Annotated in this window: 52 protein-coding genes (2 of these 52 only partly in view); 20 read left to right on the top strand and 32 right to left on the bottom strand. The window is 63.5% G+C overall.

The genetic code is table 11. The features are described from left to right. Positions 1-254, top strand: the end of a protein-coding gene (locus RRX38_RS19870; protein ID WP_315960374.1) for a DUF6515 family protein. It extends 844 nt beyond the left edge of the window; only the last 254 of its 1,098 coding nucleotides appear in the window; the start codon falls outside the window, past its left edge; it ends in the stop codon at positions 252-254. Here the strand turns inward: RRX38_RS19870 and RRX38_RS19875 are convergent. Together RRX38_RS19875 and RRX38_RS19880 are read right to left on the bottom strand one after the other, a co-directional pair. Beyond that, complete coding sequence (locus RRX38_RS19875) at positions 239-1,141, bottom strand: cation diffusion facilitator family transporter (RefSeq protein WP_315960375.1); 903 nt, start codon at positions 1,139-1,141, stop codon at positions 239-241. The genes RRX38_RS19870 and RRX38_RS19875 overlap by 16 nt on opposite strands. A gap of 3 nt (positions 1,142-1,144) precedes the next feature. Continuing rightward, positions 1,145-1,564 carry a polyribonucleotide nucleotidyltransferase gene (locus RRX38_RS19880; protein ID WP_295476442.1) on the bottom strand — a complete coding sequence of 140 codons (420 nt, stop codon included), beginning with the start codon at positions 1,562-1,564 and terminating at the stop codon, positions 1,145-1,147. A gap of 141 nt (positions 1,565-1,705) precedes the next feature. On the opposite strand from RRX38_RS19880, the gene RRX38_RS19885 reads away from it, so the two are divergent. After that, a complete protein-coding gene (locus RRX38_RS19885) occupies positions 1,706-1,999 on the top strand; it encodes a hypothetical protein (RefSeq protein WP_315960376.1) in 294 nt (97 codons plus the stop codon). Positions 2,000-2,024: 25 nt separating this feature from the next. Here the strand turns inward: RRX38_RS19885 and gspD are convergent, their stop codons facing one another. From gspD to RRX38_RS19945, 12 genes are all read right to left on the bottom strand, one after another. Next, on the bottom strand, positions 2,025-4,319 hold the full coding sequence (gene gspD / locus RRX38_RS19890) for a type II secretion system secretin GspD (protein ID WP_315960377.1): 2,295 nt from the start codon (positions 4,317-4,319) through the stop codon (positions 2,025-2,027). Next, the gene (locus tag RRX38_RS19895) at positions 4,316-4,831 is read right to left on the bottom strand and encodes a general secretion pathway protein GspN (RefSeq protein ID WP_295476437.1); all 516 of its coding nucleotides are present in this window, start codon (positions 4,829-4,831) and stop codon (positions 4,316-4,318) included. The genes gspD and RRX38_RS19895 overlap by 4 nt, the downstream gene beginning before the upstream one ends. Further along, positions 4,828-5,484, bottom strand: a complete 657-nt coding sequence (gene gspM / locus RRX38_RS19900) for a type II secretion system protein GspM (RefSeq protein WP_315960378.1) — start codon at positions 5,482-5,484, stop codon at positions 4,828-4,830. Before gspM ends, RRX38_RS19895 begins: the two co-directional genes overlap by 4 nt. Further along, positions 5,474-6,505, bottom strand: a complete 1,032-nt coding sequence (locus RRX38_RS19905; RefSeq protein WP_315960379.1) for a type II secretion system protein GspL — start codon at positions 6,503-6,505, stop codon at positions 5,474-5,476. The genes gspM and RRX38_RS19905 overlap by 11 nt, the downstream gene beginning before the upstream one ends. Beyond that, entirely contained in the window at positions 6,502-7,224 is a 723-nt protein-coding gene (locus RRX38_RS19910; RefSeq protein ID WP_315960380.1) for a type II secretion system minor pseudopilin GspK, read from the bottom strand. The genes RRX38_RS19905 and RRX38_RS19910 overlap by 4 nt, the downstream gene beginning before the upstream one ends. Next, positions 7,221-7,832, bottom strand: a complete 612-nt coding sequence (locus tag RRX38_RS19915; RefSeq protein WP_315960381.1) for a prepilin-type N-terminal cleavage/methylation domain-containing protein — start codon at positions 7,830-7,832, stop codon at positions 7,221-7,223. Before RRX38_RS19915 ends, RRX38_RS19910 begins: the two co-directional genes overlap by 4 nt. Further along, positions 7,829-8,197 (bottom strand): prepilin-type N-terminal cleavage/methylation domain-containing protein, encoded by a 369-nt coding sequence (locus RRX38_RS19920; protein WP_315960382.1) that lies wholly within the window; start codon positions 8,195-8,197, stop codon positions 7,829-7,831. Before RRX38_RS19920 ends, RRX38_RS19915 begins: the two co-directional genes overlap by 4 nt. Then, positions 8,194-8,631, bottom strand: a complete 438-nt coding sequence (locus tag RRX38_RS19925; protein WP_295476425.1) for a GspH/FimT family pseudopilin — start codon at positions 8,629-8,631, stop codon at positions 8,194-8,196. The genes RRX38_RS19920 and RRX38_RS19925 overlap by 4 nt, the downstream gene beginning before the upstream one ends. A gap of 1 nt (position 8,632) precedes the next feature. Then, entirely contained in the window at positions 8,633-9,058 is a 426-nt protein-coding gene (gspG, locus tag RRX38_RS19930; RefSeq protein WP_315960384.1) for a type II secretion system major pseudopilin GspG, read from the bottom strand. 10 nt (positions 9,059-9,068) lie between these two features. Further along, positions 9,069-10,268, bottom strand: a complete 1,200-nt coding sequence (gene gspF, locus RRX38_RS19935; RefSeq protein ID WP_315960385.1) for a type II secretion system inner membrane protein GspF — start codon at positions 10,266-10,268, stop codon at positions 9,069-9,071. A 1-nt stretch (position 10,269) separates the two neighbouring features. Beyond that, positions 10,270-11,994: a type II secretion system ATPase GspE gene (gspE, locus tag RRX38_RS19940; protein ID WP_315960386.1), complete on the bottom strand. Its 1,725-nt coding sequence runs from the start codon at positions 11,992-11,994 to the stop codon at positions 10,270-10,272. Between the two features lie 72 nt (positions 11,995-12,066). Beyond that, on the bottom strand, positions 12,067-12,294 hold the full coding sequence (locus tag RRX38_RS19945; protein WP_315960387.1) for a hypothetical protein: 228 nt from the start codon (positions 12,292-12,294) through the stop codon (positions 12,067-12,069). A gap of 465 nt (positions 12,295-12,759) precedes the next feature. On the opposite strand from RRX38_RS19945, the gene RRX38_RS19950 reads away from it, so the two are divergent. Then, positions 12,760-15,501, top strand: coding sequence for a beta-glucosidase (locus tag RRX38_RS19950; protein ID WP_315960389.1), 2,742 nt, complete (start codon positions 12,760-12,762; stop codon positions 15,499-15,501). Positions 15,502-15,572: 71 nt separating this feature from the next. Here the strand turns inward: RRX38_RS19950 and RRX38_RS19955 are convergent, their stop codons facing one another. Next, entirely contained in the window at positions 15,573-16,202 is a 630-nt protein-coding gene (locus tag RRX38_RS19955) for a TetR/AcrR family transcriptional regulator (protein WP_315960390.1), read from the bottom strand. 257 nt (positions 16,203-16,459) lie between these two features. Between RRX38_RS19955 and hrpB the strand changes: the two genes are divergently transcribed. Further along, positions 16,460-18,982, top strand: a complete 2,523-nt coding sequence (hrpB, locus tag RRX38_RS19960; RefSeq protein WP_315960391.1) for an ATP-dependent helicase HrpB — start codon at positions 16,460-16,462, stop codon at positions 18,980-18,982. Between the two features lie 72 nt (positions 18,983-19,054). Here hrpB and RRX38_RS19965 read toward each other — a convergent pair whose 3' ends face one another. After that, on the bottom strand, positions 19,055-20,059 hold the full coding sequence (locus tag RRX38_RS19965) for a GntR family transcriptional regulator (RefSeq protein WP_295476410.1): 1,005 nt from the start codon (positions 20,057-20,059) through the stop codon (positions 19,055-19,057). Between the two features lie 302 nt (positions 20,060-20,361). On the opposite strand from RRX38_RS19965, the gene RRX38_RS19970 reads away from it, so the two are divergent. The 8 genes from RRX38_RS19970 (at position 20,362) to RRX38_RS20005 (ending at position 28,144) form a co-directional block, all read left to right on the top strand. After that, positions 20,362-21,720, top strand: coding sequence for an amidase (locus tag RRX38_RS19970; RefSeq protein WP_315960392.1), 1,359 nt, complete (start codon positions 20,362-20,364; stop codon positions 21,718-21,720). Positions 21,721-21,783: 63 nt separating this feature from the next. Further along, positions 21,784-22,665, top strand: a complete 882-nt coding sequence (locus RRX38_RS19975; RefSeq protein WP_315960393.1) for a polysaccharide deacetylase — start codon at positions 21,784-21,786, stop codon at positions 22,663-22,665. Between the two features lie 55 nt (positions 22,666-22,720). After that, positions 22,721-24,082: an MFS transporter gene (locus RRX38_RS19980; protein WP_315960394.1), complete on the top strand. Its 1,362-nt coding sequence runs from the start codon at positions 22,721-22,723 to the stop codon at positions 24,080-24,082. A 27-nt stretch (positions 24,083-24,109) separates the two neighbouring features. Next, the gene (locus tag RRX38_RS19985; RefSeq protein WP_315960395.1) at positions 24,110-24,871 is read left to right on the top strand and encodes an SDR family NAD(P)-dependent oxidoreductase; all 762 of its coding nucleotides are present in this window, start codon (positions 24,110-24,112) and stop codon (positions 24,869-24,871) included. A gap of 48 nt (positions 24,872-24,919) precedes the next feature. Continuing rightward, on the top strand, positions 24,920-25,669 hold the full coding sequence (locus tag RRX38_RS19990; protein ID WP_295476400.1) for an SDR family NAD(P)-dependent oxidoreductase: 750 nt from the start codon (positions 24,920-24,922) through the stop codon (positions 25,667-25,669). An 8-nt stretch (positions 25,670-25,677) separates the two neighbouring features. Next, positions 25,678-25,977, top strand: a complete 300-nt coding sequence (locus tag RRX38_RS19995) for a hypothetical protein (protein WP_315960397.1) — start codon at positions 25,678-25,680, stop codon at positions 25,975-25,977. Continuing rightward, complete coding sequence (locus RRX38_RS20000) at positions 25,974-26,963, top strand: GTP-binding protein (RefSeq protein ID WP_315960398.1); 990 nt, start codon at positions 25,974-25,976, stop codon at positions 26,961-26,963. The genes RRX38_RS19995 and RRX38_RS20000 overlap by 4 nt, the downstream gene beginning before the upstream one ends. Then, entirely contained in the window at positions 26,960-28,144 is a 1,185-nt protein-coding gene (locus tag RRX38_RS20005) for a PotD/PotF family extracellular solute-binding protein (RefSeq protein ID WP_315960400.1), read from the top strand. The genes RRX38_RS20000 and RRX38_RS20005 overlap by 4 nt, the downstream gene beginning before the upstream one ends. Positions 28,145-28,161: 17 nt before the next feature. Here RRX38_RS20005 and RRX38_RS20010 read toward each other — a convergent pair whose 3' ends face one another. After that, positions 28,162-29,127 (bottom strand): OmpA family protein, encoded by a 966-nt coding sequence (locus RRX38_RS20010; RefSeq protein WP_315960401.1) that lies wholly within the window; start codon positions 29,125-29,127, stop codon positions 28,162-28,164. A 281-nt stretch (positions 29,128-29,408) separates the two neighbouring features. On the opposite strand from RRX38_RS20010, the gene RRX38_RS20015 reads away from it, so the two are divergent. Then, entirely contained in the window at positions 29,409-30,029 is a 621-nt protein-coding gene (locus tag RRX38_RS20015) for a response regulator transcription factor (RefSeq protein ID WP_315962713.1), read from the top strand. Here the strand turns inward: RRX38_RS20015 and RRX38_RS20020 are convergent. Next, positions 30,026-31,675, bottom strand: coding sequence for a hybrid sensor histidine kinase/response regulator (locus RRX38_RS20020; protein WP_315960402.1), 1,650 nt, complete (start codon positions 31,673-31,675; stop codon positions 30,026-30,028). The two genes, RRX38_RS20015 and RRX38_RS20020, sit on opposite strands and share 4 nt — an antisense overlap. A gap of 86 nt (positions 31,676-31,761) precedes the next feature. Further along, positions 31,762-32,250 (bottom strand): hypothetical protein, encoded by a 489-nt coding sequence (locus RRX38_RS20025; RefSeq protein WP_295476389.1) that lies wholly within the window; start codon positions 32,248-32,250, stop codon positions 31,762-31,764. Positions 32,251-32,600: 350 nt separating this feature from the next. Here RRX38_RS20025 and RRX38_RS20030 point away from each other — a divergent pair, with 350 nt between their 5' ends. Beyond that, on the top strand, positions 32,601-33,008 hold the full coding sequence (locus tag RRX38_RS20030; RefSeq protein ID WP_295476387.1) for a hypothetical protein: 408 nt from the start codon (positions 32,601-32,603) through the stop codon (positions 33,006-33,008). A 51-nt stretch (positions 33,009-33,059) separates the two neighbouring features. Here the strand turns inward: RRX38_RS20030 and RRX38_RS20035 are convergent, their stop codons facing one another. Beyond that, entirely contained in the window at positions 33,060-33,698 is a 639-nt protein-coding gene (locus RRX38_RS20035; RefSeq protein WP_295476385.1) for a response regulator transcription factor, read from the bottom strand. Between the two features lie 103 nt (positions 33,699-33,801). On the opposite strand from RRX38_RS20035, the gene RRX38_RS20040 reads away from it, so the two are divergent. Next, positions 33,802-35,409 carry a hybrid sensor histidine kinase/response regulator gene (locus RRX38_RS20040; protein ID WP_295476650.1) on the top strand — a complete coding sequence of 536 codons (1,608 nt, stop codon included), beginning with the start codon at positions 33,802-33,804 and terminating at the stop codon, positions 35,407-35,409. On the opposite strand, the gene RRX38_RS20045 is transcribed toward RRX38_RS20040, so the two are convergent. From RRX38_RS20045 to RRX38_RS20060, 4 genes are all read right to left on the bottom strand, one after another. Further along, positions 35,410-35,739: a DHCW motif cupin fold protein gene (locus RRX38_RS20045; protein WP_295476383.1), complete on the bottom strand. Its 330-nt coding sequence runs from the start codon at positions 35,737-35,739 to the stop codon at positions 35,410-35,412. A gap of 107 nt (positions 35,740-35,846) precedes the next feature. Then, complete coding sequence (locus RRX38_RS20050; protein WP_295476649.1) at positions 35,847-37,802, bottom strand: TonB-dependent receptor; 1,956 nt, start codon at positions 37,800-37,802, stop codon at positions 35,847-35,849. Positions 37,803-38,001: 199 nt separating this feature from the next. Beyond that, positions 38,002-39,093, bottom strand: coding sequence for an endonuclease/exonuclease/phosphatase family protein (locus RRX38_RS20055; RefSeq protein WP_315960403.1), 1,092 nt, complete (start codon positions 39,091-39,093; stop codon positions 38,002-38,004). A gap of 45 nt (positions 39,094-39,138) precedes the next feature. Beyond that, positions 39,139-39,801, bottom strand: a complete 663-nt coding sequence (locus RRX38_RS20060) for a YciC family protein (RefSeq protein WP_315962714.1) — start codon at positions 39,799-39,801, stop codon at positions 39,139-39,141. Positions 39,802-39,980: 179 nt separating this feature from the next. On the opposite strand from RRX38_RS20060, the gene RRX38_RS20065 reads away from it, so the two are divergent. From RRX38_RS20065 to RRX38_RS20075, 3 genes are all read left to right on the top strand, one after another. Continuing rightward, a complete protein-coding gene (locus RRX38_RS20065) occupies positions 39,981-40,679 on the top strand; it encodes a DUF2076 domain-containing protein (protein WP_295476377.1) in 699 nt (232 codons plus the stop codon). Positions 40,680-40,756: 77 nt separating this feature from the next. Then, the gene (locus tag RRX38_RS20070) at positions 40,757-41,236 is read left to right on the top strand and encodes an NYN domain-containing protein (protein ID WP_295476376.1); all 480 of its coding nucleotides are present in this window, start codon (positions 40,757-40,759) and stop codon (positions 41,234-41,236) included. Between the two features lie 15 nt (positions 41,237-41,251). Next, a complete protein-coding gene (locus RRX38_RS20075) occupies positions 41,252-41,863 on the top strand; it encodes a 3'-5' exonuclease (RefSeq protein WP_315960404.1) in 612 nt (203 codons plus the stop codon). Here RRX38_RS20075 and RRX38_RS20080 read toward each other — a convergent pair. Further along, positions 41,841-42,335, bottom strand: a complete 495-nt coding sequence (locus RRX38_RS20080) for an Lrp/AsnC family transcriptional regulator (protein ID WP_315960405.1) — start codon at positions 42,333-42,335, stop codon at positions 41,841-41,843. The two genes, RRX38_RS20075 and RRX38_RS20080, sit on opposite strands and share 23 nt — an antisense overlap. A gap of 167 nt (positions 42,336-42,502) precedes the next feature. On the opposite strand from RRX38_RS20080, the gene yedA reads away from it, so the two are divergent. Then, entirely contained in the window at positions 42,503-43,405 is a 903-nt protein-coding gene (gene yedA / locus RRX38_RS20085) for a drug/metabolite exporter YedA (RefSeq protein WP_315960406.1), read from the top strand. Between the two features lie 64 nt (positions 43,406-43,469). Next, positions 43,470-44,801, top strand: coding sequence for a DEAD/DEAH box helicase (locus tag RRX38_RS20090; protein WP_315960407.1), 1,332 nt, complete (start codon positions 43,470-43,472; stop codon positions 44,799-44,801). A gap of 82 nt (positions 44,802-44,883) precedes the next feature. On the opposite strand, the gene pgi is transcribed toward RRX38_RS20090, so the two are convergent. From pgi to RRX38_RS20125, 7 genes are all read right to left on the bottom strand, one after another. After that, positions 44,884-46,548 carry a glucose-6-phosphate isomerase gene (pgi, locus tag RRX38_RS20095; RefSeq protein WP_295476367.1) on the bottom strand — a complete coding sequence of 555 codons (1,665 nt, stop codon included), beginning with the start codon at positions 46,546-46,548 and terminating at the stop codon, positions 44,884-44,886. A gap of 230 nt (positions 46,549-46,778) precedes the next feature. Then, a complete protein-coding gene (panC, locus tag RRX38_RS20100) occupies positions 46,779-47,627 on the bottom strand; it encodes a pantoate--beta-alanine ligase (protein ID WP_295476365.1) in 849 nt (282 codons plus the stop codon). Further along, complete coding sequence (gene panB / locus RRX38_RS20105; protein WP_295476364.1) at positions 47,624-48,424, bottom strand: 3-methyl-2-oxobutanoate hydroxymethyltransferase; 801 nt, start codon at positions 48,422-48,424, stop codon at positions 47,624-47,626. The genes panC and panB overlap by 4 nt, the downstream gene beginning before the upstream one ends. A gap of 211 nt (positions 48,425-48,635) precedes the next feature. Continuing rightward, positions 48,636-49,124, bottom strand: a complete 489-nt coding sequence (gene folK / locus RRX38_RS20110; RefSeq protein WP_315960408.1) for a 2-amino-4-hydroxy-6-hydroxymethyldihydropteridine diphosphokinase — start codon at positions 49,122-49,124, stop codon at positions 48,636-48,638. Further along, positions 49,117-50,520, bottom strand: coding sequence for a polynucleotide adenylyltransferase PcnB (locus RRX38_RS20115; RefSeq protein WP_315960409.1), 1,404 nt, complete (start codon positions 50,518-50,520; stop codon positions 49,117-49,119). Before RRX38_RS20115 ends, folK begins: the two co-directional genes overlap by 8 nt. 762 nt (positions 50,521-51,282) lie before the next feature. Continuing rightward, a complete protein-coding gene (locus tag RRX38_RS20120) occupies positions 51,283-52,728 on the bottom strand; it encodes a sigma-54 dependent transcriptional regulator (protein WP_315960410.1) in 1,446 nt (481 codons plus the stop codon). A 22-nt stretch (positions 52,729-52,750) separates the two neighbouring features. After that, positions 52,751-55,419: the 3' portion of a sensor histidine kinase gene (locus RRX38_RS20125; protein WP_295476356.1), read on the bottom strand. 280 nt of this gene lie beyond the right edge of the window; the window shows 2,669 of its 2,949 coding nt (coding positions 281-2,949); its start codon lies beyond the right edge, outside the window; its stop codon occupies positions 52,751-52,753.

Consider the following 55,419-nt stretch of genomic DNA (forward strand, 5'->3'; position numbering starts at 1 on the left):
TCAACCCGCCGCCGCAGCCGGTGTATACCCAGGCGCCGGCGGCCAACAATGCCTACGACCCGGTGTTCTCGCCGATTGCCGGGCAGACCCAGGAGCAGGTGGAGTTCGACCGCTACCAATGCTACCGCCAGGCCGTGCAGGACACCGGCTTCGACCCGGCCACGGCAACTTACCAACCCGCCCCCGAGGTGCTGGACGGCTACCGCCGCGCCATGGGCGCCTGCCTGTACCAGCGCGGTTATCGGGTCGAATGATCCGCGCTTGGCCTCACCACTTCCTGCGGGTCGGCATGCACCAGCACCTCGGCCAGCGGGTACTGCGCATGAATGGCCGCTGCCGCCTGATCGCAGCGTTCATGGGCCACCGACAGCGTCAGTGAGCCAGGCAGCTCCAGGTGCAACTGAACGAACCACACCTGCCCGGAAATCCGTGTGCGCAGGTCGTGGGCGCCCAGCACGCCGGGCACCTGGCAGGCCAGTTCAAGCATGTGGGCACTGACGTCGCTCGGCAGTTCTTCGTCCATCAGCACCGAAAAGGTCTCGCGGGCGATCTGCACCGCACTCCAGATGATGTAGCCGGCAATGCCCAGGCCGAACCAGGCATCGGCCTGATGCCAGCCCATGGCGCTGAGCACCAGCGCCAGCAGGATGCTGGCGTTGAGCAGCAGGTCGGAGCGGTAGTGCAGCGAGTCGGCTTTGATCGCGCTGGAGCCCGTGGTGTCGATCACGCGCTTTTGCAATCTCAGCAAGGCCACGGTCAGCACCAGCGACAGCACGATCACCAGGATGCCTGGCAACGCGGACGCCAGAGGCTCGGGGTTCTGAATGCGTTCGACCGCCTGCATGGCGATCAGCACACCGCTGACCGCGATGAACAACGCCTGGGCCATACCCGACAGCGCCTGGGCCTTGCCATGCCCGTAGCGGTGGTCATCGTCGGCCGGGCGCAGCGCGTAATGCACCGCCAGCAGGTTGAGCAGCGATGCCGCGCCGTCGAGCAGCGAGTCGGTGAGACCGGCCAGCAGGCTGACCGAGCCGCTCATCCACCAGGCGACGGCCTTGCAGATGATCAGGGTGACGGCCACCCCCAGTGAGGCGCGGGTCGCCAGGCGCAGCAGGCGGGCGTGGTCGGCTTGCGGCATGGGTCAGGCAGCCGGCTTCAGGCCCAGGCTGGCCAGTTGCGAAAGGCTGCCACGGCTCTGGATCAGGCGCGGGTCGTCCAGCGGGATGGAACGACCCAGTTCGTCTTCCAGGATGACCTGCAGCTTGCGGGTGTCGACGCTGCCGTCGGCATTGACCGCTGGTTGCAGCTTTTGCGGGTCGATCTGCGCATGTTCGTTGGGACCGTAATAGATGGCGCCGGTGGCGAAGTCCACACCCAGCGCGATCACCCCGGGAATCACGTAGAACAGCAGGCCCAGGGCATCGAGCACGGCAATCGCCGGGTCGATCTTGCCGTCGATCTGCCCGCGACGGTCGGGATAGAAGATGCTGCCGCAGGCCGACAGTTGGGTGACCAGGGTGGCAGCCAGGACGCCGCCGATCAAACGGGAAGGAATGCGCATGGAAAACTCCTGTAGTGAAGGGGCAACTATACAAGGCATAGCGGGTTGTCGCTGCTCAGACTGCGTCGACGCCTGCAGGTTCTGCGCGAGGCCTCACCATAACGGCATAATGCCTGCTCATGATTGAAGAAAGGATGAACGATGCCGCATGCCAGGCTCGCCGCCCGAGAGGTGTACCAGTTGCTCAAGGATGTGGCGCAGGGCGAGCGCGCGTTGCGGCTGCTCGACGAGACCCAGGGCGCATTGCAGATCGAGATCGACGGCTGGCGCCTGACCCTGCTGCATGAGGGCCGTGTACTGCAGTGCTGTCGACATTGCCAGGCCACGGACGGTCGGCAGGGCTCGCTGGACGACTGGCACCGCAGCGGCACCGACCCACTGGCCTTTCTGAGCGCATGGGAACAGCGGCAGATCGAGCGGCGCCTGTGGGGCTGAGGTCCAGGCCCACAGGCGCCGGTGCTTATTGCCTGGGCTTGATCAGTTGCAATTGCTGGCGATAGTCATCCGTCACCTGCCGGGCCTGGCTGTTGCTGGTGACCACGCGCGGGGTGATCAGCACCAGCAGTTCGGTGCGCTTCTTGCTCTTGCTGGTACTGCCGAACAACCAGCGCAGCCCTGGAATGCGTCCCAGATAGGGCACTGACGAGGCGGTATCGCTGTTGTCCTGCTTGATCAGCCCGCCCAGCAGGACGGTCTGCCCACTCTGCACGGCCACCTGTGTGGACACCGAGCGCGTAGAGATGCGCGGGTTGCCGTTGTTGTCGGAGGCAGCGGAGTTATCGGCGTCACTGACCTGCTGCTGAATGTCCAGGTAGACGAGACCGCCCGGGTTGATGCGCGGCACCACGTCGAGAATGACCCCGGTCTGCACGTATTCGACGCTGCTCAGTGTGGTGTTGGAGACGTTGGTGTTGACCGTGGTCTGGCTGATGGGGATGTTGTCGCCGACCTGGATCTGCGCCTGCTGGTTGTTCATCACCACCAGCGAGGGCGCTGACAGCACCTGCGTGCGGCCATTGGTTTCCAGCGCATGCAGCGCCACCTGCAGGTTGTTGCTGACGAACGAATAGAACAACGAGTCCGTGGCACCCAGCCCCGCCCCGCCGCCGCCGAGCGCACCCTGGCTGCCCGCAGCATTGGCCACCGTGTTGCTTCCGGAGTTGCCGGCCAGCCGGCCCAGGTACCATTGCACGCCGAGGTCCAGTTCGCCGCTGAGGTTGACCTCCAGAATCCGCGTTTCGATCTGCACCTGCATCGGCGCGTTGTCCAGGCGTTTGATGGCCGACTCGATTTCCGCCCACTGCGCGGGGCGGGTGCGGATCAACAGCTGGTTGCTGCTTTTCTGCGCGGTAATGCGGGTGCTGTCATCCAGGCGCTGGCTGGCGCCGGACGGCGTGCCAGCGGTTTCGCCATAGGTGCTGTCCGTGCTGTCAGCCGCTTCATCGCCGCCCTCGGCGTCGGTGTCTGCGTCGCTTTGCTGCAGGCCGCCCTGCAGGTTGGCATTGCCGCCGTTCAGGCCCATGGCCGATGCCGAGCCCATGCCCTGGCCGGTGCCGTTGAAGCCCATACCGACCGAGTTGCCGTTGCTGCCATTGAGCGACGACAGCGAGCGGGTACGCAAGCCGGGAGCGACCCTGGCTGCGCTGTCATCCTTGATCTGGCCGTTGCCGTAGATCTGCCGCAGGTACTTGGCCAGATCGGCGGCCTTCATGTTGCGCACGTCATACACGTACATCTGCGGCTCGTTGCCGCCGCCTTCGTCGATGGTGCGAATCCAGTCGCCCACTTCGCTCAGGTACTGTGGCTGGGCCGAGATCGCCACGATCGAATTGGTTCGTTCGATGGGCATGAAGCGCACCATGCCAGCGGTGGGCAGGCCGCTGTCGGGGCCGAACATTTTCGTCAGCTCCGGCATCAGTTCGGCGACGCTCGCGCGCTGCAGGCCATAGACGCCCACCGACATGCCCTTGAGCCAGTCGACATCGAAGGTATCGATGGTGTCCTGATAGTTGGCCAGTTCATCCGGCGTACCGGCCAGGCTGAGTACGTTGCGCCCAGGGTCGACCAGCAGGAAAGCGTTGTCACGGGCGAAGGGCTTGAGCAGCTTCTGCATCTCCGTCGCCGAGATGTAGTGCAGCGGGAACAGCCGCGCCGACATGCCGCTGGAAGGGCGGGCAACCGGCATCTCGGGGACCAGCTTGCCGGCCACGGCCTGGTTGGCCGGCAGGATCACGTAGCGATCGCCCTGGCGGATCATCGCGTTGTCGGTCCATGACAGCAGGGTTTCCAGAATCGACAGCGCCTGCTGCTTGTTCACCGGCTTGGAGGTGGAGAAGCTGACGTCACCCTTGACCCCCTGAGCGATGCTGTAGTTTTCGTGCAGCAGGTCGCCCATCACGCTGTTGATCACCGCTTCGATGGGCTGGTTGGTGAAGTTGAACACGATATCGCCGACCTCTGCAGCGCCGGCCTTGGTGCTCGACGCCGGTGCCGGGTTGCGTACGAACCGCTGGCTGCCACGCATGATCTGCTGGCGTGGCCCTGCGCTGGCGCTGGGGTTGGCCTGTGGTGCCAGGGGCTGGGGTTCCGATAGCGGCGGGCGCTGTGATCCTGTGCCGTTGAGTGCTTCCTGCATCAGTGCCGGGTCGTTTTCAAGAGGCTCTGGCGTTGTGGCGCAACCGGCCAGTGCAACCGCCGTGGCCAGGCAAAGCAAGGGACTGCGCAAACGGGGAAACTCAGGATAGCGATTGGTCATGGTGTGCGTACGTCTGGAAGGGTAATGGGTCGGGCTTTCGAGGGGGGTGGAAGGCGAAGCAGGGGCAGGCGCAGTTCACGGGTCTGCCCCTCGTGGGTAAAGGTGGCTTGCCGTGCGCTGGCAGCGGTCAGCGTCCAGCCGTTGTCGAGGCTGCTGCCGACGGCCAGTTTCACGTTGCGCTGGTCGGGCATGCGCAGCAGTACCCATTGAGATTGGCCGTCGATGATCACCCCGCTGAGGCTGATGCCATCCAGCGAGGACGCCTGGTGCTTGTCGGCCACCGGGTCGGGTTTGCGGTCCGGGCTGAACATCGATTGCTGCCAGGTCAGGGCCAGGGCTTGCGACGACAAAGGGGGCAGCGCCTTGGGTTTGCTGGCCGGTGCCGCTGCATGGACCTCGCCCGGTGGCAACCAGTTCACTGTCTGCCCGGCGCCCATGGCCAGGCTGATGGCGGTGGCGCTCAACAGGGCGGTGGCGGCCAGCAGCGCCAGGGTCAGGTTGTCGAGTCTCATGCGTCAGGCTCCGTGCCGGGGGCGGATGCCTTGCCTGACTGTTTGCCGGCTTGAGCAGAGCTGGACGCCTGTTGCATGTAGCCACGCAGCAGCAGGTGGACCTCCAGGCGCCCGGCGCCGCCCCTGGCCGGTGCCGAGGTGGCGCGGCGCAGGCTCAGGTTGTCGACGAACAGAAACGGCTGCCCGTATTCGAAGTCGTGCAGCAGCCTGGCCAGGGGCTCCATGGCGCATTCCAGGGTCAGGCTGACTTTCACCTGGCGATAGGGCTCTGCACCGTCATGCTCGGGGGTGATCGGCATGCGCTGCGTGACTTCGCAGCCGGGGCCCTGATCGGCGTGGGCCTTGACCAGGTCGAGGCTGCGTTGCATCAGGTCGGCGGCCACGGCGCTGGGATCTTCGCCGGGCAGCAGGCTGGTGCGGCTGGATGGGTCGCGGCGCGCCGCCTGTAGCTGCTGCTCCAGGCTGTCGTGTTGCTGCAGGATGGCGGCGTAGCGCTGTTGCTGGCCACGCAGCATCTCGGCCTGTTCGTCGAGCGCATTGAGCGGGTCGAGAAACCAGCTTTGCACCAGCAGCCACCACGCCGCCCAAAGTACCAGTGCGAGGACGATCAGCGCCGCGCCGCGGCGCTCCCTGGCGGTCAGCTCACGGCGCATCGGCGGCCTCCTTGTGCAATTGGGCGCGCAGGGAAAAGCGTTCCTTGCCGGTCGCTTCGTCGGGCTGGATGATGCCCTGGAACTGCGCGTCACTCAGGGTCTTGCAGTCTTTCATGCGGGTGATCAGGGCGCTGACCTTGGCGCTTTGCCCGGAAAGCGACACGCCGCCGCCGTCGGTGATTTCCAGTTGCTCGACCCAGGTGTCGGCACCCAGGCAGCCGGTCAGGTCGACCAGCACGCTGGACAGCGTGGGTTGCGCGGCTTTCTGCTGGGCCAGGTAGCGTGCCGCACCCTGCGTGTTGATCAGTTCGCGGCGCAGGTTCTGTACTTGTTGCACCTGCGTGCGCTGCTCGTCGACGCGGTGCTGCATCGTCTCGACCATCGCCGTGCGGGCATCCAGCCAGAGCATCATGCAGCTCACCAGCAACACGCCGCAGGCCAGTGCCAGATAGCCTGGCAATTGCGCACGCGCCGGGCGCGCTGGCCGTTGCTCGGCGGGCAGCAGGTCGATGCCCAGGCGCTGGCCACGGGCGTCATAGCCGTCGACGGCATGCAGCGCCAGCCCTCTGGCCTGGCATTCCTCGAGCGCTGGCTGCAGGCGCTCGCGCAGCACCGCCGCCAACTGCACCTTGGCCAGCGCGCCGTCCTTGCCGATGACCCGGGCCACGTAATGCAGGCGTTCGCGGGGGTAGGGCGTGTACTTGTCGAGTTCGAAGCCGATCACGCTGTGCAGGTCGCGCACGGCGGCACTCGGCAGCATCAGGGTCTGGACCAGCAGCATGTTGGCCGGCAGCAGCAGAACCCGACGTTCATCGGGATGTTCGTCGATCTGCTCGGGCAGCGGCCAGTCCACCAGGCGTTCGCGTACCTGAGGCAGCAGGCGCGTGCGAATGGCGGCGGGCAACAGCGCATGTAGCTCGCCCAGCCAGGCCTGCCAGAGGTGTTGTGCCCGGCTGCCACGCCATTGGCCGAGCAGGCGGGCTTGCAGCGCAGCGAGCTGCTTTGAAAGACGATGCTTCATTCTTGCCAGCGCAGGACCCGATAAGGCCTGACACCCTCCTTCGATGGGTTGAGTAGCAGCGTGACGCTCAGCGTCTTGCTGAAGCCGCCGGGCAATGTCGCCCGGCTTTGTACGGTGATGACCGGCCCCGCCTGAGTGGCGGCCCCGCTGCCGCGTGGCAGATTCAGGGCCTGACGCAACCACGGCGAGGCCTGGCCGGCGACCGGGGCGGGCAAGCCGCTCCACAGGGTCAGGTGCGCACTGGCGCACTGGTAAAGCCGCTGGTCCATGGCCGGCAGTTCGCGCACTTCCTCGATGCTGCGCAGGGGCGGACGCTTGTCGCCACGGCGCTGGGTCAGGGCCTGCGACAGTTGCCCGGACTGTTCGGCCGAACTGCCACAGGCGCGCAACAGCCGGGCGAAGGATTCGGCGGGTGCCGCGTTGACATCCAGCTTCCCGGCTTCGCTGGTCAGGCTCACCGCCAGCGACGCCTGGTCAAAGCGCAGCGCGTGCGCCTGGCCATCGGTTTTCCAGTGGCGCTGCGGGTCACGATCCAGTTGCGCCAGCACGGCCATTTCCACCCCCGCCTCGGCGGCCAGCAGCGCCTGGGTCTGCTGGCGTTGCCACAGCGCCTGGCGATTCTGCGGGTGCACCCAGCCCAGCAGGCCGGCAAGCAAGGTGCCCAGCAGTGCCAGGACCCACAGCACCAGGAGCAGGGCCACACCGCGCTGGTTTGTCATAGCGCGTGCGCCTCCGACGACAGGTCCAGGCGCAGGTCGATGCTCTGCAACGGCCATGGCACCGGCCCCCTCAGCAGTGCGTCGATACGTACGTTCAGCGGCAGCCGCCCCGGCCAGGGCCAGTGATCGAGCCAGTCGGTGGCAACGCCTTGGGGCGAGACGCCGCGATAGCTGAATTGCACGTCCTGTACCTGATGCAGCAGCACCTGGGGCTCCAGCGCCGGCTGCAGGCCCTGATCGCTCAGACGTTGCAGGCTTACCTGCAGGCGCTGCCCTTGGGCCAGCGCCAGGCTGTATCGATACAGACCACCACCCAGGGTGCTGGCGAGCGGTGCATGAAAGGTCATGCTGTGCGGCTCGCCGATGAACACGGGCGCCTGCTCCGACGGCGAGGTCCCGGCCGCCAAGGGCAGGCTCTGGCCGATGGCATGGCGCAGGAAATTCTGCGTCGAACGCACTTCGTCCAGTGCCGCGCTGTAGCGTTCGGCCTTGGCCAGGGCCCGATTGCCGCCGCTGATCGCGCCGGCAATCAGGGTGAGCAGCACGCCGAGCAGGCTCAGCACGATCAGCACTTCCAGCAAGGTGAACCCCTGGGCACGACGCTTCATTGTCCGGCCCCCGAACCCGCACTGCGCACTTGCAGCGCGCTGTAGTGCGCGTGCCGTTTACCGTCGCTGACATCCAGGTCGAGCCGCCAGGCGTCCAGCGGTGCGTTGCCGCCGGGCATGGCGCTGACGTTCAGGCGCCACTTCACGCCCGACCATTGCCCCTCGGTCACGCCGGCCTGCAAGCGGCGCGCGCGGGCCTCGTCCATCAACGAGCGTGCGGTCAGGCTCAGCAGGTCGCTGCGTTGCACCTGCTGCAGGGCGCGGGCGCTTTGCCCGAAGGCCACCACCAGCACGCTGCTGCACAGCGCCAGCACCGCAAGCGCAGCGAGCATTTCCAGCAGCGTGAAGCCGCGCTCGCCGCTCAATTGAGCCTGCGCAACTGAACGCTGCCGTTCAGCCAGTTGATATCGACCCGCCACTGCTTGTCGTTGCGGCTCAGCAACAGATGCCCACCGCTCGACCCGCCATCGGGATAGAACTCGAATGCCGGGCCCAGGCCGTCGGCGGTCTGCAGTTGCACGTGCATGTCGGCGGGCAGGCGATGGGCTTTCTGCTGCGGCCCCTGGAAGCGCCCGTTCCTGAGATCGAAGCGGGTCTGCGCCGGTTGCCCGGTGACGATCGCCTGCACCCGCGCCGCGCGCAGCGCCTGCACCACCTCGCTCAAGGCGCGGTGCTCGCTGGCGGTGTGCAGGCCTTTGCCCACGCCGAAGCCCACCACGCCGATACCGATGCCGATCAGGACGATCACCACCAGCAGTTCGAACAGGGTGAAGCCGCGGGAGCGGGGCAGGGCGCGCATGTTACTGCCAGTTACCGATATCGGCGCGGTAGCCTTCGCCACCGGGCTGGCCGTCCTGGCCGTAGAAGATCAGGTCGAAGTTGCCGTGCTCGCCAGGGAAGCGGTAACCGAAGGCATGGCCGAACGGGTCCTTGAGGTCGGACTCTTTCGCATAGGGGCCTGCCCAGCCTGTGGCATTGGCGGGCTTGCTGACCAGCTGCTGCAGGTTGGCCGGTGGCGAGCCGACATCCAGCGCGTAGCTTTCGATCTTCATGCTCAGGCTGGCCAGCTGTGCCTTGCCGGCGCCGTACTTGCCCTTGTCGACGTTGCCGCCGACCTGGCGTACGACGATGGTCGCCACGATGCCGAGCAGCACGATGACCGCGAGCATTTCCAACAGGGTGAAGCCGCCCTGGCGACGGCCATTGACGGATTTGAATCGACGCATGTGTGTGTCCTCAAATGTTACTGGTCAGGCTCATCAGCGGAAGCATGATGGCCAGCATGATCACCGCCACCATGACCGCCATGACCACGGTCAGGCTGGGTACCAGGGCCGCGAGCATGCGGTCGATGCCACGCTTGGCCTCGACGTCGAAGACGTCGGCGACCTTGAGCAGCATGCTGTCGAGATTGCCGGCCTGTTCGCCGACCTCGATCATTTGCAGGGCCAGTTCCGGCAGCAGTGGTTGTTCTCCAAAGGCTTGAGCCAGCCTGCCGCCACCCTTGACCCAATCGGTGGCTTGCTCGAACTGGGCGCGCAGGGCGTGGTTGCCGCATACCTCGCGCACGATGGTCATGGCTTGCAGCAGGGCCACGCCGTTGCTCAGCAAGGTGCCCAGGGTGCGGGCCAGTCGCGCGGCCTCGATGCGTTGCAGCAACGGGCCGATGACCTTCAGTGACAACAGGCGCCGGTCGTGCCGTTGCCGACGCTGTGGGTCGCGGCGCAGCACCGCGATGCTCCAGACCGATGCCACGATGGCGGCCAGCAGCACCAGGCCGTAGGCGCTCAGGAACTCGCCCATGCCGAGAATGGCCTGGGTGATCAACGGCACCGGAACGCCCAGGTCGCGGAAGATCGGCACGAACTGCGGCACCACGTAAGCCAGCAGCAAGGCCAGCGAGCCGAGTACGCCGACCACCAGGAAAATCGGATAGATCAGCGCGTTGACCACTTCGCCGCGCAGCTTCTGACTGCGCTCCAGGTATTCGCCCAGCTGGCGCAGGGTGTTTTCCAGCGAGCCGCCGGCCTCACCGGCGCGCACCATGCTGATGTACAGGCTGGAAAACTCGCCGTGCTCTTCTTCCAGCGCATGGCTCAGTGGCTTGCCGGCTTTGACCTGTTCGCGCACTCGCTCGAAGACGGCCTGGCGGCGAGGCTCCTGGTTCTGTTTGCCGAGCGTGCCCAAGGCCCGTTCCAATGGTTGGCCAGCGCCGATCAGGGTTGCCAACTGCTGGGTGAAACTGACCAGCGCCGCGCCGTTGAGCACGCGACGCCGCATGGCCGTCAGCCCTTGATGGGTGCCGGCTTCCAGGCTGAGCAGCAACAGGTTGCGCTTTTGCAGGATGGCCGCTGCGGCGTTCTCGTCGCTCGCTTCCAGCGTGCCATGGTGCGTGGCCCCCTCGGCGTCCAGCGCCCGGTACTTGAAATGCGCCATGTCAGTCTCCGCGCGTCACGCGCAGCACCTCGTCGAGGGAGGTCACGCCGGCAACGGCCTGGCGCAGGCCGTCTTCATACAAGGTGCGCAACCCACCCCGTCGGGCAGCCTGTTCGAGTGTCGCGGCATCGGCCTGACGCATCAGCAGGCTACGCAGTTCTTCGTTCATCACCAGCAGTTCGGTGATTGCGCTACGACCATGGAAGCCACCGCCCGGCAACTCGCTGGCCGGGCGGTAGAGCATGATCGGGCGTTGCTCGGTGAAGCGTTCAAGACCGTGCTCGGCCACCAGTTCAGGCGGCGCTTCGAAGGCGATGCGTGTGACCGGGTCAAGGCGACGCACCAGACGCTGGGCCAGGATGCCCTTGACGGTGGAGGCGATCAGGTAACTCTCCACGCCCATGTCCAGCAGGCGGGTGATACTCGCCGCCGCGCTGTTGGTGTGCAGGGTGGACAACACCAGGTGGCCGGTGAGGGCGGATTGAATCGCGATGCGGCAGGTTTCCAGGTCGCGCATCTCACCGATCATGATCACGTCGGGGTCCTGCCGCACGATGGAGCGCAGCGCGCCGGCGAAGTCCAGGCCGATGGAGGGCTTGACCTGAATCTGGTTGATGCCTTCGAGCTGGTATTCCACCGGGTCTTCGACGGTGATGATCTTGCGTTCGGCGGTGTTCAGGCGTGACAGCGCCGTATATAGGGTGGTGGTCTTGCCTGAGCCGGTAGGGCCGGTGACCAGCAGGATGCCGTTGGGGTTTTCCAGCACGTCGAGAAAGTTGGCCAGGCGTTCGCCGTCCATGCCCAGGCTGGGAAAATCGAAATTCACCGTTTCGCGATCGAGCAGGCGCATGACCACCGACTCGCCGAAGCTGGTCGGTACGGTGCTGACCCGTAGGTCCAGCTCCTTGCCTTGTATGCGCAGCATGATCCGGCCGTCCTGCGGCAGGCGCCGCTCGGCGATGTCCAGCCTGGCCATGATCTTCAGGCGCGAAATGATCGCTGCCGATGAACTCGAGGGTGGTGCCTCGGCCTCGTGCAGCACCCCGTCGATGCGGTAGCGCACTTTCAGCTGGCTTTCGAAGGGTTCGATGTGGATGTCCGAAGCGCGTTGTTCGACGGCGCGCTGCAGGATCAGGTTGACCAGGCGGATGACCGGGGCTTCGGAGGCCAGGTCCTTGAGATGCTCGATGTCTTCTTCGGCTCCGCCGTGCTCATCCATGGTTTCGATCAACGAGCCCATGGCCGAGCGGCCTTGGCCGTAGAAACGCTCGATCAGGCCATCGACTTCGCTGGCCAGGCCCACCGACACATACACCGGGGTCTGGCAGGCATAGCGCACCGCCTCCAGCCCATAGGCATTGGCGGGATTGGCGGCCAGCACATGCACGCCATCGGCGTGGCTGCCGATAGGCAGCAACCGGTTGTGACGCATGAAGCGCTCACTCAATACGGGCAGCGTGTCGGTGGGCGGCGGGACGGCATCGGCAACCAGTAAAGGTGCCTCAAGCGTCGAGGCCCAGGCCCGGGCCAGGTCCATTTCCGAGACCAGGCCGAGGCGTGTCAGCAGTTCGGTCAGTGAACTGCCGGGTGATTCCTGCGCGAGTCGCTGTGCCCGTTCCAGATCGACTGCTTTGAGCCCGGCGTTTGCCAACAGCCAGGCACACAGCGCCTCGGCCGAATGCCCGCTCAGGTGCTCAAGATGGACAGGATTCAAAGTATCGGGCACGAGCTAACTTCAAATACGACAAACAGCAGGTGTAGCGCACCTGGTGTTCTTTATTAATGGATGAGTGGGATGTTAGTTCGAGTTGCTGGAAAACTGTTGGGCGGGGCGGCCACGCTTGTTTTCGTCTGCCTGAACTTGCTTCTGTTTTTTACTTTCAACTTTCACGTTTTTTGTTTGTGTCATCAGGGTGCTGTCCGGTGCGCCGGATGCCGAATCCTGAGTGCTGGATTCGGCCGCAAAAGTGCTGGCGGATACGGCAAGCGTCATGGCAGCGATAGCACTAAGCAATGGCAATTTCATATCGTGGTTCTCCAATGTTTGTGACAGCTTTGAAAGGACTGGGCGTGACCGGATCGTCGCTTTCTGCTCACCCTCTGCGGGCTTTTACCCCCTGATTTCATTGGGGATTGGGCGATCCTTGGTCATTTTGCTAAACCTACAGACCTGTAGGTTTTGTGAGAGTTCACCTTGTGTGTCAAAAAATTTCCGGGTTTTTCTATTTGTATATTTTTGTTTGACTTCAACTAAAAATGTAAGTCTTAATTTAAAAGACGCGTGGGTCCACCGCGCACTTAGCTGGCGCAGTGCCAGTAACTTTGGTTCTACCTAGTTTGTTGCCCAAGTTCACGGCGAGTCTGTGCTTGTGCCTTTTTCTGCTCGCAGTTTGCTCTGGAAACTGCGGTATAGGTGTTGTATTGCCATGAATAAAGGCATCCAGCCTGCACGCTGCGACCTTTGCGCACAGGGGATATCTGGAGAGTTTTAATGCGAAGCCGTAAAACGATTGGTGCTCACTCGGCATTGGCGCTTTTGAGCCTGGCCATTGGTTATGCCAACGCTGCAACCACCACCACCCAGGAGCAGTTGGCGGCCCGTGAAGCCCGCGCCGACAAAGAGGCCGAGAAGACCCTGGCGAAGATGACCCAGGAAGAGAAGCTGACCTACATCGGTGGGGTCCTGGGTTGGGACGTGAAGCCATTGTCGCAATACGGCATTCCACAGATCCATGGTACAGACGGCGGCGCCGGCGTTCGTTACGTCAGTGAAGGCAACGATCAAGGTGTGGTTTACCCTGCCGGTCCGAACCTGGCGGCAACCTTCAACCCCCGTCGCGCCATCGACTTCGGTCGTGCCCTGGGCTACGACACGGCCACCGGTGGCTACCAATTCGTGACAGGGCCGGGCATGAACCTGTACCGCATGCCATGGAGCGGTCGGGCGTTCGAATACCTCTCGGGTGAAGACCCGTTCCTGGGCGCCAGCCTCGCTCCTGCGGTGATCAACGGCATCCAGCAGCGCCGGGTCTGGGCTGAAGCCAAGCACTACGCCGCTAACGACCAGGAAACCAACCGCTTCATCCTCAACCAGGTGATGCCGGAGCGGGTGCTGCGCGAGATGAGTCTGCCTGCGTTCGAGTCGGCGACCAAGAACAGCACCGTTGCGATGATGATGTGTGCGTTCCAGAAGGTGAACGGCGAGTACGCGTGTGAAAACAAACACCTGCTCACGGACATTCTGAAAAAGGAATGGGGCTTCAAAGGCCTGGTGCAGAGCGACTACAACGCCATCGTCCATGGCCTGCCCGCCGCACAGGCCGGCAGCGACCTGGACATGATGGGCGGCCAGATGAACAGCAAGGTGCTCAAGCCTTACCTGGACAGCGGTGAGCTGGACATGGCGACCATCGATGACAAGGTTCGTCGCATCCTCAAGAACATCTACCTGTACCAGTTCGACAAAATCGCACCGCTGACCACCCACAACATGGCCAGCGCCACCAGCAACAAGGTCGCGCTGAACATTGCCCGTGAAGGCATCGTGCTGCTGAAAAACCAGAACGACGTGCTGCCGCTGGACAAGTCCAAGGTCAAGCGCATCGCCGTGGTCGGCGACCTGGCCAAATACGCTCCACCGACCGGTTTTGGCAGCGCCTATGTCGATGCCAGCCACTACATCAGCGAGCTGAGCGGTCTGCAACAAATGGCGCCGGGCGCCAAGGTCGAGTTCCTCGACAGCCTGTCGCTGGACCCGGCGGCTTCGAAGTGGACCACCACCGACAGCAAAGGCAACACGGTCGACGGCATGAAGGCCGAGTTCTTCAACAACGCCAACTGGTCCGGCGATCCGTCGAGCGTGCGCATCGACAACCATGTCGATATGGACTGGTCCACCGACGATCTGCCGAGCAATGGCGATGTCAACAACACCTCGATTCGCTGGAGCGGCCAGATCAAGCCGACCATCAGCGGCGACCAGGTGTTCAAGGTCCGCGCCGACGGCGCCGTGCGCCTGTGGGTCAACGGCAAGAAGATCATCGACAACGGCGACGGTGAGAACATCACCTTCGGCAGCATTCCGCCGACCATCCCGGAGTCGGGCAAGATCAAGCTTGAAGCCGGCAAGACCTATGACGTGAAGCTGGAATACTCGCGTCGCGACGGTTACCTCTCCACGCTGGGCGGCCTGGTCGGTGTGCAGATGGCCTGGGCGTCGCTGGCCGCCCCGCAGGATCTGTCGCAGTACGATGCGGTTGTGGTCGCTGTGGGCAACAGCAACGAATACGAAGGTGAAGGCTTCGACCACAGCTTCGACCTGCCCGAGTACCAGAACGAGCTGATCCAGAGCATCGCCAAGGCCAACCCGAACACCATCGTCACCATGCACGGTGGTACCGGGCTGAAGATGAGCGACTGGATCGACCAGGTGCCGGCGGCGCTGCATGCGTTCTATCCGGGCCAGAACGGTGGTCAGGCACTGGCCGAGATCCTCTTCGGCAAGGTCAACCCATCCGGCAAGCTGCCGATCAGCATCGAGCGCAACGTCGAAGACAACCCGCTGTATAAGGACTTCCCGAAGTTCGACAGCACCCGCAAGCTGGTCAAGGAACTCAGCTACAAGAACGACCTGACCATGCTCGGCTACCGTGGTTACGACAAGACCGGCACCAAGCCGCTGTTCGCCTTCGGCCACGGCCTGTCGTACACGCAGTTCACCTACAACAACATCTCGGTCACGCCGGGGGTTGCGGTGGGCAACACGCCAATCAAGGTGTCCTTCGACCTGACCAACAGCGGCAAGCGCGCCGGTTCCGAAGTCGCCGAGCTGTACGTCGGCCAGAAGAATCCGAAAGTCGAGCGCGCGGTCAAGGAGCTCAAGGGCTACAAGAAGGTCTTCCTGCAGCCGGGTGAAACCCGCCGGGTCACCATCGAACTCAATGACCGCTCGCTGGCGTACTTCGATGAGGCGAGCAAGCAGTGGGTCGTCGATGCCGACACCTTCGACATCAGCGTGGGTTCGGCCTCGGATGACATTCGCCTGAACGGCAGCCTGGTCAACCAGTTCCGTCAGGAGCTGTCGACCACCACCAGCAACCCGCTGCCACGTTCGGCACTGAACTCGACCAAGGCGCTACTGCCTGCGGTCAAGACCGGTGGGGTTTTCGACCAGGACGAAAACATCAACGACGGTAACGGCAACGCCGACTATGACGGCAGCACCGACTACTGATTGACCCACGGGCGCCGACTTCGCTGACGGTGAAACGGAACGGGGTGATCCAGCCATGGATCACCCCGTTTTCATTTGGCCTGAATATCCCGCCTGACCTGCGCCATATAGCTTTCGAAGGTCTTGACCAGGTCGACCTGCTCCGGAAAGCGCAGCCATTGCAACTGCAAGCCGTCCATCATCGCCAGGATCTGCCGGATGAGGCTGTCCAGGTCTACGTCTGCACGTACTTCTCCGGTGGTCACCAGGTGGTCGAGGCGCGCGCGCATGCGCCCGTAGATGGTCTGGTAGCGGGTCTGGAACCACTCCCAGGCCGGGTGGCTGTCTACCAGGCTTTCGGCATTGAGAATGCTGAACGCACGAATGACACCAGGCGCCGTTGCATTCGCCCGGTTGATCGCCAGCAGCCCTTCGATGAAGCCGTCCAGGGTCGCTTCGCTCTGGACCTTGTCAAGGACCTTGCGGTTGACCTCATCGCGCCGGGCCAGCACGCCCATGAGCAGAGCGGCCTTGTTGGGAAAGTGGTGCAGTACCCCGGCCACGGAGATGCCGACGTGCTCGGCGATACGGGCGATGGACGCGCCGGCATAACCCTCGAGTGAATACAGCCCAAGCGCCGCATCCAGTAATTCTTCGCGGCGTTTCTGGCCTTTTGGCGCGCGGCGGGTGCGGGGTGCTGACGCTGGTGGGGTGCCTTCCATGTGGATCCTGTGGGTAACGGTTTGCATCTTTATGGTGCAACTTTACGCGAGCCTTTACCCCGGTCGCCAGCCCGGGATTGTCGGACACAGGCAGCGTAGCCGCTTTTAAGCCTGTGCCAGCGGCGTGGGCCGTCAACCCTGGCGGGGCTATGGCCGCAAGCCCCTTGGCTTGAACTGCCGCACCACCTGTTGTGCTCAGGTCGGAACGGGTCAGCGGCTCTCCAGGCGTATACTGCCGCTCTGATTTGGGGGCCTAGATGATTTCTCTACCAATTGACCTCGTACTGCCATCTCTTCGCGAAGCGCTGGCCAAGCGCGACGAGGCTGTCCTGGAAGCGCCGCCCGGCGCCGGCAAGACCACCCGCGTGCCGCTGGCGCTGCTGGATGAGCCTTGGCTGGCCGGGCAGAGCATTCTGATGCTCGAACCCCGGCGCCTGGCGGCCCGCGCCGCCGCCGAGCGGCTGGCCAGCGAGCTGGGTGAGAAGGTCGGCGAAACGGTCGGCTACCGTATCCGCCTGGACAGCAAGGTGGGGCCGAAGACGCGCATTGAGGTGGTGACCGAGGGTATTCTCACCCGCCGCTTGCAGGACGACCCGGCGCTGGAAGGCGTGGGGCTGTTGATTTTCGATGAGTTCCACGAGCGCAGCCTGGATGCCGACCTGGCCCTGGCGCTGAGCCTCAATGGTCGTGAGCTGCTGCGCGATGACCCGCCGCTGAAAATCCTGCTGATGTCCGCGACCCTGGAAGGCGAGCGTCTGTCGACGCTGCTCGATGACGCGCCGGTGGTGCGCAGCGAGGGGCGGATGTTTCCGGTCAGCACGCAATGGGGGCGGCCGTTCCAGCCTGGTGAGTTCGTCGAGCCCCGGGTGGTGCAGACGGTCCTCGACGCACTGGGCAGCGAAAGCGGCAGCCTGTTGGTGTTCCTGCCTGGCCAGGCGGAGATTCGCCGGGTGCATCAGCAACTCGCTGAAGCCTTGGGTGAGCGCCGCGACGTGTTGCTGTGCCCCTTGCATGGCGAGCTGGACCTCGACGCCCAGCGCGCGGCCATCGACCCGGCGCCGGCGGGCAAGCGCAAGGTGGTGTTGGCCACCAACATCGCCGAGACCAGCCTGACCATCGACGGTGTGCGGGTGGTGGTGGACGCTGGCCTGGCGCGAGTGCCGCGCTTCGACCCCGGCAGTGGCATGACCCGCCTGGACACCCAGCGTATTTCCCGCGCCAGTGCCACCCAGCGTGCCGGCCGTGCCGGACGCCTGGAGCCAGGGGTGTGCTACCGCCTGTGGTCCGAAGCCCAGCATGACCAGTTGGCGGCCTATGGCAGCGCCGAGATTCTTCAGGCCGACCTGGCCGGCCTGGCCCTGCAGCTGGCGCGCTGGGGCGTGGAGCCTGGTCAGTTGCAGTGGCTGGACCAGCCGCCCGCCGCCGCTTTTGCCCAGGCCCGCGACCTGTTGCAGCGCCTTGGTGCCCTGCAGGATGACGGGCGCCTGAGCCGCCATGGCCAGGCCATGGCCGAGCTGCCGGCGCATCCGCGCATCGCTCACCTGCTGTTGCGCGGGCACGACCTCGGCCTGGCAGACATGGCCTGCAATGTGGCGGCCCTGTTGGGCGAACGTGACATTCTGCGCGGCGCCGGTGCCGACCTGCACAGCCGCCTGGCCCTGCTGAGCGGCGAGCACAAGGCGCAGCGTGGCGGGCAGGGCGGGGTGCAGCGTGCGCGGCAACTGGCCCGGCAATACCGCAGCTACCTGCGCGGTACGCCAGGCCAGCCGGTCAGCGATCCGCAGGATAGCCGCTGGCTGGGCGCCCTGCTGGCCCTGGCCTATCCGGACCGCGTGGCACGCCAGCGCCGCGCTGGCGGCGCGGAATATCGCCTGGCCAATGGCCGGGCAGCGCTGTTCGGCGAAGCCGATGCGTTGATGAAGCACGAATGGCTGGTGGTCGCCGACCTGGGCAGCCGCCAAGGCCAGCGCGAGGAGCGGATCTACCTGGCCGCCGACCTCGATGAGTCGTTGTTCGACACTGTGCTGAGCGAGCAGGTCCGTCAGGTGGATGAACTGGACTGGGATGAACGCGAAGGCGTTCTGCGTGCCGAGCGGCAGATCAAGGTGGGCGAGCTGGTGCTGTCCCGTGCACCGCTGACGAATCTGGATGACGAGGCGCGTACGCGGGCGCTGATCAACCATGTGCGCCGCAAAGGGCTGGAGCTGCTGCCGTGGACGCCGGAGCTGCGTCAGTGGCAGGCAAGGGTAGAACTGCTGCGCACGCTCGACGTTGAAGCGGGGGTTGAAAGCCAGTGGCCTGACTTGCGCGACGAGGCTCTGCTGGCGACCCTGGAGCAGTGGCTGGCGCCTTATCTCGGCAAGGTTTCGCGGCTCAGCCATTTCGCCCAGCTCGACCTGTCTTCCATCCTGCGCAACCTGTTGCCCTGGCCATTGCCCCAGCACCTCGATGCCCTGGCGCCGCAGACGGTTGCGGTGCCGTCGGGCTCGAACATTCGCGTCGACTACAGCGAGCGGCCTCCGGTGCTTGCCGTTCGTCTTCAGGAGTTGTTCGGTCAGGTGGATACGCCGCGCATCGCCAATGGGCGGCAGGTGCTGAAGCTGCACCTGTTGTCGCCGGCACGGCGCCCGGTGCAGGTGACCCAGGACCTGGCGAATTTCTGGAAGTCGACTTACGGCGAAGTGAAGAAGGACCTCAAAGGCCGCTATCCCAAGCATTTCTGGCCAGACGATCCGCTGGTGGCGCAGGCGACGGCCCGGGCCAAGCCAAGGGGAACGTAAAGCGCCTGGTAAAGGAAAGCTGCCTAGCCCCGGCGATGCCGGGATCCGCCAGCTGCGCCGTATATCTTTACTTCAAGCGAGCCTTTCGAGGTAGCGGGGCGCATTGGGCTCTGGCAGTACGGACAGCACCTTGAGCCGTTGCAGGGTGCGCTCGCGGGCTTTGGCGATGTGGTCGCGCAGGCACGAGCAGGCCGACTCGACCGTTCCGTACAACAAGGCCTCGAAAATCAGGCGATGCTCGACCAGCATCGCTTCGTCGTTGCTGGAATGCAGGGCTTCATGCAGTACGCGACCGACGTTCATGGGGATCTGGCACTGGCGAATGACCGCTGCCATGCGCGTGTTGCTCACCCCGGCGATGCAGGTGACGTGCAGGTCTTGCTCCAGCTGTTCGATGGCTGCCCGGTGCACGTCGCGGCCCGCGGCCTGGGCTTCGATCACGCGCTGCAACATCGCTTCCAGGTCGCTGCGAGACACCTGTTCGACACCTTGGCGAAGAGCATCGGGTTCCAGCAGCATTCGCAGTTCGTAGTCTTGCTTGACGGCCTGGGCCGTCAGTGGCCCGGCCAGCCATTGCGAGTAGGGCTCTTTTTCCACCAGGCCCTTGTCGCGCAGGCGCATCAAGGCTTCTCTGATGACCGCTCGGCTGACGTTCAGCTCTTCGGCGGCGCTCTGTTCGTCGATGCGATAGTGACCGAAGACCATGAAACGGATGACTGTCTGCGCGAGGTGGTCATAGATCCGCTCGCCCAGGGGGCGGTAATCGATGAGGTCGTCCTGTGGCTCCAGGCCCAGCAGCTTGCGGGTCAGGGGTACGCGGAGCGGGGTTTGCGTGGTGCCCTCGGGGTCGATCATGAAGCCCCGGCCATCGAAACGGCGAATGAGCCCTTCTTCATGGAGCAGATTCAGGGCCTGGCGAACCGGTACGCGGCTGGTACCGAAAAGCTCGGCCAGCGGGCCCTCGACCAGCACCAGGCCAGGAACCGTCTGACCGCCGAGAATCGCATCGCGCAACGTGTTGCGAATGGTCTCGTAGCGAGAAGACGGACGCTCTTCCAGGGAGGGTGTGGCAGACATCAGGACGGCTCTCATCAAGCGTGGCGGGGAAGTTTCTCACAAGCAGGGGGGAGATGTGAGCGAACGCCGGTAACACTTCCATGAGCGATCTTGGGGCGAGCTGTTACTGAAAAGCCCAAAATGGATCATTTATTTAAAAATACATTTTTCGAGCCAGGCGCGTTGCGCAAACCCATTACCGCATTCATCTGCCTGTCATAGAGCCTCCCAATCCAGTATGGGACCTAAGGTTCAAAACTTGGCACGCTCAATGCTTCTATAAATGTACTTATTTTTAAAATGTACATTTTGTAGGGTGTGCCATGCGTGTCGATGCTCATTCCCTGGCCCAGCGATTCGCCGAGGGCACGACCGACCCTGTCGAGGTGCTCGACCACGCGCTGCTGGGCGCGGCGCAAAGTCCCGCGGCGTTCATTAGCCTCACCGAACAGCGCGCCCGGCGTGAGGCGCTTGCCGCCCAGGCGCGCTGGCAGGCCGGTCAACCGTTGTCGCCCTTCGATGGCGTACCTGTGGTGTGGAAAGACCTTTACGACCTGGCCGGCTGCGTTACCACGGCCGGGGCCAAAGTGCGCATGGGCAACCCCCCTGCATCACGCGATTGCTCACTGGCCGTGGCGCTCAGCCGTGCCGGCATGGTGTGCGTCGGCAAGACCAACCTCAGTGAGCTGGCGTACTCCGGGCTGGGCTTGAATCCGCATTTCGGAACCCCGGCCAATCTGCGCTTCAACGGTGAGCTGCGTGCCCCGGGTGGGTCGTCTTCGGGTTCGGCCATCGCCGTTGCCCATGGCATCGCGCCTGTGGGCATGTCTACGGATACTGCAGGTTCGATCCGAGTGCCTGCCGCGTTCAACGGCCTGGTGGGCTATCGAAGCAGCGCGAAGCGTTATTCGTTCGACGGCGTGGCACCGCTGGCCAGCTCGCTCGACTCGCTGGGGCCGATTACCCACAGCGTTCGCGACGCCATCGTGGTGGATAACCTTTTGCTGGGCAACCGCACTGGCATGCCGCTGGAGGTGCCGGGCCTGCCCATCGCCGGGGTCCGGCTGTGTGTGGATGTCGAGCTGCTGCGTGATGTGCGCATCCAGGCTGAAGTCAGTGCCAATCTTCTTGCTGCGCTGGAGCGCCTGGCCTCGGCAGGCGCCGTGATCGAGCGCCGGAAGGTGCAGGCTTTTCAACAGGCACTGGAGGTCATCGAGCAGGTTGGCTGGCTTGGCAGTGCCGAAGCCTTTGCTCTGCACCAGGCGCTGCTCGACAGCCCGGATGCCGAGCAGCTCGACCCCCGCGTGCGCCAACGGCTTGAGGCTGCGCGAGCCTACCCGGCCAGTAAACAGGTGCGCTTGTACCAGGCTGCCCAGGCCCTCAAGGCACAGATGGCCCGAGAGCTGGATGGGGCGTTCCTGGTGACCCCTACGGTCGGTCATGTTGCGCCGCTTCTGGCGCCTCTCGAAGAGGACAACGAGCTTTTTGTGCGCACCAACCTGGCGACGCTCAGGCTGACCATGCCCGGCAGCATGCTGGACATGCCCGGCGTGGCGATCCCCAGCGGTATCGGAGAGGCAGGGCTTCCCACCAGTTTCCTTCTTTCAAGTTTCAGCGGAAATGACCCGCAACTGCTGCGTGCCGCCCTGGCGATCGAGCCTTTGGTGCGAGGTTGGAGCTGAAGGCCGCCCGGCGGGCAGGCCATTGCGGTGCGCGTTTATTTGAATGAAAACGAGGTATGCGTCATGGCAAAAGAAATCTTTGTATCGATTGGTGTGGATGTCGATGCGGTAGCGGGTTGGCTCGGCTCTTACGGTGGCGAGGACTCGCCGGACGACATCTCTCGCGGGCTTTTTGCGGGTGAGGTCGGCTCTTTGCGCCTGCTCAAGCTGTTTGCCAAGTACGAGCTGCGCACCACCTGGTTCATCCCCGGCCATTCGGTGGAAACCTTTCCTGAGCAAATGAAGGCGGTGGTGCAGGCCGGTCATGAGGTGGGGATTCATGGTTACAGCCATGAAAACCCGATTGCGATGACCCCCGAGCAGGAAGAGATCGTGCTGGACAAGTCGATCGAGATCATCACCCAGCTTTCGGGCAAGCGGCCCACCGGTTATGTGGCGCCGTGGTGGGAATTCAGCAACGTCACCAACGAGCTGTTGCTGAAGAAGGGCATCAAGTACGACCACAGCCTGATGCACAACGACTTCCATCCCTACTACGTAAGGGTCAAGGACAGCTGGAGCAAGATCGACTACAGCCAGCACCCCGATACCTGGATGAAGCCCCTGGTGCGCGGTGAAGAAACCGATCTGGTCGAGATTCCGGCGAACTGGTACCTCGACGACCTGCCACCCATGATGTTCATCAAGAAGTCTCCGAACAGCCACGGTTTCGTCAATCCTCGCCACCTGGAGGAGATGTGGCGTGATCAGTTCGACTGGGTTTACCGCGAACACGACTACGCCGTATTCCCCATCACCATTCACCCGGACGTTTCGGGTCGACCTCAAGTGCTGCTCATGCTTGAGCGCTTCATCGAGCACATGAAAAGCCATGAAGGCGTGCAGTTCGTAACCATGGACGAGATCGCTGACGACTTTATTCGGCGGCAACCCCGCAAACGTTGAGAGACGTTTGGGTTGACCCATTCATAGGCGCAACAGAAACAAGAGAAATGCCGATATGACCACTACACAAGCCACCACGGCGACGTCAGTCACTGAGTCCGCTGGGGCATGGAAGCCGGTACAACTGCAATCAGGAGACGTCAAATACGCAACCTGGATTGCCTTCTTCGCGTGGGTTTTCGCGGTATACGACTTCATCCTGTTTGGCACACTGCTACCGGTCATGGGTGGGCATTTCACTTGGAGCGAAGCGGAACAGGCCGAAATCGCCACTTGGGTGGCGGTGGGCGGCGCGGTCATCGCCTTCGTCGTCGGTCCACTGGTGGACAAGATCGGCCGACGTGGCGGGATCATGTTCACCATCGGCGGCACTGCCCTTTGTTCTGCGCTCACGGCCATATGCGCCGGGATGGGCAAGGGGCCGCTGATTGCGGTTCGTTCGGTCGCAGGCCTGGGGTATGCCGAGGAAGCGGTAAACGCGACCTACCTGACCGAGGTCTACGCAGCGTCCACCGATCCGAAACTGATCAAGCGCCGGGGGTTCGTCTACAGCCTGGTGCAAAGTGGCTGGCCGGTGGGGGCGTTGATCGCGGCAGGCCTCACGGCGCTGTTGCTGCCGCACATCGGTTGGCAGGGTTGCTTCGTGTTCGCCGCGGTGCCTGCCCTGGTCGTCGCGATCCTGGCGCGCAAGCTCAAGGAAAGCCCGCAGTTCCAGGTGCTGCAGCGTATCAACCAGCTGCGCAAGGCCGGTGACGAATCTGCCGCCCGCAGCCTTGCGCACGAGTATCACGTCGATTACGACGAGCATGCGAAGGCGGGTGTGGCCGCCGCATTCCGAGGCGCTGCGCTGCGCCCGACCCTGGTGCTGAGCCTGGCGATTCTCCTCAACTGGTCGGCCATTCAGGTGTTCAGCGTGCTGGGAACCTCAGTGATCGTCAGTGTGCACAAGCTGTCGTTCGAGAATTCACTGTGGATCCTCGTGCTGTCCAACCTGGTGGGCTTCATCGGCTACCTGGTCCACGGTTGGCTGGGGGATCGTATCGGTCGCCGCAACACCGTCGCGCTGGGCTGGATGTCGGGTGGGCTGGCGTTCTTCGCCATGATCCAGGGCCCCAGTGACCTGGTGACCGTGGTGGCGCTGTACAGCCTGGGTCTGTTCTTCCTGACCGGCCCGTACTCCGCCCTGTTGTTTTTCATGGGCGAAAGCTTCCCCACCAGTATCCGTGCAACGGGCGGGGCCATCGTGCATGCCATGGGTCCTATCGGCGCCATCGTCGCCGGCCTGGGCATCACCAGCGTGTTGACGGCCGGTGGCCAGTGGCACAGCGCGGCGCTCTGGTTCGGCGCGCTGCCTTGCTTCCTGTCGGGCCTGGTGATGTTGGCGGCCCGTCACGTCGAACCCCGCTCAGTCAAATGATTCATTCAAATAACCGGGAGCGTAATCATGTCTCAACCCGTGGCCTTGATCACCGGAGCGGCCAGCGGTATTGGCCAGGCGGTGGCAGTCGCCTATGCGAAGAAAGGTGTGCGTGTCGTCGGCGGCTATCTGGCGGGTGACCCACATGACCCTGCGCAGACACAGCAGCTCGTCGAAGACGCTGGCGGCGAGTGCTTGATGATGCCCATGGACGTTACCGACAGCGCGTCGCTGGAGGCCATTGCCGCAGCAGCCGTCGAGCGTTTCGGGCGGCTCGACTATGCCGTCGCCAACGCCGGGCTGTTGCGCAAGGCGCCCCTGCTGGACATGTCGGACGAGCAATGGGACGCCATGCTCAACGTCGACCTGACGGGCGTCATGCGTACGTTCCGCAGCGCCAGCCGCCATATCGGCGAAGGCGGCGCCCTGGTGGCGATCTCCTCGATCGCCGGCGGCGTGTATGGCTGGCAGGAGCACGCGCATTACGCCGCCGCCAAGGCGGGCGTTCCAGGCCTGTGCCGCTCCTTGGCCGTAGAGCTTGCGCCCAGGGGCATTCGCTGCAACACCATCATCCCGGGGCTGATCGAAACCCCGCAGTCGCTGGATGGCAAGAACTCGCTGGGGGCCGACGGCCTGGCCAAGGCCGCCAAGGGCATTCCCCTGGGGCGCGTTGGGTGGGCCAGCGAAGTGGCCGATCTGGTCTGCTACCTGACCGGGCCTGAGTCGAGCTATATCACCGGGCAGAGCATCATCATCGATGGCGGCCTGACGGTGCGTTGGCCTGAGTGAAACGACACTACGCCGCATGACGCCATGCGGCTTGGAGGGCATTGAAAAATGAAGCCATTGCAAGATCGACGTGCGGTCATCACCGGTGCCGGCAGCGGTATCGGTGCGGCGATTGCTGTTGCCTATGCCGATGCCGGTGCAAGGCTGGTGTTATGTGACCGCGACGCGGAGCGTCTGGCGGTGATCGCCGGGCACTGCCGTGCCCGTGGCGCCCCAGTGACGCCATGCGTGGCGGACGTGGGCAGCAGGGAAGGGGCTCAGGCAGGAGTGGATGCCTGCATCGAGGCCTACGGTGGCATCGATATTCTGGTGAACAACGCCGGCATGTTGACCCAGGCGCCTTGCGTGGATCTCACCCAGGCGATGTGGGACGAGATGCTGCGTGTCGACCTGACCAGCGTCTTCGTCGCCAGTCAGCGGGCACTGCCGCACATGCTGGAGCAGAAATGGGGCCGCATCATCAACATCGCTTCCCAGCTGGGTATCAAGGGCGGCGCGCAACTGACTCACTACGCCGCAGCCAAAGCAGGGGTGATCGGTTTCACCAAGTCCCTGGCGCTGGAGGTGAGCAAGGACAATGTGCTGGTCAACGCCGTCGCGCCGGGGCCTATCGAGACGCCGCTGGTCGATGGCCTCAGCCAGGAGTGGAAGGCGGCCAAGTCCAGGGAACTGCCGCTGGGTCGATTCGGCAGGGCCGAAGAGGTGGCGCCGATCGTGGTGCTGCTCGCCTCCGAGCCTGGTGGCAACCTGTTCGTCGGCCAGACCCTCAACCCGAATTCGGGCGATGTCATGCCGTGAGGTGAGCGATGTGTGGATTGTGTGGCCTGATCGGCGAAGACACGCACTGGAGCGACCCTATCGACACCAGCCTGCCCGGCCGACGCGAGCGGTTGCGTCGTATCGCGGCGATCAACCAGGTGGTCGCCCCTTTCCGGCTCAAGGTCAGCGATGTTCAGGGCGCGTCTTACCTGGTACAGGGGGCGACCGGCAAACAAGGTGTCGCCTCGGGCCTGGAACAGCTCTGGCAGACAGCCGAAGAAATTCTTGGGCGTCGCCTCGACCCCCTTGACCCGCGAATTCTCGAACATCTGGAAATGCCCGCATGAGTCTGCAGATCAACGTACTGACCGGTTTTCTGGGCAGCGGCAAGACCACCTTGCTGCAGCGGGTCCTGGCCCATGAAGAGATGGGCGAGACGGCCCTGCTGATCAATGAGTTCGGCGAGGTCGGGATCGATGATCTGCTCGTGCAGGAAATCGCGCCCAATACGGTGTTGCTGCCGAGTGGCTGTGTCTGCTGCTCGATCAGGGGCGATCTGAAGCAGGCGCTCATCGACCTGCACGACAAGCGCAGCCGTGGCCTGATACCGCCGTTTCGCCGAGTGCTGCTTGAGACCACAGGCCTTGCCGACCCGGCGCCGATTCTTTCTACCTTGCAGCGTGACCCGCAATTGCGTGGCCGCTATCACTTGGGACTGATCGTCACCGTCGTGGATGCTCAGCATGCTGCGCTCCACGAGCGCATCCACCCCGAATGGCTGGGCCAGGTGACGGCGGCCGATCGACTGCTGGTGAGCAAGGCCGATCGGGTATCGGTTGAGGTGCTCGAGCAGGTCACTGCCCATCTTCAATCGCTCAACCCATCCGCCTCGGTGGCGCTGGCCAGTGGCGTCGGTGAGGGTGACGAGCAGCTTCTGGGTGAAGGACTCAGGAGCCCTGAGCCTGATGACGAGGTCGCCAGGTGGCAGCTGTTCGCACCCACCCGACAGCCGCAGCATGGCGGGGCCCAAGTCTGTGCCCTGGAGTACGACCAGGCACTGGACTGGCTGGCCTTCGGGGTTTGGCTGTCGATGCTGTTAAGATGCCACGGCGAACGCATTCTCCGGGTCAAAGGGATTTTGGATGTAATGGACTGCGAACAACCTATCGTCATTCACGGTGTCCAGCACTGCCTGCACACGCCGGTGCATCTGAAGGCGTGGCCCGGCGGTGAGCGGCGCTCGCGCCTGGTCATCATCGTGCGCGATCTGGACACCCGGCTGCTGCGTCGATCATTCGAAGCTTTTGTGCAGCGTCTGGGGCGAGCGGCATGAGCGGTCCCGTGACCTTGAGGGTATTGGGCACCTCCGTGACCCTGCTCGAGTCGATTCGCCTGCGCGCCGAGCGAGAGCTGGGCATTCGTATCGACTATCAGGTGCATGACGTACAGACGGTGCAGCGCATTGCCTTGATGCATCCGGAAAGCTACGACCTCTACGATCAATGGTTCCACAGCATGGACTTCGTCTGGCCTGCCGGTGCCATACAGCCCATTGATATCCGGCGCGTCGCCCTATGGGATGAGATCAATGACCTGGCCAAACGTGGCAGGCTGCATGCCCACGACACTCTGGGCGGTGGCAGCCTGCCCTGCGATCGCCTGTTCGTTCAGCACGATCGCAGCCTGGCCAACCGCCCCAGCGACTTCATCAGCATGTTGCCGCTGACCCACAATGCGGACAGCTTCGCCTACCGACCCGACCTGCTACCCCCTGGATTTTCAATCGATAACGAAAGCTGGTCCTGGCTGGTCGACCCCGCCTGGTGTGGCCATGTGGCCTTGCAGAGCGATGCGGCAATCGGTGCGCTCGATGCGGCGCTGGCCGTGCAGGCGAAAGGCCTGGCGAGGTTCGACGTCTTGGCCAACCTGCGCCTGGAAGAGATCGACGAGCTTGCCGAGGTGCTCATCAAGCTGCAGCGCCAGGGCCATTTCGCGGCCTTCTGGTCGGATGACCGTGACGCGGGCAAGCTCATGCTCGGCCCCAAGGTGCACATCGAAAGCCTGTGGTCGCCGGCGCTGATGCAACTGCATCGCGAGGGCATTCAATATCGCCAGGCGGTGCCCAAGGAAGGCTACCGGGGCTGGTTCGGCGGCCTGTCGCTGTCTCGTGCTGTCGAGGGGCCCGTGAAGGATGCAGCCTATGCCTACCTCAACTGGTGGCTGGCCGGCTGGGCGGGGGCAATGATGGCACGGCAGGGGTTCTACATTTCCAATCCATTGCGTGCTCGCGATCATTTGTCGGCCGCAGAATGGGATTACTGGTACGAGGGCAAGCCTGCCAGGGAGCAACTGCTCGGCAGTGATGGCGAGCCGCTCATCGAGCCAGGGCAGATCCGAGAGGGCGGCTCGTATGCCGAGCGAGTGAGCCGAATCAGCGTCTGGAACTCGGTGATGGACGAGCATAACTACCTGGTCCGCAAATGGGCGGATTTTCTCAGGGCCGGGCGATGCTAGCCTGGTGATTCACCACGTTAGTCTTGCCTGACCAGCTCGACCCGACGGTTTTGCGCTTTACCCGCTTCGCTGGCGTTATCGGCCACTGGAGCGCTTTCACCAAAGCCGGTGGCTGATAAGCGGGTCGCGTCGATCCCCTGGGCGACGATGGCAGCTACCACGGCCTCTGCGCGTTGGGCTGAAAGCGTCTTGTTATGCGCAGCGTCGCCGGTGTCGTCGGTATAGCCGTTCACTGCCAGTTTCAACACTGAGTCTTGCCTGAGTAACTGCACGACTTGCTGCAGTTGTGCTTGCGAATCAGGCAGGATGCGGCTCTGGTCACTGGCGAAATTGACGTGCAAGACCGCCTTGCCCGATTGCTCCAGCTGCGCGCCGAGTTCCTGTGCCGATAACAGGCTGGCGGTGATTTGCAATGGTTTGCTTTCGGCGATCAGCATCCCGGCGCCAAACGCGTAGCTGCACAGGTGAATCCATATGTCGCGGTCGCCACGGTGAATGACGAACACCTGTGTCGCGTTGTTCCAGATATCGCCCAGGCCGCTGTTGTATTTCATCGCGAAGTCGCGCGGCCATTCCTTGATGCGTTGGCTGGCCTCTTCCGGGATTTTGCCGTCGAAGATCTTCTTACCGCCCAGCGACGACACCACGGACTCGACATTGCGCTGCAGTTCGAGGTCAGAGAACGCCTTGCCCTGTGCGGCGTCGATATGCGCCGACCAGACTTTGCCTTCGACAGCCTCCAGGCGGTCGCCTGTCCAGAAGGGAATCTGATCGAAGTCCGAGGTATCAGGCGTGGTCGCCACGACATAGCCCTTGGGAAGCGCAAGGTAGGGAAATGCCCCCAAGGGGGTGGTCGATACCGGCAGGCTGGCGGCCTCGAATGCTCGATTGTTGCTTGCCTGCGCGCCAGGCGAGGACAGCACCGCCAAGCCCAGCACAATGGAAAGTATGGGTATCACTACAGTGGTTTTTTTAAAGTTCATCGTTCCGAAACTCTCGGCTGCAAGACGTCATGCATGACCCGCTGAATAACAGGTCGGCGGTGGCGGTTATAAAACCGGCGAGAATGAAACCCCGCAATAGTACAACTGCCCTATTGCAGGGTTCGTGATGTTGCAACAGGGTCAGCCTATTCACCCTGCATGGCTGATATCGAAAGGTATAGTGCAGATGTACTAGTTCATGTGTTCTATATCTTAAGTCGCCTGGGTCAGAGATGATCGAGCCGTGTTCTCATCGATCTGAACAGGCTGTACTTGCTGATATGAGTTGTCGAATTGTGGTGGCGGATGAGCACCCGCTCTATCGGGAAGGAATGATAGGGCTATTGGAATGCCTGTTGCCGGGCGCAGAAATAAGGCAGGCGGGAACACTGGAGGATGTCTACACACTTATGGCCGGCTGGAAGCCAGTCGCTCTGTTGTTTATCGAAGTGCGTCTGCCAGGGCTATGCTCTCTTAAAGGGCTGGAAAAACTGTGTCAGGAAAAAGGCGCTACCCGAATTATTGTTGTTTCTGCCGTTGATGATAGCCTGGTGGTCGCACGAGTGATGGAAACGGGCGTCAATGGATTCATTGGCAAGAACATGGCGCCTAAAGACGTGCGTAAAGCGATCAGGGATATAAATAGTGGCCAAGTAGTGGCGTGCTATGAGCCGAGTGATACACCGCTGCTCGAAAGCGATGAAGTTCCTCGCAAGCTGACGTCAAGGCAGCGAGAAGTCTGGCACCTGATCGCGCAAGGAAAGACCAACAAGGAAATTGCCGCCGAACTGGCCATTTCTCCCTACACCGTGCGTATTCATGTCTCCTCGTTGATTCGCGCCTTGAATGTGCCCAACCGCGCAGTCGCCGCAGTGCGTTTTGCGGACCGCGACGCCTGTTAGACCTCGTACGAAAACCGGCTGCGTTCGATGGATTTGGCCTGCTCGAGCAACACACTGCGCAATTCAGGTGGACGCACGGGCTTGGCCAGCACCGAAATGTTCAGGCTGTGCAGCGATTGGCGAATACGTTCGATCTCGTGTCCGGTAATCACCAGGGCAGGTACTTCCCGGCCGCGTCGCTCACGGATCGTCGCGATGCATTCGGCCCCCGAGGCTTTGGTGCCCAGGTCGAAGTCGGCAATGATGATGTCGCAGTCGGCGTCCAGGATATCCGCATCCGTGTGGACTTCGACCACGCAACCCCATTTCTCCAGCAGGGCCTTGGTCGCCATGGAAACGTTGGCATCGTCTTCGATCAGGCATATGCGTAGACCATGGAGGCGTTCTTGCGGGCTCTTGACGCGCGGGGCCAGCGGCTGGGCAGCGACCTGCTTCAATCCCGTGATGGCCACCCGGGTACCCCGCTCGGGCGTGGAGCGGATATGCACGTTCACATCGAGCAACTGGCTGATCCGCTTGACGATGGACAGCCCCAAACCCAACCCTTCGACATCCTTGTCGCGCGTGCGGCGCACTCGATAGAACTCCTTGAAGACCTCGGGCAGGTGCTCGGCGGCGATGCCGCAGCCTTTGTCATAAACCACCACGGCCAGGCCGTTGGCCTGGCGCCGGGCGCCGATCAATACCGGTTTGCCGGGGGCGTACTTGATCGCGTTGGACACCAGGTTCTGCACCATGGTGGTCAACAGACCGGCATTGGCATCGACCCAGTGTTGGCAAGGACGCAGGCGCATCTCGACACCTGCCCAGCGTGCGGCTTCGGTGTTCTGCTTGACCACATCGCGCAACAGCTCATCCAGACTCAGCGGTTCAGACTGTGGTTCCAGCTTGCCGTTGTCGAGGGTGTAGATGTCCAGGATCGAGCGGAACAGCTGCGAGACGGTGTGCAGCGAACGGTCGATGTTATCCACCAGACGCAGTTCCTCGCTGCCGAGCCTGGCGTCGCGCAGGCAGGCCGTGAACAGGCCGATGGAATGGATCGGCTGGCGCAGGTCGTGGCTGGCCTGGGCGAGAAAACGGGATTTCTCCTGGTTGGCAGCGATGGCTTCTTCCGAGGCGAGACGTGTGCGTTTGAGCAGGATATGCGCGTAGGCCGGCACCACGACGGTGGTCACGATCAGCATCAGGAACAGGTAGGGCTGAGAGCGCCAGAAGGGGTTGAAGAGGAAAATCACCACCAGGGTGGCAAGTGCGATCGCCGTGGCCAGGGCCAGATAATGCGAGCCGAAACGCATGCCATTGCCCAGCGTCACCCACAGCAGGGCGGCGTAGATGGGCAACGCGCCTTCGCCGCCCAGCACCATGGCGAAGGCGATGCCGGTGTAGTCATGCAGCATGGAGAACAGGCGGCGCCAGAAAAAATGCCCGGGCCAGCGCTTGATCGCCATGCGCAGGAATATCGAGGCAATGATGAAGGTCGAAATATACAGAATGATGGGAAGGTACGTCGCCGCATCAGCAGGGCGCAGACCGCTCAGCACCACCATGTATAGCAAGGCGCTGGCACTGACGGTCAGTCGCAGGCTGGCCTGATTGAGTTCGCTGTTCTGTTCCACGCTTACGACCTCAGGGTCATGGGGAGGCATCGCCGGATGTTGCTCCCTTGAGCGCGGCAAGTGAACTTTGGCCGCCGGGCTCTAGGGACCCTGGCGGCCGGGTGGGAGGGAGCGCATCAATACAGCCGGTAGTAGTCCACCACATCGTCGATGAAGTAAATGATCAGCGTCGACCCGGTGGCCTGGTTCGGTGCTTTTTTCGTTCCCGTCACGCTGCTGACGTCCTCGGCGACACCCTGTGCCTTGGACACCTGCGCGGAGGCGTCGTACATCTTCAGGCTCGTCTCGGTCGACACATACTTGTGCGCCAGAGTCATGTATTTCTCCAGCCCTTCTTCTTTTTTCTCATAAGTCCAATTGGAACCGTTACTGCGACTGGTCGAGTTAAGTTCTTCTTGGGAGGGCGCGCCGAACAGTTGCATCACCTGATTCTTGGTGGTTTTTCCCGGAATCAGGGTTTTCTTCAAATAAGTGATCTCGTACTTTTGTGCACCTGGATTCAATGAATTCATCAAGCCGTCCGTATTGGCGCAGCCCGACAAACCGACGGCCAGCCAGCACAGCATGAATCCGATGCCGAGTATTTTTCCATGATTGACGTGCATAGACTTACCTTGATGTGTATTCAGGGGCGTTGTTATTGGCCCGCATTCAGGCAGCAGGCCTTCGAGATGAGCGCTGTATGTTTATCGCCGGCAACAGCCACGCGTGTGCCTGTTCACTGAGGTAATGAACAGGCGCCGGGTTACTGCGCGAGCTGGATAAAACAGCGTGTTCGGACCGTTGTGAGTTTATGAGCGGTACAGGGAGGGGCGCCATAGTACAGGTGTGCTATGGACGGTCATTTAAGGGCTTTCTAGCATGGCGTGATAACTAAGCATTGCCTCCCGGGTTCGATAAGTTGTCGAGTTGTGGTGGTGGCATTTTAATATTTAATAATGATTGGAGTTGTAGCATGAAGCCCTGGGTCGTCCTTTTCCCCGTCCTGTTGTTGTCTGGGTGCGCCGGTTCGCCCTTGGGTAATCTGCTCACGAACCAGCGTTACCAGACCACATCGGACATCACCGCCTCATGGGTAGGCGCCTCAGAGGATGACCTGGTGACTTCATGGGGCGCGCCAAAGAACAGCTATGCCTTGAGCGATGGGTATTCGAAGATCATCGGCTACGACTATGTCTGGCTGACCAACGCCAGTCGTTCGGCAGAGTGGGGTTATGTGCCTGACTACGCCCGTTGTGAACAGCGCTTCATGATCGAGCGGGGGATGGTTACCCGTTGGTATTCGTCCGGCGACTGCCCGAAACGACCCTCGGGAGCCAAGTTGATTCCCGCGAGCACGCCGGTGCCCAAGCCCACGCTGTAACCCTCGCTGCCAGGTCTTTGCGGCGTCATCGACTGTCAGCGCAGGTAAGTTTCAGGTATCGGTTTTTTCCGGCCAGCCATTGCCGCTGGGAAAAATCCCGAACTGCGCCGCCGCGGCCGCACGCGTGGGGACCCCCAGGGACTTGAGCAGCGTGGAAACATGGATGCGTACGGTAAAGGGCGAAATACCCAGCAGCTTGGCGATTTCCTTGTTGGTCTTGCCAGCGGCAACCAGGCTCAGCACTTGCTTCTGACGCGCAGTCAGTGATGAGAGGCTAGGGTCCAACAGCGGATTTTCAGGGTTGTACTTGACCACCACCTCGCCTTCCCGGATGGCCTGAATGGCGTCGGCAATACCCGTCGGGTCGACATTCTTGCCGATGAAGCCGTCAGCTCCCTGGTCGATGACCTGCGAGATGATCTCCGGGTCGTCGACCATCGAGACGACGATGATCGATGTGCGTTTGAACTCGCTGCGCAACTGACCAATGACCTGCATGGAGGTGAGCCCGGGAAAGCGCAGATCCAGAATCAGCGAATCGACTTCCGGGCCCGAACGCGCGAGTGCCAGGACTTCATCCAGGTTGCCCGCCTGCTCGATCAGCGCGTTGGGTATGAGCCGCTCCAGGGTCTTGAGCATCCCTTCGCGAAACAGAGGGTGGTCATCTGCCACTATGATTCTGTGCGTCATGCTCAAGGCCAATTCACCGCAGGGTGGGCGTATCGTACCGCAACTGTAACATCCGGTTTCAGATTTGAAGCGGCTTGTGCCTCGGAGACTTGCCATGCCCCTGATGGAAAAGAACAGCGAGCTTGACCAAGCCACCTTAAGGCTGACGGTCAGCACCTGTGCTTCGCTGTACATCTTCGTGGTGGCTTGCCTGCCTTCCAGTGACTTCGCCACTTATGCGCCCATCCTGTGGTACATGGCGTTTTTCGTCAGCGTGGCGGTGCCCCTGCGCATGGCGATCAAGCGTTGGCCTGGGCATTTCTTCTGGCGCCGCCTGTTCGCCATGGCCCACGACTACAGCGGTATCTCGTTTGCCATGGTCGTGGGTGGGGAGGGCGCCTTGCCCGTGTATGCCGCCTTGCTGTGGGTCACCCTGGGCAATGGCATGCGCTTTGGTTCTCGCTACCTGGCCGCCGCGACACTCATCGCGCTGGGCATGCTGGTGATGATCTTTATCCTGACCCCGTTCTGGCGTGGCCAGCCTTTCATGTTCCTGATGCTGATCGTGACCACCATCGTGGTACCGGCCTATGCGCACATTCTGCTCGAACGAACCCGTGTCGCGTCGGAAGAGGCAATGGCCGCGAATCAGGAGAAGTCCCGCTTTCTTGCCCAGGCCAGCCACGACCTGCGCCAGCCGATCCATTCCATTGGCCTGTTTACGGCCTGCCTGCGCGACGCCAGGCTGGGCAGCGAAGAGCTTCGCCTGGTGGACAACATTGACCGCTCGCTGCACACCGTCTCGCAGCTGTTCCGTTCGATCCTCGACATCTACACCCTCGACAACGGCAAGCTGGAGCCACAGGCGGAGCCCGTCAACCTCGATGCGCTTCTGCGTGATGTGGTCAAGCAGAACACCGAGGCGGCACGCTGGGCGGGGGTCGAGTTACGCCTGCGTCCGTGTCGACAGTGGGTCAACGTCAATGCCGGCTTGTTGACCACCATGGTGCAGAACCTGGTCTCCAATACGCTCAAGTACGCCGCCGGACAACCGGTGCTGATAGGTGTTCGACCCCGGGGCAAAGGGCTGGCCATTGTTATCTACGACAAGGGGCGCGGCATTGCCGCCGAGCATCTGCCGGAGGTGTTCAAGGAGTTCTACCGGGTACGCCACGTCCGTGACAAGGATGTCGAAGGCCTGGGGCTGGGGTTGTCCATCGTCAAGCGAATCAGCCAGTTGATTGGCCTGGATATCCGCCTGGACTCGCGACCCGGTCGGGGTACTTGCGCGACCATCCAGGGCCTGGAGCGCATGGTGCCTGGCATCGAGGCCCAACGGCCGGTGATCATGCAGCGGCGCTTGCAGGGCCTGCGCGTATGCCTGGTGGAAGACGATGCCAATGTGCTGATGGCAACCTCGGCCCTGCTCGAAAAGTGGGGGTGCGAGGTGGAAACCCACAGCGATGGACTGGACGTGGTGACCGACTGCGACATCATCATTGCCGATTTCGATCTGGGGCCGAAGATCTCGGGCGCCGAGTGCATCGCCGCGATACGCGAGCGGCGCGGCTGGGAGGTTCCGGCGATGATCATGACCGGACATGACATCGAGCGCATCCGCAGTGGCCTGATGCATATGAACATTTCCATTCTGTCCAAGCCTGTGCGTCCGCCCGAATTGCGAGCGACCCTGCTCGAATTGACCAAGGATTTTTTCAAAGAGGCCACGTAGTCAATCGACGATGAACAGCGTCGCGCCACTTGCCGTGGAGGAACGATGCGCCTCGGCGTTGTCGGCCACCTGGTAGCTCATGCCGGGCAGCAGGGTGAAGCGACGGCCGTCTTCCAGCTCGGTGTCCAGTTGGCCCTTCAGGCACAGCAGCACGTGGCCTTTGCTGCACCAGTGGTCGGCCAGGTAGCCCGGCGTGTATTCCACCATGCGCACGCGGATGGCGCCGAACTGGCAGGTGCGCCAGTAGGCGATGCCGGTCTCTCCGGGATGGGTTGTGGCCTCGATGGCCGACCAGTCGGTGATGCCGAAGGGAATGTCGTGGATGTGCATGGCGCGCTCGTTCGGATGATCCAGCCGGCAACCTACCTGTGGCGACAGGCTGCCGGTAGATACAGATCCTTGCGAAACCCGCCATACATCGGCCACGCGGCAAGCGATCAGAACGTCATCTTGACCCCCGCCTGTACGCTGCGTCCGGCGGCCGGTACTTCGTCACGCAGGATCGAACTGGCGTAGCGGATGGTCTGGTTGTTCAGGTTGTCGCCCTTAAGGAAGGCCAGCCACTGGCTCTGCCCGATATCGAAGTGGTAACCGAGGCTGGCATTGAGGGTGGTGTAGCCATCGGTGCTGGTCTCGGCTTCCGGCACCCGGTGCTGGGCACTGGCGTGTTCCGCGCCGAGGCTGGCCTGCCATTTCTGGTAGGTCCACAACAGCGCGGTGTTCAGGCGCAGCGGCGCGATGCGCGGCAGCGGCTCGCCGGTTTCGCGGTTCCTGGCGCGGGTGTAGTCTGCCGAGCTTTGCAGGGCGAACTCACCGTACGGGGTTTGCGCCAGACGCCAGTGGTCCTGGGCTTCGATACCCCAGAAATCGGCTTTCACCCCGCTGTACAGGTATTCCGGCAGTGCGCCGTCGTCGCTGGCGGCCACCTGTTCGCCGTCATCGTTCAGGTAGCGCCCGCTGCCCAGCAGACCGATGTAGTTGGAGAAACGGCTGTAGAACACCCCAACGCTGCCCTTGTGGGTGCCATTGTCGAAGCGCAGGGCCAGGTCGCTGGACCAGGACTTTTCCTTCTCGGCGTTGGCGTCGCCCACTTCATAGGTGCCGGTGGCTTCGTGCGGGCCATTGGCGTACAGCTCATAGAAGGTCGGTGCCCGCTCGGTGTAGCTGAGGGTGCTGGCCAGCGACCAGACCTTGTCCAGGCTGTAGATGGCACCGAACGACAGGCTGCCGGCGGTGAAGCTGTGATTGGCCGCGGCGCCCTCGAAGCGCTCGTTGCCGCCGGCGTCCGGGCTCAGGCGTGTATGTTCCAGGCGACCGCCCAGCGACAGGTCGAGGCGCTCGGTGGCTTTCCAGTCTTCCAGGACGAACAGCGCGGCGCTGTCGGTGTCGGTCTTGGGCACGAAGGCTTCTTCGCCCAGGGCCTGGAACTGGCTGCTGGACACCTGGGCACCGATCACCCCTTGCAGCGGGCCGATGGGCTGGTGGCGGGCTTCGATGCGGGCCTCGTAGCCGTCGTTCTTGAACACCGTACCGGTGGCACCGTCTTCGATCTCGCGATGTTCGTACTGGGTGTGGCCGACGTTCAGTTTCACCGAGCTGAACGGCCCTTCCAGGTCGCGGACTTCGGCGGCCATGGCGGCGTGACGCTGCTCCATGTCGATGCGCACGTCTTTCTCGGCGGGGGAGCCGTAGTTGCTGTCGTACTCGTCGTAGGACAGACCGACATAACCGTGATCCCAATGGTAGGCACCGCCGATGGCACCACCGTCCTGGCGGCCGTCGCTGTTGGCCACCCGGTGTTTGCTGTCGTCGCCATCGAGGGCGCGCTGGTCGCGGGAGTGGGCATAGCCGGGGATGCGCAGGTCGTTGAACTCGCGGGAACTGGCGTCCAGATGCAGGGCGAAGGTGCCGTCGCCGGCTTCCAGTTTGCCGGCGCTGCTGCGCGTGGTGTCGGCGCCGCCGTAACGCAGCTCACCGCCGCCGTGCACGCCGTCAACCGGCTCGGTAGGAATGCGGTTGTCGATGGTGTTCACCACGCCGCCCACCGCGCTGCCGCCATACAGCAGCGCGGCGGGGCCACGCACCACTTCGACGCGCTCGGCGTTGGCCGCATCGAAGGGTACGGCGTGATCGTAGGACAGCGACGAGGCGTCCAGCGCGCCGACGCCGTTGCGCAGCACGCGAATGCGGTCACCGTCGAAGCCGCGGATCACCGGGCGACTGGCCACCGGGCCGAAGTAGGTGGACGACACACCGGGCAGGCCGTTCAGGGTTTCGCCCAGCTGCGCCGCCTGGCGCAGGGTCAGGTCATCGCCCTCCACCACGCTGGTGGGGGAGGCCAGCGCGTCGGCACCGAGCGGGTTGGCGGTAATGATCTGTGGCTCGAGGGTCATCGTCTGATCGGCGAGCGCCGGCTGGGCGGCCAGCAGGGCGACCGTCAGGGACGAGAGGGCAGGGAAGACGCGCGTGAACATTGAAAGCTTTCCTTACAATTGGAAATGCAATGTTACAACATAACAATGTCGTCGCCAGGATAAATTTCCCACGCGCTCGCCCGCGCTCCAGGCGGGAGGGGCGCGTGCCGGCGGGGTATCAAGGATGTGCAGGCAGTTGCAGGCGTGCCAGCAGCGGCAGATGGTCGGAAATCTGCAAGGTATCGCCCTGGCGCACCCCGGCCTCCAGGCGGCGCAGAGACGGGCTGTGGATCAGGTAGTCGAGGGTGCGGTCGGGCCCGCTGATCTGCGGGTCGTTGGGCCAGTAGGTCAGCCACAGGCTGCGTTCGATACCACCGGCTTCGGCATTGGAGGGGATCATCGGGTATTTGTCCCAGAGCAGGTGCAGCGGGCTGTCGGGCAGATAGCCGACGCGCTGTTGCTCGTCCAGGCGCGGGTACTGGCCCAGCGGCAACAGGCTGAAGTCGCCGCCGATCAGCCAGGGCGTGCCACTGCGCTCCAGGCGGTCGAGCAGGGCGGCGGTGGCTGCGGTCTGCTGGCGCAGCGTCTCGGGGTCTGGCTCCGGGGTGTATTGCTGGGTATTGATCAATGCCAGACGTCCGCCGCCTTGCAGTGGCAGGTAGCTGACCAGCAGCGCCGGCCTGGGCTGGAACAGGCGCACCAGGGGGGTGCTTGGGTGCAGGGGAAGTTGCAGGCGCTCGGCACTGTCGATGCGGTAACGGCTCAGGGTCGCCAGCTTGAGGCCGACGCTGCCCCAGATACGCGGGTGGGGCACGAATTCGGCCTTCCAGTTGAACGCCTGGGTGCTGCACGGGTAGAGGTCGGCCAGGCGTTCCTGAAGCAGGGCCAGCTGGTTCTGGTAACCGGTGTCGCGGGCGCCGTCGCCGAGTTCCTGGAGCAGTACCAGATCGGGCTGTTCGTCGCGGATCACCCGCACCACTTCATCGAGGTTGAAGGCCAGGTCCTCGGCGCTCGGGCGTTCGTCCGGGCCGCTGCCATCGAGGCGCTCGTACCAGAACACGTAGCGCTTGCCGGCCAGGTACTGGACATTCCAGGTCATCACCTTCACGGCCTGGCCGGGCTTCAGCAGGGCGGGGCGGTCGGTGGTGCTGCACAGGGGCTCGACCGCTTCACGGTCGGCGGGCCGCCAGGTCGATTGATACAGTGCCCCCCAGAGGGCGGCGGCCAGCAGCAGGATGAACAGGATCAGGCGTGGCAGCAGGCGGTTCATCGGACGGTCAGGATTCCTGAACGGGATGCCCGCAGCATAGCCCAATCAGCCGGCAGGGCGCTCCTGCTCGATCAGCATGAACAGGCGGAACAGGGTCACGCCCATGAACAGCTGCAGAAAGCTGGTCAGGCTGTTGAGCAGCACCTCCACGCTCGGGCTTTGTGGGGTCGGCAGCAGGTACATGCCGGCCGCTTCGAACAGCGAAATGGGAATGTAGATGATCAGCAGGCACACCAGGATGCGCGTGAAGTGCCCGGTGGTCATCAGCATGCTTTCACGCATGGCCATGAACGGCGTGCGCTGGCGCAGTACCAGCAGGTACTCGCTGAACGCCAGTTTGATCATCACCCACAGGCCGGGCAGCACGAACAGTGACAGGCCGAACATGATCAGCAGCGTGCTGATCGCCGACAGCAGGGCGAAGGACGGCCACAGGCGCAGGGTCTGGCCCCACAGCTCGGTGATGGGCGGGTTTTCGCCACGGGTGCGGGCGTCCATGAACAGGATCAGCGCGCCACTGTACAGCGGGTAGAACAGCAGGCCGACGATCAGCTCGTAGGCGGTGGATGCCTGGGCCTGGGCGCTGGCCTGCACGGCCTGCTTGACGACGCCTTCGAGGATGACCGGCGGCAGGCACAACAGCAGGATGGCGAGCAGGTTGTGGCGGAAGAAGTACAGCGAGTCCTGGATGATGTTCAGCGGGTTCATGAGGGTCGTCACGGGTAAAGTCGGCGGACACTGTAGCCGATGGCCTGCGACGAACCAAGCGCACGGGTTCGACGGGGCTTTCTTAACTTTTTCGTCATGTGCTTGAACTGCCGCACAGCAGCCCCATTCTGTTTCGCAGGGCCATTGTTCGGCCTTCTGACGATCCGTGCGAGGTCACCATGAACACCCAAGAGCAAACCCTGATCGATGAACTGTTCGGCAAGCTGAAGACCGCCGAGGGGCAATCCGGCGTGCGGGATGCTGCGGTCGAGGCGTACATCAACGACCATCTGCGCCGTCAGCCGGCCGCGCCTTACTACATGGCGCAGGCGATCGTGGTGCAGGAGGCGGCGGTCAATCAGCTCAACCAGCAACTGCGTGAACGTGACGAGCAGATTCGCCAACTGCAGGCCGAACTGCAACAGGCCCGCAGTGGCAGTGCGCCTTCGTCGGGCGGCGGCTTTTTGTCCGGGCTGTTCGGTGGTGGCGCTTCGCGACCAGCGCCTGCACCGGCACCCGCACCGGCTTCTTCTGGCGGTGGCTGGCGCGACCCCGGCTACGCTGCGCCTGCCGCGCAGCCGGCGCCGGCTCCAGCCGCCGCGCCCAAGGGCAGCGGCTTTCTGGGTGGGGCCTTGCAGACCGCTGCCGGTGTGGCGGGCGGGGTGATGCTGGCGCAAGGCATCAGCAGCCTGTTTGGCCATCACAGTGCGCCGCAGGAAATCGTCGAAGTCATTCACGATTCGCCGACCCAGGGCCTGCAGTCGGATGACTGGGGCGGGCGTGACCAGGGCCTGCAGGCCGATGACTGGTCGGCCCGTGACCAGGATTACAGCGCCGGCGATGGCGGCTTTTTCGACGACGACGACAGTTTCGTCTGACGCCCGCGGCTCTGCGCTGCGCGGCGGCCGCATGGAAGTGGCATACTGCGCGCTGCCAGCAGCGCAGGGGAGGCGCGGTGAGAAAGATCGCAGTGTTCGCCGATGTGCAGAACCTTTACTACACCGTGCGCCAAGCGCACGGTTGTCATTTCAACTACGGTGCCTTGTGGGCCGAGGTCAGCCAGCGCGGCACCATCGTGCAGGCCTTCGCCTACGCCATCGACCGCGGTGACGCCCGCCAGCAGCAGTTTCAGCAGATCCTGCGCAACCTGGGCTTCACCGTGCGCCTCAAGCCCTACATCCAGCGCAGCGACGGCTCGGCCAAAGGTGACTGGGACGTGGGCATCACCCTGGATGTGATGGAATTCGCGCCCCAGGTCGACGAGGTGGTGCTGGCTTCCGGCGACGGCGACTTCGATCTGCTGCTCGAGCGCATCATCCAACGCTATGGCGTGGAGGCCGTGGCCTATGGCGTGCCAGGCCTGACCGCGAACTCGCTGATTCGCGCCGCCAGCCGCTACGTGCCCATTGAAGGCGCGCTGCTGCTCAAGAACTGATACGAGGAACGACCTTTGGAACCTGTTGCCGTCATCGACTTCGAAACCACTGGCATCGCCCCCGGCCCCGGTTGCCGGGCCACGGAAGTGGCAGTGGTGATCCTCGAGGACGGACGCATCGTCGACCGCTACCAGAGCCTGATGAACGCCGGGGTGCGCATTCCGCCGTTCATCGAGGCATTGACCGGCATCAGCAACGCGATGATTCGCAGCGCGCCCAGCGCCGATGAAGTGATGGGCGAGGTAGCGGATTTCGTCGGGCGTACGCCACTGGTGGCGCACAACGCCTCGTTCGACCAGAAGTTCTGGGACTTCGAGCTGGCACGGCTGCAGCGCACCCGCGAGCAATCCTTTGCCTGCTCCTTGCTGCTGGCCCGGCGGCTGTTGCCCCAGGCACCCAACCACAAGCTCGGCACCCTGACCCGCTACGCCCGGCTGCCCGACACCGGCCAGGCTCACCGGGCCATGGCTGACGCAGAGATGGCCGCCAACCTGCTGGGCTACATGACTGCGCAGTTGCGCGATACCCACGGCATCACCCAGATCTCCCACCAATGGTTGTGCAGCCTGCAGAAGGTCCCGGCGGCGCGGATTCTGGAAACCCTCAGGCGTCAGCGCGGCCTTTGACCGGGGCTTTGTCCAGGCGTACGCCGATGCCCAGGTGGCCGGCCGGCAGGCGCCGATCCACCGGGGTGGAGAGCACCATCGAGGTCTTGCTGAAACCGTAGCGGGTGATGCGGTCGAGCAGGTCTTCCAGATGCTCCATGGAGCCCACTGCAGCGCGCATGATCACGCAGGGGTCGCCCGTTACGCGGTGGCACTGGATCAGCTCGGGCAGTTTGTAGAGTTCCTGCTGGGCATTCTGGTTACCATGGCTACCCAGGCGCAGTTCGATGATGCACTGGATGGGCAGCCCGACCTTCGCCAGGTTGACCTTGGCTTCATAACCGGTGATGACACCGCTGGCCTCCAGCTTGGCCACCCGCTCGGCCACGGCGGGGGCTGACAGGTTGACCTGGCGGGCCAGTTGCGCGAAGGAGGCGCGGCCATTTTCCAGCAGCGCGCCGAGCAGCATGCGATCGTATTTGTCCAGTTCCAAGACGGTGCTCCCGCAAGGCTAAAGAGTTGCTTTTCGAATGCAAGGCAAGACCTGATGATTACCGTTGAATCATAGGTCGGTGGCGTATTTAAACAGCTTTTCTGGCTTATTGTTCGGCGCATGCCTTCTTAGAATGGCTGAACCTTATGAAAGGATGCGTGCCTGCCATGTCTGATTCACGTCGCGTTCCCCTGGTGCTGATCGGCGCCTTCCTGGCCCTCTACCTGATCTGGGGCTCCACCTACCTGATGATCCGCATTGGCGTGGCTTCCTGGCCGCCGATGATGATGGCCGGGGTGCGCTTCCTGATTGCCGGTCTGCTGATGTACGGCTTTCTGCGCTGGCGCGGGGTGCCCACGCCGACCCGCGAGCAATGGAAGGCCAGTACGCTGATCGGCTTTTTGCTGCTGGCCTGCGGCAATGGCGGGGTGACCCTGGCCGAGCACGCCGATGTCTCGTCGGGCGTTGCTGCCCTGGCGGTGGCCACCGTGCCGCTGTTCACGCTGTTGTTCAGCCTGCTGCTGGGCAACCGCACCACGCGTCTGGAATGGGCCGGCATCGCCCTGGGCATGACCGGTATCGGCCTGCTCAATCTGGGCTCCAACCTGCAGGCCAGCCCATTGGGCGCGGCGTTGCTGATCTTCGCGGCGGCGTCCTGGGCCTTCGGGTCGGTATGGAGCCGACGCCTGTCACTGCCGGACGGCCCGATGGCCAGTGCCGCGCAGATGCTCGTCGCCGGCGCCATGTTGCTGCTGGGCAGCCAGATCAGTGGCGAGCGCCTGGAGCAGATGCCCAGCGCTGCGGGTTGGGCGGCGTTGGCGTACCTGGTGGTGTTCGGCTCGATCGTCGCATTCAGTGCCTACCTGTACCTGCTCAAGCATGTGCGCCCGGCAGCGGCCACCAGCTACGCCTACGTCAATCCGGTGGTGGCAGTGGTGCTCGGCATGCTCTTCGCCGGTGAGCGTATTGGTGCGGAAGAGACCCTGGCGATGCTGGTGATCATCAGCGCGGTGATCCTCATTGGCCTGCCCCAGTGGCGGCGCCCGGTGGTCAGGGAGTCGGCGGCCTAACCCAAGGGCGGGGGGACAGGGTAAACTGCGCGCCTTGCGCTGAATCATTACCAACGGTACCCCCATGACTTTCGCTTCCCTCGGTCTGATCGAACCCCTGCTGCGCGCCCTCGAAGCGCTGGACTACCAGACGCCGACGCCGGTGCAGGCCAAGGCGATCCCCGCCGTGTTGGACGGCCGCGACCTGATGGCCGCGGCGCAGACCGGCACCGGCAAGACCGCCGGTTTCGCCTTGCCGCTGCTGCAGCGCCTGACCATGGAGGGCCCCAAGGTGGCCGCCAACTCGGTGCGCGCCCTGGTGCTGGCGCCAACCCGCGAACTGGCCGAGCAGGTCCATGAGAGCTTTCGCCAGTACGCCGAGCACCTGCCACTGAGCACCTACGCGGTGTATGGCGGGGTGAGCATCAACCCGCAGATGATGCGCCTGCGCCGTGGCGTCGACGTGCTGGTCGCCACCCCGGGCCGCCTGCTCGACCTGCATCGCCAGAACGCAGTGAAATTCAACCAGGTACAGATCCTGGTGCTCGACGAAGCCGATCGCATGCTCGACCTGGGCTTTGCCGAAGAGTTGCGGGGGCTCTATGCGGCCCTGCCGAAACGCCGCCAGACCCTGTTGTTCTCGGCGACCTTCTCCGACCCCATCCGCCTGCTGGCCGGGCAGATGCTCGACAACCCGCTGAGCATCGAGGTCAGCCCGCGTAACGCCGCGGCCACCACGGTCAAGCAGTGGGTGGTGCCGGTGGACAAGAAGCGCAAGACCGAGCTGTTCATCCACCTGCTGAAAAAGCTGCGCTGGGGCCAAGTGCTGGTGTTCGCCAAGACCAAGGTCGGCGTCGACCAGTTGGCCGAGCGTCTGCAGGGCCTGGGCATCAAGGCCGACGGCATCCATGGCGATCGCCCGCAGGCCACCCGCCAGCGCGCGCTGGACAGTTTCAAGACCGGAGACATCCAGGTGCTGGTGGCCACTGATGTGGCAGCGCGTGGCCTGGATATCGACGACCTGCCAACCGTCGTCAACCTCGACCTGCCGATCGTTGCCGAGGACTACGTGCATCGCATCGGCCGCACCGGACGCGCCGGGCAGACTGGCGAGGCGATTTCGCTGGTGTGTGCCGATGAAGTGGAACAGCTGGCGGCCATCGAGGTGCTGATCCGCCAGGTGCTGCAGCGCAAGGAAGAGCCGGACTTCGAGCCCGACCACCGGGTGCCGGCCACCGATGCCAGCGGGCAGATCCTGAAGAAACCCAAGAAGCCGAAGAAACCCAAGACCACCGGCGCCAAGGGCAACCTGGGCAAGTGGATCGACAGCGGTGACTTCGATGCGCCAGCACCGAGCGTCAAGCCCGTGCGCAAGGTCCCGGCTTTCAATACCGGACCGCGTAAACGCAAGCCATGAAAAAAGGCCGGGTGTGATACCCGGCCTTCTTGTTTGGCCCGAGGGGAAAGGCCGCGCCCGGTGGGCGTGAGGCCCGTACCGATCAGCCGCGGTGACGACCGCGGAAGTAGTTGATCAGGCCTTGGGTCGAGGCGTCTTCGGCCGGCTCTTCGTTGCCGCCGGTCAGGCGCTGGTAGACACCCTTGCCCAGCTCCTTGCCCAGTTCCACGCCCCATTGGTCGAAGGCATTGATGCCCCAGATCACGCTCTGCACGAACACCTTGTGCTCGTACATCGCCACCAGCGCGCCCAGGCGGCGTGGGCTGATGCGCTCGACCACCAAGGTGTTGCTCGGCCGGTTGCCCGGGATCACCTTGTGCGGCGCCAGGCGCTGCACCTGGTCTTCCGGCAGACCCTTGTCGCGCAGTTCGGCCTCGGCCTCGGCGCGGGTCTTGCCGAGCATCAGTGCCTGGCTCTGCGACAGGCAGTTGGCGTACAGCCACTGGTGATGGTCGGCTACCGGGTTGAAGCTGACGATCGGCACGATGAAGTCGGCCGGGATCAGCTGCGAGCCCTGGTGCAGCAACTGGTGATACGCGTGCTGGCCGTTACAGCCCACGCCACCCCAGATGACCGGGCCAGTGTCGGTGGACACCGGCGTGCCGTCCTGGCGCACGCTCTTGCCGTTGGACTCCATGTCCAGCTGTTGCAGGTGCTTGGTGATGTTACGCAGGTAGTGGTCGTACGGCAGGATCGCGTGGCTCTGCGCGCCCCAGAAGTTGCCGTACCACACGCCCAGCAGGCCCAGCAGCACCGGCATGTTCTGTTCGAACGGCGCGCTCTGGAAATGCTGGTCCATGGTGTAGGCGCCGGACAGCAGTTCCTTGAAGTTGGACATGCCGATGGCCAGGGCGATCGGCAGGCCGATGGCCGACCACAGCGAATAACGGCCGCCGACCCAGTCCCACATCGGGAAAATGTTTTCTTCACGGATACCGAAGGCCACGGCAGCGGCATTGTTGCTCGACACGGCGATGAAGTGACGATGCAGCTCGGCTTCCGACCCACCCTGAGCCAGGTACCAGGCACGTGCGGCCTGGGCGTTTTTCAGGGTTTCCAGGGTGCTGAAGGACTTCGACGAGACGATGAACAGTGTGGTCTCGGCGCGGATGTTCATCGACAGCTCGTGGAACTCGCTGCCGTCGATATTGGCCAGGTAATGGCAGCGTACGCCCTTGTGGGTGTAGGCCAGCAGGGCTTCGGAGACCAGTTCGGGGCCCAGGTAGGAGCCGCCGATGCCGATGTTGACCACGTCGGTGATGGGCTTTTCGGTATAGCCACGCCACAGGCCGTCGTGGATGCGCCCGACCAGCTCGGTCATCTGGCTCAGCACCCGGTGCACTTCCGGCATGATGTTGGTGCCGTTGACCAGCAGCTTGTCGCCTACCGGGCGACGCAGGGCGGTGTGCAGTGCCGGGCGGCCTTCCGACGCGTTGATGGTCTCGCCATCGTACTGGGCCTTGATCGCTTCCTTGAGGCCGACGTCCTTGGCCAGGCGTACCAGCAGGTCGCGGGTTTCGGTGGTGATCAGGTTCTTGGAATAGTCGAGGAACAGGCCGCAGCTGCTGAGGGTGAACTGGTTGAAACGCTGCGGGTCGGCAGCGAACGCCTCGCGCATGCTGAAGTCCTGCATGGCCTGGCGGTGTTCGCTCAATGCCTGCCAGGCGGGCAGAGCGGTCACATCGGAAGGATTGCGGTAGTACGCCATCGCTTGGGGTTTCCTTTAACTTTAACTGCCTGTGGACATTTCGACGCCGCCTGTTCGGCGGCAGGTTGTGCTGCGGTGAACTGCCAGGCGCCTTCGGGGCCCAGGCTCGTCAGGGTCGTGCGCATCGATGTCCGGGCATTCACTCCAGGGTGTCATGCAGACCACGTTGGATCTGTAGGAATAGGCACTGTCGCACCAGCTTAGTTCATTGCCAAGCGGCCTGGCCGCCGTCAGCGCTTGAGGTGCAGGTTGTCGATCAATCGGGTCTTGCCCAGGAATGCCGCAGCGATCACCACCAGGTCACGGTCGTCGGCCGTGGCCGGACGCAGACTGGTCGCTTCGCGAACCTCCAGATAATCCACCCGCAAGCCGGCGCTTTCAAGCTGGCGAGCGCTTTCGTTCAGCAACGGCTCGAAGGCGTTGTCACCGCCCTGCAGGGCTGCGGCGACACGCTGCAGCTCGCGGTACAGGGCCGGAGCGACGGCACGCTGCTCGTCGCTCAGGTAGCCGTTGCGCGACGACAGCGCCAGGCCGTCGGCGGCGCGCACCGTGGGCTCGCCGATGATCTGGATAGGCATGTTCAGGTCGCGGACCATGGCGCGGATCACCGCCAGCTGCTGGAAGTCCTTCTCGCCGAACACCGCGACGTCTGGCTGGGCCATGTTGAACAGCTTGCTGACCACCGTGGCCACGCCTTCGAAATGCCCGGGGCGGCTGGAGCCGCACAGACCTTCTGAAACGCCCGGCACGCTGACCCGGGTCTGCTCGCCCATGCCGTTGGGGTACATTTCCTCGACCGTGGGGGTGAACAGCAGATGGCAGCCGGCCTGCTGGAGCTTTTCCTGGTCGGCGGTGAGGGTGCGCGGGTAGCTGGCCAGGTCTTCGTTGGCGCCGAACTGCAGCGGGTTGACGAAGATGGTCGCGACGATGAAGTCGGCGTGCTCGGCGGCGCGGGTCACCAGTTGAATGTGGCCGCTGTGCAGGTTGCCCATGGTCGGCACCAGGCCGATACGCTTGCCGGCGCGGCGCGCCTCGGCGACGGCCGCACGCAGGGCCTGGACGCTGTTGACGGTGTTCATGCCTGGAATCCGTGTTCTGGGGCTGGGAAACTGACGTCTTTGACGGCCGCGACGTAGGCCTGGATGGCCGACGGGATGTCGGGCTGACCGATCATGAAATTCTTCACGAAACGCGCCACCCGACCGGTGATCGACAGCCCGAGCATGTCGTGCAGGACCAGCACCTGGCCATCGGTGGCGCTGCCGGCGCCGATCCCGATCACCGGGATTTTCACCGCATGGGTGATTTCCTCGGCCAGGTCGGTGGGCACGCATTCGAGCAGGATCATCGCCGCACCGGCCTGCTCCAGCGCAATGGCATCGGCGCGCAGCTGGCGGGCCTGGGCTTCCAGGCGGCCCTGGACCTTGTAGCCGCCCATCACGTTGACGGTCTGCGGGGTCAGGCCGAGGTGCGCGCACACCGGAATGCCGCGGTCGGTCAGCTGACGAATGGAATCGGCCAGCCAGGCCGCGCCTTCGACCTTGACCATGTGCGCACCGGCACGCATCAGTGCGGCGCTGTTGAGCAGGGTCTGTTCGAGGCTGGCATTGGCCATGAACGGCAGGTCGGCGAGGATCAGCGAGCCCTGGTTGCCGCGGCGCACGCAGGCGACGTGGTAGGCCATGTCCTCGACAGTGACTGGCAGGGTGCTGTCATGGCCCTGCAGGACCATGCCCAGCGAGTCGCCGACCAGCAGCACTTCGACGCCTGCGCCACTGGCAGTGTGGGCGAACGTCGCGTCGTAGCAGGTCAGCATGGTGATTTTTTCGCCCTTCTGCTTGAGAGCCTGCAGCGACGTAACGGTTGTAACCGGCATGTAATTTCCTCCATCACCAGGCGCTGTGAATACTACAGATTCATCCTGGAAAGCAGGCACACCGTCGTACCGCGGTGTTTTGCAAAGGCCTGTCTTGCGCCCATTCACCAAGGGGTTGGCGGCGGGAGGCCTATCTTCGTGAGGCGCGGACTTGAAGTCAAATGCAGGTGTTACCGGTCACGGACGACCGGTAACGCAGGGGCGGGGTGGCTCACTCGGGAGCGGGCAGACGTTCCAGGCCGACGAATGGGCAATCGCCCAGCATCTGGCTGAGCAGACGTCCGTCCGGCAGTTGCAGGTCGGGCGCAAGGTCGGCCAGCGGGTAGAGCACGAAGGCCCTGGCGTGCATGTGGTAGTGCGGCACTTGCAGGCGTGGCACGTCGATGGCCTGGCTGCCGAACAGCAGAATGTCCAGGTCCAGGGTCCGTGGGCCCCAGCGCTCCAGGCGTTCACGGCCCTGGTCCAGCTCGATGGCCTGCAGGGCGTCGAGCAGCGCCAGCGGGGCGAGATCGGTGTCCAGCGCCGCCACGGCGTTGGTGTAGCGGGGCTGGCCGGGTAGCAGCGAATCGCTCACATAGAACGGCGAGACGCCGGCCAGCTGGCTGCCGGGCAGTGCGGCCATGGCTTCCAGGGCCGCATGCAGTTGGGCGGCAGGGTCTGCCAGGTTACTGCCCAGGCCGATGTAGGCCCGTTCAGTCATCGTAGCCGCCGGTGTCGGCCCCGGCGCGCTTGCGCTTGCCACCGCTTCGCCGACGCTTGCGCGGACCGCTGCCAGTGTCGTCGGCCTTGCTGCCCAGCTCGCGGATCATGTCGCGGCGTTCGCTTTCGTTGGCGTCCTGATAGTCGGTCCACCATTGGCCCAGGCCGTCGGTCTGCTCGCCGGCGCTCTCGCGCAACAGCAGGAAGTCATAGGCGGCGCGGAAGCGCGGGTGATCGAGCAACTGGTCGGCGCGTTTGCCCGAGCGGCGCGGCAGGCGCTCCTGCATGTCCCAGATTTCCCGGATCGGCAGGGTGAAGCGTTTGGGAATCGCGATGCTGCGGCACTGTTCCATGATCAGGTCATGGGCAGCGTCCTGCATGGCGGTGATCGGCGGAACGCCACGCTCCTGCAGGCGCAGCACGCGGTGCGGCAGGGCTGGCCAGAGCAGCGCGGCGAACATGAAGGCCGGGGTGACCGGCTTGTCCTGGCGCACGCGCAGGTCGGTATTGGCCAACGCCTGGCTGACCAGTGTGTGGGTGTAGGTCGGGTTGTGTTCCAGGGCCTTGGCGGTAGCCGGGAACAAAGGATCGAACAGCTCCAGGTCGACGAGCATTTCGAAGGTGATCTCGCCGTGCCCGGACAGGAACAGCTTCAGCGACTCTTCGAACAGCCGTGCCGCCGGAATGTCGCGCAGCATCGGCGCCAGCGGACGGATCGGCAGCATGCTGTGCTTCTCGATGCCGAAGTTCAGCTTGGCGGCGAAGCGCACCGCACGCAGCATGCGCACCGGGTCTTCCTTGTAGCGCTGCTCCGGGTCGCCGATCAGGCGGATCAGGCGATTGCGGATGTCGTGTACGCCGTTGGCGTAGTCGAGGATGCGTTCGGTGACCGGGTCGTAATACAGCGCGTTGATGGTGAAGTCGCGGCGCTGGGCGTCGTCTTCCAGCGTGCCGTAGACGTTGTCGCGCAGGATGCGACCGCTGGAGTTGCGCGAAGACTGGTTGGTGTCTTCGTCGTCCTCTTCTTCCGGGTGATTGGCGCGGAAGGTCGCCACTTCGATGATTTCCCGTCCGAAATGGATATGTACCAGCTTGAACCGCCGGCCGATGATTCGGGCGTTGCGGAACTCGGCGCGGATCTGCTCGGGTGTGGCGCTGGTGGCGACGTCGAAGTCCTTGGGATCGAGCTGCAGCATCAGGTCGCGGACACAGCCGCCCACCAGGTAGGCCTGGTAACCGGCGTTCTGCAATCGCTCGACGATGCTCACCGCATGGCGGCTGAATTGCGAGCGCTGTAGCGAATGCTGGTTGCTATTGAGCACGACGGGCGTAGAGCGCGTGTGTTGCCGTGGGGTGCGCAGTGGAGAGCGAAATGACTGGAACAGCTTCTTCAGCATGGGATGCACTGTTTGAAGGAATATTCGACCAAAAATGGAGAATGGCCGCACGATGGGCGGGGATTCTAGCATTTGATCGGGCGATGGTGTAGGAAGCCGTCGATCGGCGAGGCTAGGCAGGTCTGGAGATGGGGCTGTGCGGGGGCTCTGTGCGCAGAACGGCGTGCTTGCAGAAGCCTGGCGGGCGGGGGCTGCCGGGTGGTAGAAGCTACTAGGGGAGCCGAAGCTCCCCCAAAGTGTGTGCTCTTTATTTTTATTGTCGTTTCGGGCTTCTTGTTTTTGTTGAGTGCCCGTTCGCCGGTCTTTGCCTGCGAAACCTCTCAAATCGAGAGTGAAGAGCAAACGGATTGCTTTGGACGCTGTATTGCGATGATCGGTGATCCAACCAGTTCAGGCGCTACCTTGAGGTAGTTTTTTGTTGTTCTCGGCCTGGTCGCGGGGCAAGCCCCAAATACAACACCTCTCCAAAAGAATCAGTTAGCTGCGCCTCCGCCGTGTTGTTCTTGTTATGCGTGAGTCGTTTCATCTTGTTCTTGTTGTGGGGGTGACACGTGTTTTTTGTTTTTCTTGTACCGAGCATATAGCAGGTGCTGTGCCAACTTTTGAAAATCCTTGAAAATCAATGGCTTGAGATGGCTGGCTATTTTCGTGGAGCGAAAAAAACCGGGATTCCGTTACCGTACCTCCCGGTTTTTGTTACGTCTGCAAAGGCTTCGGTAACAGTTTCGGCCTGAGAAGGACAACTGTTACCGAGGGCCAGGGTCACGTTTCGTTGGCTACGCCCTTGCGCCGTGGGATGCCCAGGCGCTGGCGGCGTTCCCACAGGCACTTGCGGCTGACCCCGAGCTTGCGCGCCAGCTCGGTCTCGGTCATGTGGTCCTGGTGTTCGAGGACGAAGTGCTGGAAGTAGTCCTCCAGTGAGAGGTCCTCGGTGGGCTCGTGATTGGCACCGTTGGCCCCATTGGGCAAGGGCGCCAGACCGACGAACTCTTCGTCTTCGAGGTCGCCCAGCTCGATGTCGATGCCAAGCAGGTCGGCGGAAATTTCGGCCGACTCGCTGAGGATGACCGAACGCTCCACGGCGTTCTCCAGCTCACGAACGTTACCCGGCCAACTGTAATGACGAATGGCCTGTTCGGCATCCTGGCCGAAGCGCAGGTCAGGGCGCCCGGCCTTGGCACTTTGCCGTGCCAGGAATGCGCGGGCGATTTCCAGCACGTCGTTACCGCGCTCGCGCAGTGCGGGCAGCTTCAGCGCGATGACGTGCAGGCGGTAGTAGAGGTCTTCGCGGAATTCGCCATTCTTGGCCAGGGTCTTGAGGTCACGGTGGGTGGCGGCGATCAGGCGCACATCGACCTTCTGCGACTGCACCGAACCGACCCGGCGGATCTCGCCTTCCTGCAGTACGCGCAGCAGACGTGCCTGGGCCTCCAGAGGCAGTTCACCGATCTCGTCGAGAAACAGCGTGCCACCATCGGCCGCTTCGACCAGCCCCGCACGCCCGGCGCTGGCGCCGGTGAAGGCACCTTTCTCGTGGCCGAACAGCTCGGATTCGATCAGGCTTTCCGGAATCGCCGCGCAGTTCACCGAGATCATCGGTGCCTTGGCGCGCCGCGACAGATTGTGCAGCGCCCGGGCCACCAGCTCCTTGCCGGTGCCGGACTCGCCCTGCACCAGCACGTTGGAGTCGGTGGGTGCGACCTTGCGGATCTTGCCATACAGGTCCTGCATCGGCGGGCAGGAGCCGATGATGCCGATCTCGCCATTGGCGTGGCCGGGCGCAGGCTTGTCTGCCGTGCCGCCCTTGGCAGTGGCGCCTCGCTCGGCCGCGGCAGGCGCTGCCTGTGCCGGGGTACTCTGGCGGTCGCGCAGGATGCGCGCCACGGCCTGGAGCATCTCGTCGTGGTCGAAGGGTTTGGCGATGTAGTCCACTGCACCCATTTTCATCGAGTCGACCGCAGAGCGCAGGCTGGCGTAGCTGGTCATGATCAGCACCGGTTTGCCTTCGCCGAGGCGGATCAGCTCGGTGCCGGGCGCGCCGGGCAGCCGCAGGTCACTGACGATGAGGTCGAACGATGGAATGCTGAAGCGCTCCTGAGCCTCCTGCACCGATCCGGCTTCGCTGACCTGGTACTGGTTGCGCTCGAGCAAGCGGCGCAGGGCTGAGCGGATGATGGTTTCGTCTTCGACGATCAGAATATGCGGCATTGATTCGGTTCTCTCGACGGTCTCAGTTCACGGCGGACGTCGCGTCGACATGGCGCGGCAGTGTCACCCGGATACGGGTACCACGCTGCCGTTCGATATCGGCCGGGCTGTCGATGGTGATCTGTCCATAATGCTCTTCAACGATTGAATAGACCAGAGCCAGGCCCAGTCCTGTCCCCTCGCCGGGGTCCTTGGTCGTGAAGAATGGCTCGAACAATCGGTCCATGATTGCTTTTGGAATACCGCTTCCTTCGTCTTCGACGATCAGATCCACGGTGTGTTCAGACGCTTCGCTCATGACCCGTACCGCGCTGCCCGGCGGCGAGGCGTCGCGCGCATTGGACAGCAGGTTGATCAGTACCTGGGCCAGGCGCTGCGGGTCGCCGTCGGCCCAGTGGTCCGGGTTGCAGAGGTTGTAGAACTGAATCTCGAAATTGCGCCGGTTGAGCGCCAGCAGACCGATGGCGTCCTGGGCGACTTCGGCCAGGCATACCGGCTCGTCACTGTTCTGGTGCGCGCCGGCATGGGCGAAGCTCATCAGCGACTGCACGATGCGCGACACGCGCTTGGTCTGTTCGATGATCTGGCTGCTGATTTCCGCCAGCTCCGGCTCGTCTTCGCGTTCTTCGCGCAGGTTCTGCGCCAGGCAGGCGATGCCGGTGATGGGGTTGCCGATTTCGTGGGCCACACCGGCGGCCAGGCGGCCGATACTGGCCAGGCGTTCGGAATGCACCAGCTTGTCTTCGAGCATCTGGGTATCGGTAAGGTCCTCGACCAGCAGCACCAGGCCGCTGTTGCCCGGTGCCAGGGGCTCGTCGATGGCAGCCTTGTGCAGGTTCAGCCAGCGGATCTGCCCGTCCAGTGACAGGCGCTGCTTGTGCAGGTGCTCGTCGGGCACGCTGATGAAACTGGTCAGCAGGCCCTTCCAGGGTTCGGCGATGGTGCCCAGCCGCGAGCCGACCACGCGTTGCGCGGGCACCCCGGTGAGTTCTTCCATGGCCTTGTTCCACATGAGGATTTCCTGGTCCTTGGCCAGCGAGCAGACGCCCATCGGCAGCTCCTGCAGGGTCTGCCGGTGGTAGCGGCGCAAGGCGTCGAGTTCGGCGGCCAGGCCGGTGAGGCGCGAGTGGTAGTCCTCCAGGCGGCTCTCGATGAAGTGGATGTCTTCGGTGACGTATTTTTCGCTGCCCGACTTGTAGGGCAGGAAGGTCTCGACCATGTCCTGGGCCACGCTGGGGCCCATCAGGCCCGACAGGTTGGCTTCGATGCGGTCGCGCAGGCGCCGCAGGGCATAGGGTCGCCGTTCGTCGAAGGGCAGGTACAGGTCATGCAGGGCCTGTTCGACTTCCTTCTGCGCGGCCTTGGGGCCTAATGGCTTGGCCAGCTGGGTGGCGAACTCCTGGGGCGAGGCGACGAACAGTTCACGGCGCTGCGGGCGGCGTACGTTGTCCACTGCACAGGCCTCGGCGGCGCTGGCTTCTTCGGCGCTGGCATTGGTGAACAACGACACCAGGGTGAACACCAGGACGTTGGCGGCCAGCGAGGCGATCGCCGCCATGTGCCAGCTGGTGTCGTCCAGCACATAGATCATGTTCAGCATCGGAATGTAGATGCCTTCCATGTTGCCGAGCAGCGGTAACAGCATGCTGAACAGCCAGACGGTGATGCCGGCCAGGATGCCGGCGATGAAGCCGCGACGGTTGGCGGTCGGCCAGTACAGCACCGAGAGCACGCCGGGCAGGAACTGCAGGGTGGCGACGAAGGCGACGATGCCCATGTTGGCCAGGTCCTGCTGAGCGCCGAGCATCAGGTAGAAGCAGTAGCCGGCAGCGATGATGGCGATGATCAGCGCGCGGCGGGTCCATTTCAGCCAGCGGTAGATGTTGCCTTCGGCCGGGGGCTGGTAGAGCGGCAGCACCAGGTGGTTCAGTGCCATGCCCGACAATGCCAGGGTGGTGACGATGATCAGGCCGCTGGCTGCCGACAGCCCGCCCACGTAGGCCAGCAGGGCCAGGGAGGGACTGTGCGCGGCCATGCCGATGCCCAGGGTGAAGTATTCCGGGCTGGTCGGTGCACCGAGCTTGAGACCCGACCAGAGGATCAGCGGCACTGCCAGGCTGATCAGCAGCAGATAGAAAGGCAGGCCCCAGCTGGCGCTGACCAGCGAGCGCGGGCTGAGGTTTTCGGTGAAGGTCATGTGATACATGTGCGGCATCACGATGGCTGAGGCGAAGAACACCAGCAGCAAGGTCCGCCACGGGCCTTCCTGCAGCGGCGTGTGCAGCGAGGCCAGCGCGGTCTGGTTCTGCAGCAGCCACATCTCCAGCTGCTGTGGGCCGCCGAACACGCCATACAGCGCATAAATGCCCAGGCCGCCGAGGGCGACCAGCTTGATGATGGACTCGAAGGCGATGGCGAACACCAGGCCCTGGTGCTTTTCCCGCGTGGCGATGTGGCGTGAGCCGAAGAAGATGGTGAACAGGCTGATCAGCGCGCAGAACGCCACGGCCACACGATTGCGCACCGGCTCGCCGGTGAGGATGCCGATGGAGTCGGCCACCGCCTGGATCTGCAGGGCCAGCAGCGGCAGAACGCCGATGAGCATGAAAATGGTGGTCAGGGCGCCGGCCCAGGTGCTGCGGAAGCGGAAGGCGAACAGGTCGGCCAGTGACGACAGCTGATAGGTGCGGG

This window comes from Pseudomonas sp. DTU_2021_1001937_2_SI_NGA_ILE_001 (assembly GCF_032463525.1).
In the GTDB taxonomy this organism is placed as follows: domain Bacteria; phylum Pseudomonadota; class Gammaproteobacteria; order Pseudomonadales; family Pseudomonadaceae; genus Aquipseudomonas.

What these genes read in the sequence shown, in the direction of transcription:
- gspD (WP_315960377.1), bottom strand. Translation starts at nt 4,319, where the DNA reads ATGACCAATCGCTATCCTGAGTTTCCCCGTTTGCGCAGTCCCTTGCTT.
- RRX38_RS20045 (WP_295476383.1), bottom strand. Translation starts at nt 35,739, where the DNA reads ATGCACATCCACGACATTCCCTTCGGCATCACCGACTGGTCGGCCATC.
- RRX38_RS20090 (WP_315960407.1), top strand. Translation starts at nt 43,470, where the DNA reads ATGACTTTCGCTTCCCTCGGTCTGATCGAACCCCTGCTGCGCGCCCTC.
- RRX38_RS20050 (WP_295476649.1), bottom strand. Translation starts at nt 37,802, where the DNA reads ATGACCCTCGAGCCACAGATCATTACCGCCAACCCGCTCGGTGCCGAC.
- gspM (WP_315960378.1), bottom strand. Translation starts at nt 5,484, where the DNA reads ATGCGCCGTGAGCTGACCGCCAGGGAGCGCCGCGGCGCGGCGCTGATC.
- RRX38_RS20020 (WP_315960402.1), bottom strand. Translation starts at nt 31,675, where the DNA reads ATGCCTCCCCATGACCCTGAGGTCGTAAGCGTGGAACAGAACAGCGAA.
- RRX38_RS19980 (WP_315960394.1), top strand. Translation starts at nt 22,721, where the DNA reads ATGACCACTACACAAGCCACCACGGCGACGTCAGTCACTGAGTCCGCT.
- RRX38_RS19895 (WP_295476437.1), bottom strand. Translation starts at nt 4,831, where the DNA reads ATGAGACTCGACAACCTGACCCTGGCGCTGCTGGCCGCCACCGCCCTG.
- RRX38_RS20065 (WP_295476377.1), top strand. Translation starts at nt 39,981, where the DNA reads ATGAACACCCAAGAGCAAACCCTGATCGATGAACTGTTCGGCAAGCTG.
- panB (WP_295476364.1), bottom strand. Translation starts at nt 48,424, where the DNA reads ATGCCGGTTACAACCGTTACGTCGCTGCAGGCTCTCAAGCAGAAGGGC.
- RRX38_RS19955 (WP_315960390.1), bottom strand. Translation starts at nt 16,202, where the DNA reads ATGGAAGGCACCCCACCAGCGTCAGCACCCCGCACCCGCCGCGCGCCA.
- RRX38_RS19880 (WP_295476442.1), bottom strand. Translation starts at nt 1,564, where the DNA reads ATGCGCATTCCTTCCCGTTTGATCGGCGGCGTCCTGGCTGCCACCCTG.
- RRX38_RS19975 (WP_315960393.1), top strand. Translation starts at nt 21,784, where the DNA reads ATGGCAAAAGAAATCTTTGTATCGATTGGTGTGGATGTCGATGCGGTA.
- RRX38_RS19970 (WP_315960392.1), top strand. Translation starts at nt 20,362, where the DNA reads ATGCGTGTCGATGCTCATTCCCTGGCCCAGCGATTCGCCGAGGGCACG.
- RRX38_RS20035 (WP_295476385.1), bottom strand. Translation starts at nt 33,698, where the DNA reads ATGACGCACAGAATCATAGTGGCAGATGACCACCCTCTGTTTCGCGAA.
- RRX38_RS20115 (WP_315960409.1), bottom strand. Translation starts at nt 50,520, where the DNA reads ATGCTGAAGAAGCTGTTCCAGTCATTTCGCTCTCCACTGCGCACCCCA.
- pgi (WP_295476367.1), bottom strand. Translation starts at nt 46,548, where the DNA reads ATGGCGTACTACCGCAATCCTTCCGATGTGACCGCTCTGCCCGCCTGG.
- RRX38_RS20025 (WP_295476389.1), bottom strand. Translation starts at nt 32,250, where the DNA reads ATGCACGTCAATCATGGAAAAATACTCGGCATCGGATTCATGCTGTGC.
- yedA (WP_315960406.1), top strand. Translation starts at nt 42,503, where the DNA reads ATGTCTGATTCACGTCGCGTTCCCCTGGTGCTGATCGGCGCCTTCCTG.
- RRX38_RS19910 (WP_315960380.1), bottom strand. Translation starts at nt 7,224, where the DNA reads ATGACAAACCAGCGCGGTGTGGCCCTGCTCCTGGTGCTGTGGGTCCTG.
- RRX38_RS20000 (WP_315960398.1), top strand. Translation starts at nt 25,974, where the DNA reads ATGAGTCTGCAGATCAACGTACTGACCGGTTTTCTGGGCAGCGGCAAG.
- RRX38_RS20005 (WP_315960400.1), top strand. Translation starts at nt 26,960, where the DNA reads ATGAGCGGTCCCGTGACCTTGAGGGTATTGGGCACCTCCGTGACCCTG.
- RRX38_RS19985 (WP_315960395.1), top strand. Translation starts at nt 24,110, where the DNA reads ATGTCTCAACCCGTGGCCTTGATCACCGGAGCGGCCAGCGGTATTGGC.
- RRX38_RS20055 (WP_315960403.1), bottom strand. Translation starts at nt 39,093, where the DNA reads ATGAACCGCCTGCTGCCACGCCTGATCCTGTTCATCCTGCTGCTGGCC.
- RRX38_RS20030 (WP_295476387.1), top strand. Translation starts at nt 32,601, where the DNA reads ATGAAGCCCTGGGTCGTCCTTTTCCCCGTCCTGTTGTTGTCTGGGTGC.
- gspG (WP_315960384.1), bottom strand. Translation starts at nt 9,058, where the DNA reads ATGCGTCGATTCAAATCCGTCAATGGCCGTCGCCAGGGCGGCTTCACC.
- RRX38_RS20040 (WP_295476650.1), top strand. Translation starts at nt 33,802, where the DNA reads ATGGAAAAGAACAGCGAGCTTGACCAAGCCACCTTAAGGCTGACGGTC.
- RRX38_RS19875 (WP_315960375.1), bottom strand. Translation starts at nt 1,141, where the DNA reads ATGCCGCAAGCCGACCACGCCCGCCTGCTGCGCCTGGCGACCCGCGCC.
- folK (WP_315960408.1), bottom strand. Translation starts at nt 49,124, where the DNA reads ATGACTGAACGGGCCTACATCGGCCTGGGCAGTAACCTGGCAGACCCT.
- RRX38_RS19995 (WP_315960397.1), top strand. Translation starts at nt 25,678, where the DNA reads ATGTGTGGATTGTGTGGCCTGATCGGCGAAGACACGCACTGGAGCGAC.
- RRX38_RS19905 (WP_315960379.1), bottom strand. Translation starts at nt 6,505, where the DNA reads ATGAAGCATCGTCTTTCAAAGCAGCTCGCTGCGCTGCAAGCCCGCCTG.
- RRX38_RS19945 (WP_315960387.1), bottom strand. Translation starts at nt 12,294, where the DNA reads ATGAAATTGCCATTGCTTAGTGCTATCGCTGCCATGACGCTTGCCGTA.
- gspF (WP_315960385.1), bottom strand. Translation starts at nt 10,268, where the DNA reads ATGGCGCATTTCAAGTACCGGGCGCTGGACGCCGAGGGGGCCACGCAC.
- RRX38_RS19990 (WP_295476400.1), top strand. Translation starts at nt 24,920, where the DNA reads ATGAAGCCATTGCAAGATCGACGTGCGGTCATCACCGGTGCCGGCAGC.
- panC (WP_295476365.1), bottom strand. Translation starts at nt 47,627, where the DNA reads ATGAACACCGTCAACAGCGTCCAGGCCCTGCGTGCGGCCGTCGCCGAG.
- RRX38_RS20010 (WP_315960401.1), bottom strand. Translation starts at nt 29,127, where the DNA reads ATGAACTTTAAAAAAACCACTGTAGTGATACCCATACTTTCCATTGTG.
- RRX38_RS19950 (WP_315960389.1), top strand. Translation starts at nt 12,760, where the DNA reads ATGCGAAGCCGTAAAACGATTGGTGCTCACTCGGCATTGGCGCTTTTG.
- hrpB (WP_315960391.1), top strand. Translation starts at nt 16,460, where the DNA reads ATGATTTCTCTACCAATTGACCTCGTACTGCCATCTCTTCGCGAAGCG.
- RRX38_RS20060 (WP_315962714.1), bottom strand. Translation starts at nt 39,801, where the DNA reads ATGAACCCGCTGAACATCATCCAGGACTCGCTGTACTTCTTCCGCCAC.
- RRX38_RS19925 (WP_295476425.1), bottom strand. Translation starts at nt 8,631, where the DNA reads ATGCGCGCCCTGCCCCGCTCCCGCGGCTTCACCCTGTTCGAACTGCTG.
- RRX38_RS19885 (WP_315960376.1), top strand. Translation starts at nt 1,706, where the DNA reads ATGCCGCATGCCAGGCTCGCCGCCCGAGAGGTGTACCAGTTGCTCAAG.
- RRX38_RS19915 (WP_315960381.1), bottom strand. Translation starts at nt 7,832, where the DNA reads ATGAAGCGTCGTGCCCAGGGGTTCACCTTGCTGGAAGTGCTGATCGTG.
- RRX38_RS19965 (WP_295476410.1), bottom strand. Translation starts at nt 20,059, where the DNA reads ATGTCTGCCACACCCTCCCTGGAAGAGCGTCCGTCTTCTCGCTACGAG.
- RRX38_RS20120 (WP_315960410.1), bottom strand. Translation starts at nt 52,728, where the DNA reads ATGCCGCATATTCTGATCGTCGAAGACGAAACCATCATCCGCTCAGCC.
- RRX38_RS20015 (WP_315962713.1), top strand. Translation starts at nt 29,409, where the DNA reads ATGAGTTGTCGAATTGTGGTGGCGGATGAGCACCCGCTCTATCGGGAA.